The organism is Fibrobacter sp. UWB4 (genome assembly GCF_002210345.1).
Taxonomy (GTDB): Bacteria; Fibrobacterota; Fibrobacteria; order Fibrobacterales; family Fibrobacteraceae; genus Fibrobacter.
This window is the reverse complement of sequence record NZ_MWQI01000003.1, coordinates 57,672-115,342: the sequence shown is the minus strand read 5'-3', so window position 1 is coordinate 115,342 and position 57,671 is coordinate 57,672. Positions and strand designations below refer to the sequence as shown.

The following is a 57,671-nucleotide window of genomic DNA, read 5'->3' as shown; positions in this document are numbered from 1 at the left end:
ATCTTGAAAACAGCAGCTAACGATATATGGAGGAAATATTTATGTTACGGCCAAAAGAAATAGTATGTAAATGGGTAGATGCCTTTAACAACCATGATGTAGAGGCAATTATGAGCTTGTACCATGATAACGCAACCAATCATCAGGTGACCAATGATCCCGTGATTGGGATAGATGCAATCCGTGAAATGTTTACAGCAGAATTTGCCACTGCCGATATGACTGCCATTGTAGAGAATATCTTTGAAGATGGACAGTGGGCGATTTTAGAATGGAAGGACCCTCTGGGACTGCGGGGATGCGGCTTCTTCCATGTTGTGAATGGTAAAATTCTGTTTCAGAGAGGATATTGGGATAAGCTGTCTTTTCTGAAGCAGCATAATTTGCCTATTGAATCGTTGTGAAAAGGTGAACAGAGCACGAAGTTGAAGGAAGGGCGAAAATGGAGCGAGGAAGAATTATTGTAATTACAGGCCCTCCGGGAACTGGAAAATCGACAGTATGGATGCCATGGAAGGAATATTCTTCTTCGTCGATGCGGGCGGCTTCCTGAAGCCAAACATACAGGTCGTTGCTCTCTGGGTTACAAGGAAGCTCTGAACCACGCCTCTGACGATACAATGCGTACAAGAGAAAAGAGGGAAAGACCGCTGACAGCATTAAAAAAGATGCAATTTTTTCACAGCATACTTTCCGAACCATGTGTGGTGTATGGCACCGCATTTCTCAGCAACACAATATACCAAGTTCGAGGCGGAGAGTCTATTGAAATAAAAAAATCCGAGGAAGAGAATATCTCTCTGCCTCGGATTTTTCGTTTCATCCCTCAATCGGCTGGTGTAGTACCTTCAATTTCAAGATGTCCCTGTGCGGACACGCCCTTCGGTTGTCGCTTTTGATTACAGCAAAAAAATGATAGAATTGGCTAAAAGACGGCAATCACAATATGCAAAACAAATTGAATTTTGTGTGGCGGATGCGACCGATAGAAAAAGTATATTAGAATTAAAAAGAAATCGAGCCTTTACGAAAGCAGTTTCTAATATGGCAATTATGGATATTACGGACATTGAACCACTTCTTATGGCTGTTTATGAACTGTTGCAGGAAAGCGGAATTTTTGTCTTTGCAACGCAACACCCTTGTTTTGTCACGTTGACTGAAAAATATATGACACCGCACAGTTACTATGATATAGCGATTGAAGGGCAACCGAAAGAGCAGATTTATTATCATCGTTCCATACAAGGTATATATGGATAAAGACTTGGAAAAGCTCATGGAAAAATATAACGTTCCATGCAAAGTCAAGAAAGTCAAAAAGCAAACTTTAGACTTGAATCCTCAAGATAAAGTCATTGACTGCGATTATGTTGACCCGGCTGGTTTTCCCCATTGGGACAAAGATTAAATCTTGAATGTCATAAAGGCCCTTTATGCTAAAGAAATTTCTTTCAGTGTATCTCCTTTTATCTGCTTGTCTTTATGCAACGGATTATGAGTGCATAGAGCTTTATGGAGATTATAGAGTTGTAATTGAAGGGACTAAAAATACAGCGAATCAAGTCAGTACAAAACGTTATTCAAGCTATAAATCCTGCAATCGTGATTTGGAAAATTACCTAAATGGTAAAAAGACTCCTATCGCATACGAGTGCATAGAACTTTATGGGGATTACAGAGTCGTGCTCGAAGGAACTAAAAATCCAGCAAATCAAGTTAGCTCAAAACGCTACTCAAGCTATAAATCCTGCAATCGCGATTTGGATAATTACCTAAATGGTAAAAAGACTCCCGTTGAATATGAGTGCATAGAACTTTACGGGGATTTTAGAGTTGTGCTTGCGGGAACTAAAAATCCGGCAAATCAAGTTAGTTCAAAACGTTATTCAAACTATAAATCCTGCAATCGCGATTTGGATAATTACTTAAATGGCAAAAAGACTCCCGTTGAATACGAGTGCATAGAACTTTATGGAGATTTTAGAGTCGTGCTTGCGGGAACTAAAAATCCGGCAAATCAAGTTAGCTCGAAACGCTACTCAAACTATAAATCCTGCAATCGCGATTTGGATAATTACTTAAATGGCAAAAAGACTCCTGTTGCATACGAGTGCATAGAACTTTATGGGGATTACAGAGTCGTGCTCGAAGGAACTAAAAATCCAGCAAATCAAGTTAGCTCATTGCGTTATACCAGCTATGGGTCTTGCAATAAAGCCTTGAATGAATACTTGTCTAAGCAAAGACAATAATCTGCAACTAGAGCTTCTCCAGCTTGCCGTTTTTTATGTAAAAAACCTCTGTTCCGATGGATTTCCACTTTTGGGCGAAGCCTAGATACTTGGACTTCGCCTTTTCTGTTAGGTCGTAAGGGAACGTCAGCGACTCCACGCAATCGACCGTCACATCGCCGTGAAATTGCAGTTCAAGATAGCTGCTGATGTTGTCGCTGCGGAATTTCGTCATGTCGTTCGTCTGCGTTCCCTTCACTGGCAGCTTGCTTTCATACATGTCGTCGTAGGAAACCGCTTTCGGGTCGGTGACGAGACTGGGCTGGTATCTTTCGCTTAGGCTGTCGCCAGCCGTCCATGTGCAGGTCACTTTGTCCTTCTTGAAACGTACCGCGACATTTCCGTATTGGGTGGCGCGGTTGTGCGTCGTCGCCTCACGTAGCTTGTCATGGTCGAGAAGGTTGCCGTACTTTTCGTACTGCGAGATATTGAGCTGGTTCGCCTTTTCCGTTGAACCCAGGTCAAAGAGCTTGTGTGCTGCGGATAGTCTCAAATGGCTCTGCTTGATTGAACCGTCCGCGTTTAGCGACGGGCCGCTATACCCGCCGGAGCTTCCTGTCTCGAAGGTGTTTTTGAAATGGCTGTTGAAAACCTTTTCAAGCAGGTCGTCTTCTATGTGCATCCCCAAGTCGTGCTTCTGGAACAGCTCGCGCATCGTCGCCTCGATTTCTGCGGCGTGTTTCTTTGTCGCCGAGCCGTAGTAATGTCCCTTCTTATATTTCTCGATGGCTGTATCAAGGTGTCCGAGCGTGGGAGGCAACTTGTCGCCCTTGAGGGCGCGAAGGTCGTCGATGCTGATGTTTGTCGAGAACGGGACGCTTGAGCCGGACTTGATGCCAGCCTTGATTTTCTTGAGGCGTTCGAGTCCTTCCTTGTATTCGATTTCCTTCCTTCTCGTTTCCGCTTTCTTGAGCAGTTCCTTGATTTCCGTTTTCGCGGCGTTGTCGCCCTTGGCGATAAGCGCGTCCATTTCGGTCGTGAGCTTCTTGAGGACTGCGGACTTGGGGTGGTTCTTGAGGAATATCTTGATGGAGTCCACGCGGCCAAGTTCCGTTTCCCAGTCGATGAGGCGTTCCACTTCGGCGAGAGCTTTCTGTCTTATAGTGGCTCTTTTTGAGCGAAGTTAAAACTTTAGTAATTCCTATGGCTTTGGGAAAAGCTGTATAATCCCAATTTTAAACCACTCGAATCCGAGTGGTTTAGAAAGGAAGACGGACTCTACGCCTTTACTTTGTCGCCACCCAAAAAAACTCGCCCGTTCTGCAAAGAGAACATAAAAGAGTAGAGTTAAAAATTTCGAACATTCACGGCGGCAAAACCGCCGTTTTTTTTTGCGAACATTTTCAGAAAAATCTTGACAACCATCTCTAAAAGGATTACATTCATTAGTGAACAAATGTTCTAGTGCTCAAATTTTTCAAACACTGTGGTTTTTATGTTTGTCCGCAGGGAGGCGACGATGAAAATAAAGGTTATGGATGCAGAAATTTCCGTACAGAGAATCGGCAATGACGACTACATTTCGTTGACCGACATGGCCCATAGTCAAATGCAAGAACACATCATATTCAAATGGCTGAGCAATAAAAACACCATTGAATATCTAGGAGAATGGGAGTCTTTGTACAACCCGAATTTTAATTATACCGAATTCGGTACAATTAAAAATGCTGCAGGAAGCAACAATTTTGTTCTTTCGGCTAAGCAATGGATACTCTCAACAAATGCTCAAGGAATTGTAGCCAAAACAGGACGATATGGCGGAACTTTTGCACATAGAGATATAGCGTATCATTTCGGAATGTGGATTAGCCCCAGATTTCAACTATTATTGGTTCGCGAATACCAACGCCTCAAAGAAGCTGAACAAGCCAAGTTCGGCTGGTCTGTACGCCGTGAGCTCTCTAAAATCAACTACCACATTCATACGGACACCATCAAACAGAATTTGATCCCGGCAACACTCACAAAACAGCAAGTGAATATGGTTTACGCTAATGAAGCAGATGTTTTAAATGTTGCTTTATTTGGATTTACTGCTAAAGAATGGCGCAATGCGCATGACGATTTGCAAGGCAACGTCCGCGATTATGCAACAGTAAACCAGCTAATTTGCCTTTCGAACATGGAGTCGTTAAATTCAGTTCTGATCAAGGAAGGCTTGCCACAACCAGAGCGGTTGCAAAAACTGAATCAGATTGCGATTTCGCAGATGACCGTGCTAGAATCTATCGGAGAAAATAAACTGCTAAAATAATCCACTGCGGCCATTCACTTTCCGGACTGAATTTCGAGCAAGTCCGCCGTGAGAGTGGCGTCGTCAGGGAAATATTTTAAAGCGACATTCAAGAGGCGCACGGATTCTTCTGTGCGTTTTTGCGCGTGGACATCGTAGGCCATATTCTTGAAACCAAAGACGGCTTCGGCATTCCCGTTTTTAGCAGCAAGCTCGTAGGCATATTCGGCGCGATCATAGAACTTGGCATCGTATGCGAGGTTTCCCATGAAGATGGCGGCATCGGAAAAAACGGGCTTGATTTGCAAAATGTTATTTAAGATTTCCATGGCGATGTAGGGCTTTTTGTCTTCGGCAAGGACATCGGCAAGCTTGTACATAATTTGCGTGTCGTCAATTTTCACGCTGAGGGCTTCGCGGTAGGCGTTGGCGCTTTCTTCAAAATTCTTGTTCAGGCGGTAAACATCACCAAGATAAACTAAGAAATCGGATTCTTCGGGATGGAGCGTGTAGCCTTCGCGAATTACGGCAACGGCTCGGTCAAAGTCATTCAGAGCAATGTTCGCTTCGGAGAGCTGGTAAACGATGCTGATGTCATTTTTGTCGAGGCGGTAAGCATTTTCGATGGCGCGGAGGGCTCCGACTTTGTCGCCGGTTTTGGAGTAAGCCTCACCGAGGTAAAGCCAGCCGGAAATGTTATCGGGGTCGAGTTTGAGCGCACGGTGGTAAACGGCAATGCATTCCGGGAATTGTTTTAAGCGGAAGTAGACGCTAGCCATATTGAAAAGTGCGGGTGCAAAATTGCCTTCGGAATAGTCCACAGCCTTGCGGTAGGCGGCGGCCGCCTCGGGATATTTGTCCATCTGGTAATAGCTATTGGCGATGTTGAAACTCACGGCAACGGGATCGGCGCCGCGGTCTTCGGCCTTGCGGTACAAGAGGATAGCTTGCTTGAATTTTCCACTGCGATAAAGGGCGTTTGCGCGATCCATCAAGTCAAAGGAAGACTGAGCAGAGAACGCCGGAAGCGCTAGGAAAAGGGAAATGAGTAGACAGTAGGAAGTAGGAAGTAGACAGTGATTCGAAAACTTCCGCAATTTACAAATAACATTCACAAACTTATTTATGCTCATAAAATTTTCCTTATTTGTCATGCCCGTCCCAGAACAAGCATTTCCTCTTGCGAGTCTGAAAAGGAGATTTTCGCCTTCGCGGGAATGATACGAAACATCACCTTCTAGAATACACATTCTACTTCCTACTAACTACTAATCCCTAAATTTCACTTCGAAGGGTTGTTCCATTCCGCAGAAAGCGACAGCTTTGCCATCTTTTTCGGCGGGAGCAAAAGTCATACGGGCGATAGCATCCTTCCCCGCTTGCGCAAGTCCAGAGCCTGCAGGAGATTCTTCGATGACTTTGATGTCGTACGCACGACCGCCAACATCCACACAGAAACTGAGGCGGAGCATGGCATCTATTTCGCGGTCACGGATTTGCGGCGGCACCTGGAAATTCGGCATGGAGCGGCTTTCCGGCTTTTTATCGACATCGCCTTTTTCAGTGGACAGAGCACCACCTCGAAAATCGGCAACGAGTTCGCTGTTGATGGCTGCACCCGCAGTTCCTGAAACAGCGCCAAGAGCCATGGCAAAACGCGGTCCCGCTTTGGGCGAGCGCGAATTGGACTTTTGGCGGTTCGGCTTGCGTGCCGTGCGTTTTTTCTCAATCTTCTTTTCGACTTCTTCAACTTTTTTCACGGAGACTTCGGTCTTGACGAATTTCTTTTCGTGGAAAATCTTACCCGTCAAGAACAAATTCGCCATCGTCACGGAGAATACGAGAAGCATGCTCGCAAGAATCGCCGCGAGAAGGATTGAAAAACGCTTTAAAAACTTTTTTATAAACTTTTGCATTATTCACTCAAATACAAGACTTAACTGGATTCTTCGTCCCTACGGTCCTCAGAATGACGCAATTACTTTTTTGAAAGCCCGTTCCACATCAATCACGTTTACTCTGCTTGGGCGGCGATGGAGACTTTTTTGACACCAGCCAAATTGCACATATCGATGACCTGGACGAGAACGCCGGTTTCGGATTCCTTGTCGGCAATCACGACGGCTTCGCGGTCGGGCGCTTTGGCGAGAGACTGTTTCAGGATGTCCTGCAGGCTCGCCAAATCCACTTGGCGTTCGTTCATGTGAATCGTTCCTTCACGCGTGATAGCAATGAGCAAGTTTTCTTTTTCAAGTTGGCTAGCCGATTGCGCCTGCGGCTTAGTCACATCCACACCCGTTTCGCGAGTGAATGACGACGTCACCACAAAAAAGATGAGCAAGATGAACACGATATCCATCAGCGGGCCCATTTCAATACCCACGTCTTTCTGTTTTCTTCTCGGTAAGTTAAATTCCATAACAAATCCTTTAGATTGCTTCGCCTACGGCTCGCAATGACGTTGTCCAGCGCGAGTTGCAAAATAATTGTCGATTACCGTTGCGCCAAGTTCCATTTCTTGCTTTAAGATTTCAATGCGTTCGTCCAAACGTTGCTTTAAAAGCGTCAGCGGGAACGCTATCAAGAGTCCGCTTTGCGTTGAAATCAATGCTTCAGAAATTCCATCCGCCATCAGCACCGGGTTCTGATTTCCATACAACGTGATCACTTCGAAAGTAGAGACCATGCCCGTGACCGTTCCGAGCAAGCCCAGGAGCGGAGCGGCAGCGGCCATCACCATAACGATGTGGTTCCCTTGTTCCATGTAACGCACACTTTTCATCATGCGCACTTGCATGTAGTCGCGAAATTCGTCATAATTCTTTTGCGCAATTTCAATCGCGTAAGAAAGTTCTCTCGAAAGAAATCCACCGCGTTTGCGAAGGTCTGTCAAAGTCGTTTGCACACGCTGTTCATCAGTAAAAGACTCGGCCCCAGCAATAGCTCTTTCGCCAGTCAAACCGCGCTGCATACGCCTCACAACTTTGGTGATATCCTTCCTGAAAAAATCGCTACCTATGCGAAACCAGCTCGAGAAAAGGAAATAGAATCCGACAACGCCCGACAATAGGATGGGTAGCATTACCACGCCACCCGCCTCGTACGTATTCCGCAGGGATTCTATGAATATGTAATGAAAATCAGTCATAATTCATGATTAGATTGCTTCGCCTTCGGCTCGCAATGACGTATTTTACTTACTTTCCTTTCCAAAGACTTTATTCATAAGCGAGGTGCTTTGCACGTAGAGTTCGCTGGTGATTTTTTCAATCTTTTCGCTCAAAAGGCCATGCAAAATCATCACCGGAATTGCAATGACAAGGCCCATTTCAGTCGTGACTAGCGCTTCAGAAATACCACCTGCAAGCACGCGAGCGTCATTCGTTCCAACTTCGGTAATCACGGTAAAGAGCGTGATGATACCCGTCACCGTTCCAAGCAAGCCCAAGAGCGGAGCAATCGTACCCATCGCAGCCAAAAGGCCCATGCGGCGTTCAAGTTTCGGCTGTTCACGGAGCAATGCTTCTTGCAGTGAGCGTTCCGCATTTTCACGCGTGTCGTTCACCTTGTTGAGCACGGCAAACAGCACCATCGCAAGGCTCGTCTCTTTCTTGAGGCAAAGATTGGCAGCATCTTCGTACTTTTTCTCGGCAACAAGCGCATCCATTTTCTTGGTAAAGCGGCGACCGAGATGACCACGGTAAGAAAGCATGATGAACCGTTCAAGGAACAGAAGGAACGCAATGATCGCCACAAGCGAAAGCGGATACATCACGATACCGCCCTTCTTGAAGAACGCCTTGAATTCTTCGGTCCAGGTGAGTTCCTTTGCATCGGTGATGGAATTTTTGATAGCCTTGTTCTGTAGCACATCCAGTGGAATCGCGATAGTTGCAGACAGCGCGTCCGTTGTGGCACCCGTCACCGATCCCGCCTGGTTCACGGCAGCCTTGATATTTGCGGCCATTTCCGTGGGCAGATTCGCATTCCATTCAAAGACCTTGCCTTGCAAAGCACCAGAGCGCAACAACGCCTGCACATCGCCATTGTCGTTTGCCACTTCGCCGAGAAACACCGTTCCCAAGCGCAAACGATTCACGTTCACGTCCGGGCGCGTACCGACCTGCGAAAGTTCAGCACCGTAAGACTGCGTGTAAGTGACTTCGTGACGGGCAAGCAAATCAGCCATGTAGCCCTGCACCGCCGCAATCGTATTCGGCACCTTCTTTTCAGCTTCGGCGCTAGCGCGTTTCAAGTTCAAAAGGCGCTTGTTCATCCCGACCGGATAATCGCCAGCGACATCGCCAAGCGTCTTTTCAATCGAGAGTTTCACTTGCGTATTGAGCGCATCGAATGCAATTTCTTCGCTCTTTGATTTTTCTTCGGCTTCTTCGGTGACGTTCTTGTTCGCCATCACTTCTTCGGTGACGCGGCCAAGATCTGTCGAAAGCTTGGAATAGCGACCGTCCAGTTCACGCGTTTTATTCTGGTGTTCTTCGGTCAACTGCGATTCGGCATAGCGGTTGCTCCAATGCTTGGCATCAAGCTTTTCAAGGGAATCGGCCTTTTGCATGCGGATGCGGGTAAGCGTTTCGACTTCGCGCTGCAAATTGCGCACTTCGACTTGCAACAAGGAATCCTTAATGCGGGCTTCGTCTTCGGCACTTTTCTTATCGTTCGACCACGGCCATGCAAAAGCAGAAGAGGCGAGCAACAGGATGACGGCAAGGAATTTCACAGGATTATTCGACTTCACTTCGTTTCGCTCAGAATGACACTCGGTCGGTGAGTTCGTCGAACCGCTTTCGTCTCTCGTCTGTAGGGCCATGCCCGTTCTTTCGTCTAAAATCATCTCACGCCTCCCACAACAGACAAACTTACAGGCAAATTCACAATCTGAGGCGGCTTTTTCGCCTGTTTCACGTCAATAGCAAGTTTCACAGCAGCGCGTTCTTCCAGATTCAATTCTTCGTTCCATTCGTAAACAACTTTATCGTTTTCCAGCTTACGTTCCAGGCGACCGTAAGAGGCTCCGTTTTCATCGACATAGACCATCCACTGGTTCCCTATGCGGAGAATCGTCGCGTTTACAATTTCGCCATTCTTGCGAGTGAGCGGGCTATTGACCACGGAAACTTCATCACCGAACTTGATTTCTTCATTCACGAGCGATTTCATGCGAGAAAAAGCTTCTTCTTCGGTCACGTTCCCGCTTTCGATTTCGCGCGTCAAGGATTTAGCACGGTCAAGGCGCTTGTCGCGTTCCCACGGGAGCGTCTGCGCAATTTGGACTTCGAGCTGTTTGCAAATTTTGGCAAGTTCACCGCGCAAGGCACGGCGTTTGGCGGCCACGTTATCGCTCTTGTTCTTTGCGCGAGCCTGTTTGTTGCGCTCCTGCTGGAGGCTTGCAGCCACCTTCTTGATTTTCGCGTTCAGGCTGTCGATTTCCAGATTGCGTCGTTCCACATCGGCCTTGTAGCGCTGTTCAAGCAACTGGCGGTGGGACACGTCTGCACGGAGCATCGAATCCGTCGATGCAATTCGAGTATTCAAGTTTTGAATTTCAAAATTCAGCTTTTCCTTTTGCATTTTCAGGTCGCGAATTTCGGACTCGTAGTCAGCAAAGGCTAGACCCGAAAGCGAGAAAACAAGGACCGCAAAAGGCAATATATTCAATCGTTTCATAACTATTCCAAATAGGTTGTCTCTAAATTACATTATTTAAACACCTGGACCCATCAAAAGTGTCACCGTGTTTGATAAAAAATTTCAAGAATTACTGACATTCTATATGACCATCCTTGATACGGCACCAGTTTTCGCAAATTTTAGGTTCTGCACCCAAGCCATAACACACATTCTCGACTTCGCGTTTCAAAACACTAGATTTTAATTCCTGGAGATAATAGCGGCTCACAAAAGCCGAACGACACTGTTCGTAATCCTTCAAATTCCAGCCACGGTCAGCGCACCAGAGCCACAGATATTCCTTGCAGTAATTTTGTTCAGGATCCTCCAAGCAATCCCGTTTTAGTGCAGAACAATCTGCAATGTGGTTACTTTCAAAATTGTTCGCCACACAATAGCGTTTCAAGCCATCAGCATAGGCATTCGCCTTGTCTTCGGCATTTATCGTATCCGGCAAGAACTGTGACCACTTCGTCGTATCAAGCATCATCGCCGCCTTCACATTTGATGCAAAACAAGACTTTACATGCCTATTATAAACGGAATCTCTATAAAGCAACGAAGCTTTTTCATTAGCTTTTTGCAGTCCGTCTAAATAAACATCCTCATTGTTCATTCCGGAGCAAGCGATATCTTGATAAAGCCTACACCCACGGGAATCCCAGCTATCAGAATTGTCTCCTTTAGTGTCTTTGCAATTCGCCCAAGCGATATGAGAAAAGCCTACAGCATCACCACTAACTTCTACAGTAATTGTCTTTTTTGCCATTCCGCTAAACACGCCCATTCCATTCTGGATATTCGATTCCGGGACAAAACGTGAATCCGAAACAGATTGTTTTACTTTATCCATATAATCAATATAGGCGTCATCGGTCGAATAAAGGTCTACCGTAATTTTCCCAATCGGAAGCATCATATTCATCAGGTAAAGCGTGTCTAGATTTTTGTTCCCAGCGACAGTGCGATTCGATGAAAAACCAAGATTTTGCTGTTCTTCCAGAGGATCATGCATAGCGACTCCCCTATATCCCGTTTCATCAGCATCGGTCATTCCCTTAAACATCTGGTTCATCGTTGTATTCTGCGATTCACCATTCCTAATGTCGTAATTCATAATCGAAAGAACACCCCGCACAGACTGATCATAATCTAGAGCGACTTTCACAAATTCCATATCCATCGGGAATTCCAGAAAATCCACATAGAACAAATCATATTCGCCTGTATTATTCTGCCAAACATAATCCCCATTTTGCTGAGGTTTGCTCATTCCCTTAACATGAACCTGATTTGGAATCGTCGCAACAGCTTTATAAGTCGATTTTACCATATGGCCAGCACTATCCCATTTAAAGGAGGCGTTCAACTCATACGATTCGCCATAAATGCCATGAAATAAATAAGGGGTATAAAAACAGTTCGGCCTTGATGATTCCGGTTCGAGAACCGCAGTCGTATCGATTCTTTCAAAATTTTCACCGGACACAAAGCGACCAACAATAACGACACTTGCGCTATCGTAAAACGCAAAATTTTGCGATGACGCTTCATCAAGCTGGTAAACTTTCGAGAAGCACACATAAGGATTTTCGCGCGCCATGACATAGCCGTACGTATAAATGCCCGTATAGACTTCGCGTTCTTCGGGATAGTATTCCCACGGACCATGAAAATCGCAAGCAACGAGAAAAACAGACGAGAGAATCCAGACGAGAGACGAGAGGAATCGCCTACAAAAAACATTATAGATTGCTTCGCCACTACCGTGACTCGCAATGACGCCTACATTCTTACATTCAAAAAAAACATTCATAACAAACCTTCTTGACTATTAACTACAAACTATTAACCAGCAACTAAAAGTAGTATTCATAATTCAACATAATCGGTAAAAAGGGGAACTGAGTAATTTCTGTTTTCTTCGGCGGAGTCTTGCGCGTATCGTAGAATGTGTAGAACATGTTGTCGTGATTCGTCAAGTTGATAATGGTCCAGCTAAAATTCCACTTGCCTTCGCGCCCCATGTCAATTGCCTTCAAGTCAATCCTGAAATAGTCCGTCTGGCGGCCAGCATTGCGGCTTCCCGGAAGCACAACGATATCGTCTGAATATCTTTGCGTCCCGATTTCCTGTTGCAGGTAATATCCCTTGTATTCGCTAATCGGCATTCCCGACGAATACTTGAGCGCCAAGGAAGAGCGCAAATAACGGCCTTTTTTCTTATGCTTCCAGAGGGCGTCTTCATCGCCTTTCCAGTTGATGCCCAAATCCATCTTTAGCGCATACGGTTGATGCCAACTCGGATAATACGCCTTGGTCCCGTCATTGGAGCGCGCGGCGCTGATACTCTGGCTCCAGTTGATTCCACCGAACCACCAACCTTTATCTTTACGGAGCGAAAGTTCGTAACCAAAGGAATATCCATCAGCCGTTCCAAAATTGTCGGCGAGCACTAGTTTTTTAGAAGACGATCCATCACTACTATCCTGTTTCATCGCAAATGTATTCAAGTTATTCTGCGTCTTGTAATAAACTCCGGCCGTAAAATCGTAACCGTCAAACAGATCGCGATGGCTATACTCCGCCGCAAGCAGCCATGAAGAAGCCGGCTTGATATGTTTGCCATCCGTCGTTGTCGTTGCCGGGTAATAGAATTCGTTTAGCGTTTCCTGGTCGGTATACACAATCGAATTCATATACTGCAAATAGTAACCGCCATAAAGTTCCAACGACTTCGTATCGTCAAGAGTGATGTTCAGCGAAGCTCGCGGTTCTACACCAAAGTGCTTTGATGCCGTCTGGTAATTGAATCGCAAACCGTATTGCAGCAAGTAATCTGGCGAAATCTTCCAGGCATCCTGCACGTAAGCCACATGATGGAACGGCTTTTCAATATCAGCAACCGAGATCGAGGCCATCGCCTCCTGATACCGTTCATAGTCATATTCCAGTTCGTAGCCCAAAGTTATCGTATGGTTTTCGATACCACGGTAATTAAGCCACTGCTTACCAGCAAATGTATAAAGGAGCATTTCAATTGACATAAGGTCGCTCACCTTCATCGTCTGGTAGAACTTGCTGTAAGCAAGAGTCGCATTGTAGTCCCAGTTGCCATTGATGCGGTGGTAGAATCCAAGCGGGATAGCGATGTTTCCCCAGTCCATATAAAGCGGGTCAAATTCCAAGCGGTCCTTGCCGATATAGAAGCTGAGTTTCATGCGCGTATCTTTAGAAAAGTCGTACATGAAGGTTCCCTGCAAGTCCGTAAATTCGTAATCGAGATCGAGGTCCAAAAGCCCAATCGCATTGCACAAATCAAGGACATAGCCAATGTAAGTCGTACGTCCCGCAAGCACCCAACGCGCAGGTCCCTTATGGCCTTCGGTATGGAGCTGTGCCGCAAATGTACTGACCTTGATGCTCGACTTGCTGAACCATTCTTCCACGGAATCCTGACCGCCCGCACGTCCATCCATCTTGAGCACGGAGCTCAAGCGATTGCCGTACTGCGCCGGGAATCCGCTCTTGTAGAACTGCACATCGTCAATGCCTTCGACGAGGAATGTGCTGAAAAGCCCAAAGAAATGCACCGGCGAATAGACGACCGCATTGTCAAACAGGAATAGGTTCTGGTCGGCAGCGCCACCGCGCACATAAATCTTGGAGCTGAAATCGGAACTCGCAACAACGCCCGGAAGCGCCTGGATGCTCTTGATGACATCCGCTTCGGCAAGGCCCGGCATACGCTTGATGGATTTAGCGCTCACCACGGATTCACCCGGCTTACGCTTGGGGCGGCGACGCAGCTGCACCACGACTTTCTTGAGTTCGGTCACTTTGGAATTTGCGCTACCCGAAGCGAGAAGCTTTTCAACATCAACGTCGGAGGAATCCGACGAAGACTTCACTGGATCCTTCGACTCCGCTTGCGCTTCGCTCAGGATGACACTATCAGACGCTTGCGCAGGCACATTAGACTCGTCAACTGTGACAGCGTCGGGGCCAAGCGTCTTGCTGAAAGTGCTATCGTTTCCGAAATACAAAAGTTCATAGCACTTTTCCTTTGCAGCCCCTGCCGTATCGGAGTTCGTGACGCACACATTCCAAAGCGTATCGGCAGGGAGAACCACGCTAAAAGGAGTCCCCACGGTCGTCTGCAAAGCTTCGCCCGTTTCGAGAATTTCGACATTCAGCTTTTCACCAGATTCAAACGAATCATCCTGAACAATTCCGTTAAAGACAATACTATCGTGTGCAGCAGCAAACGCTACAGCCATCAAGACAAAGACAAAAATCCTAAACATAAACTTCATTGTTACATCGGTTCCTTTCCCCAATGGAACACTTTAAAGTACAAAAAGTGTTACCACTTATTCAAAAAAATAACTTTTTAATGGTACCACTTCATCAAATTCATCTTACCTGTCATTAAACAAAAACGGAATCCAGTCGAAAAAAAACTGGATTCCGCCACTTCGTATCATAACGTCATTTAGCTTGTATCATATCGACAATAGACCTTAGAATCTGCCGATCGTGAGTCCTGCATAAAATCCAGGCCACCAACGAGATCTATGTTTTTTACTACAGAAATCGTCATGATAATCGCCAAGAGGCTTGAGCAAAAGCTTATTCAAATAGCCGACACTCGTCAAGTTCAGCGATCCACCCACAGAAAGGCCAAAGCCCGGGAGAACCTGGTACGTGTAACCTACGCGTCCACGGTGATGGTATCCAGATTTCCAGTCATCCTTATCTGTTCCGAATTTATTGTAAACATTGAAGAACGTGTATTCAAGTTCCCAGTGACTTCCGTACTTTCCAAACTGGGTACCGATACCAATACCATGTTCATAGAACTTTTCAAAATCCTTAAAGACATGTCCTTTTTTGAAGAATGCAGCCCATTCAAGATTCGTATAGAAATAAGCCGTACCCAAATGGACAGATCCACCAAGTGCACCCATTTCGTTGATGTAAGGAGTTACGTTCCACACACCGTTTCCGACAATGTTTATAATGCCGACCGGAGACTTTTCGCATTCGCCGCAAATATTGATAATACCCCACTGGCGACCTTTTTCCGTTGTCGCATAGTTGATAACACCCACCTGGACGTGATCGTTCTCATGAGCTGCATTAATGCCAGCTGCCACTTGGACATCAGAATTTGTCGCGTAGTTAATACCAGCAACAACCTGGACACTTGAAGAAACAGCAGCATTCACACCGGCCGTGATCTGAAAATCCGTATACTTCGCATAGTTCACGCCTGAAGAAACCTGCACACCATCAAGAGTGTCAACCGCGACGTTCACAATACCGATCTGCACACCAGAGGATTTATCCTTCGTGACATTCAAAGCAGTGCTTAGCTGAACGCCATCTAAAGAACCCGCATAGTTAACCACAGAAGAAAGCTGAGCACCTTCGAAATGGTCCCTCGCCACATTAGCAATCGTTGTTGCCTGCAAGCCATGCATTTCCCTTTTGGCAACATTGGCAATCAAGCTCACCTGCGAACCCAACATATAATCTTCAGTACGAGCTACAAAAAAGCCAATCTGCAATCCCTTACGCGGATTATTTTCAACATCAACAAAATTAAATGTCGTACGGAATTTTCCATTATGATCCAAAGAATCAAGCGAGCAGGCAATAGAATCCCCACTGGAGCAATTTCTATTACGGCCAACATCGCCACGAGAAACAGTCTGTTCAGCAGCAACACTCTTAAAATCGACAATCGATATCTTTTCACGTTTGCCATTTTTAAGCGCCACCGAAACGCCCATGTAATCAGCCTTCTGCTGAAGTTTCACTGTATAATTGCCTGCCGGGAGTCCAAGACTCATCGCGCGTCCAAGCTTTTTATTGAGTTCAGCGACAAGTTCGTCATTTTCATCACGGATGTACAAACGGCCGGAAACATTTTCGTCCAGATCAAGGCCTGCACTTGTTGCACGCAAATCCGTCATCACCACGTCACCCGTACCGGCAAGGTTCATGTCGCGGCTCGGATGCTGTGCGCCACCCAGCGTCGTTTCCGTCTTTTGCAATGTCTCATTGAAAGCAAACTGGTAGGCTTCGGACAAAGTCACCTTTCCATCGCTACTCAAGTCGCCTGCGCCACGGAGCCCGCTCACAAGCGAGTGCGTAAAGAACGAACCCTTGAGCTTATCGCTTTCCTGGCTGGATTCATCTTGCGTACTGCTTGTGATGAATGCATAGCCCTTCATATCGCTACTCTGATCGACCATAAATGCAGGCACCGCCTTACCGCCCTTCACGCGGGTAATCGCACCAGAACCGCAAGCATCAATCACAGCAATTTTCACATCGGCACTGAGAGCATCAATGCGATTACGCAAATCTTTCCAGGCGTAAGTTTCTTCGCCCAAGCGAAGTCCCTTTTCATCGGCATGACCGCTGTAATAGACGAGCACTTCATCGCGACCGTTAGATGCTTTATCCTGCAAAATTTTTGCATCGAGATTTGCAAATTCCTTTTGCAGCGCAACAACAGACGGTTCCTTCACGAGAATCACGTTCTGCGGCAACACGCCGCCCATTTCCTTGAGCACTTTAGCAAACGAGCGGGCATCGCTTTCCGCATAGCGTAGCACCGGGCGGCCAGCGCCACCGTTATTGGCACTCACGGCAACAACGTAGCGATTGATACGGCCTGATTCTGTTGCCGCATTGGCATTTGAAACCAACAAGAGCAACGCAAAAAGCAGCGCAAAAGACAAACCAGACAACACCCCAAAAAACTTATTCGAAATCATAAACATTATTTACCCGCCTTCTTGAGAGTAAAACCAACCACCTTCACATCACTTCTCTTGAGCAACTTGTCGATATCATTTTCTTCAACAGCAAATTCCCTGGGAGAAGTCACGAAGAAGAACTTTTCAAAGTACGGAGCATCGTCAAGCTTGTACGCAAACGGGAGCGAATTCATCTTGCCCGGAGCAAGTTCAATCGCCTTCACGCCATCGCCCATGTGCAAAGTCAAGGCGCCATTACCGTCCATGCTAAAAAGGAGTCCATAGCATTTTTCGGGGACGGCATAGCGCAACTGAATCTCATCGCCTTCGCCGACAGAATCAAGATCGTTCAACTGGACAATCCCGGCCGAAGTCTTTTTCCAGACTTCCATACGGGCGTCGAGTCCCTTGATTCGCGTATCGGACTGAGTTTCAGTAAATGCAACCTGCGTGTTTTGAGAGCCTCCGACAGATGCAACATCGGCCCCCACGCGTTCGTTCATCACAGAAGTTTCGCGCTGGGCAAAGAACGCCACCATGGCAACCGCGAAAATGAACATGGCCGCAACCGCAAATTTCACGAGCGTAAAGCGCGGCGCATTTTTCGCAGCAGTACCCGTTGCCGTTCCAAGATTCGCGGCAAACGTTTCAAACGGCAACTTGCTCAAAATTGCCTTGTTGTCTTCACGGAGCATTTTCACGCGATTTGCAAACACCGCATCATTCGCTTCAAGCTCGCGAAGCTTATTCATTTCTTCTTCCGGCAAGTCGCCAGTCAGGAATCGTTCTAATTTCCAATCGGGAATCATCACTGAACCTCCAGAGTTTTAACTTTGGCCTGTAACCCGCGCAAACGCTTGCGCACACCGCTTACCGAGAGTCCAACTTCACGGGCAGTCTCTTCGAGCGTCATTCCATCGACAAAATGAAGGACTGCCATTGTGCGGCTAGATTCGGGTTCCTTCGAAAAGAGCTTTGCCAGCACATTTTTCGTTTCGTAATCGTCATGCTCGTCTTCGGCACAAGCGATGCTCAAAAGCAGGCTCGAAGAATCTACGTCAAGTCCACGACGGCGCTTGTCACGAATGCGGTTAAGGCAAAGTCTCGTTGCCGTATTCCACAAAAGGCTGCTCGGCGAATCCATATCCAGGCGTTCCGATGCTGAATAAATCCGCAAAAAAACGTCTTGCATAAGGTCGCTAGCTTCAGCGTCATCGCGAAGGAGTTGCAGGCAGCGCCTATAGACCATAGGCGCGTACTTCTCGTAAATCTTTGCAAATCCTGCTTTTTTTAAGGTTTCTAGGCTTTTCACGTTTATGTAACACCGGAGGTATTCGAAAGTGTTACCATAAAATTAAAAAAAAATTTGAGTATAATCAGTCATTCCCGCCTCCGAGCGGGAATCTCCTTTTTTTCAAGCCCAAGAGGGCGATGCCCTCCCCATACGCGGATCATGCTCACATAAGTGCTAAAGCACTAAGTGATCAAAGAGATTAAATCGGGCATGACAAAACAGCGCTAAATCGTGTCTGAACTGCGCAAAGTTTGCATGGAACGGCGGAAAATTTCCTTGCCCGCCCCAATTTCAAAGAAATACTTGAAAATTCCAAGATCGACCTTGCTAAAATAGCCCAAACGCGGCTTTGCAAAAACGTGTCCGCCCTCGTCAACAGTAAATTTCGCCTTGAACTGGTTCAGTGCCGACGGCGCAAGCATCACATAGTCGATCCCCTTCTTGAACCAGTCGGGAGCATTATCGTAATCCGGCGCAATTCGCGTCACAGGCTTCATCGGGTGCTGCACACCCTGAGTTTCGCCATTGCCAATCGCAATCACGAGTTCCAGCTTTTCGCCATCGTCAATTTCAATCGTCGGAGCCTTCTTGAACGTAAGCCCGACCACGCAAGTATTGAGCCCTATCATTTGCGCCAAAAGCACAATATCGGCAGTCACATACCCCACGCGTTCATCGAGCGAAGCTTCACAGCCCGCCACAGACTTTTGCCCCGCGATTGCGATGTAATTTTTCACATTCCTAAACGAGCCATAATGCGCCAAGCGTCCGCTAAACGCCACATCGTCATTTAGCACAAGCTGCATGTGGAGTGCAAAATTTTCATTCAGCCGCCGGATCCGCGACTGCAGTTCTTCGACCTGCTCCTTGGTCAACGGCGTCGAAGTGTATCTACGCACAGAATGTCGTGCCAAAACCGCTTCTTCAAGTGTCATAAAGCCTCCTTCTCAAGAACTCCCCAATAATCCCTATCCTAAACTACAATTTTATAGCTCAATCGTCTCGTCATCGCTCTTGATAAAATCAATTAAGCGCTCCAACGTGAGGGCAGCCCCCATATTTTCCGCATCGGCCACGCCATCCGTCCGCAAGGAACACTCCCAGACAATCGCCACGCGATACCCCAACAGCGAAAGTTCATGTTGCGTCTTAATGTCTCGCACAATGTTGCGGTCGAACTTGTCGTTCCAAAACGCGGAATTCGACTTCGGGCGGCTCGTGAGCTTGCAACCGTGCTGGTGCCAAAAACACCCGTTCACAAAAATTGCAACCCCATACTTTTGTACAAAAATATCCGGCGTTCCAGGCAAATCCCGACGGTGGAGACGATAACGCATTCCCGCCTTAAAAAGAGCCCTTCGCACCGTCATTTCTGGCTTCGTATTTTCAGAATGAACCGCCTGCATCATCTGCGAGCGGGTCATCGGCTTACGGCAAGACTTACGTTTTCTTGCACAAGTTTTCTTTAAAGACGCCTGAACCATCAAAAAAAAGATAAATTATATCTGTACAAAGAGAAAAAAATATCTTATCAAATCCATTTTGGGGGACGGCAATATGAATATCCAGGAACGCTTTTTAAAGTACGTGAGTTTCACGACCACGTCTGATGAATCCAGCGAAAGTTGCCCAAGTACACACCAGCAGCTCGAACTTGCAAAATACCTTGCAAACGAACTCGAAAGTATCGGACTTGAGCAAGTCAAAATGGACGAAAACGGCTACGTCTACGGACTTTTGCCCGCTACCGAAGGTCGAGAAAACGATACCCCTATCGGCTTTATCAGCCACATGGACACGTCACCAGACTTCTCGGGCGTGAACCCCAAACCGCAAATCATCGAAGACTACGATGGCGAAGACGTCTTGCTCAAAGGTTCTGGTGCCGTGCTCAAGGTCGAGGACTTCCCGACCCTCAAATGGCTTAAAGGTCGTACACTCATCACGACCGACGGAACAACGCTCCTCGGTGCAGACGACAAGGCCGGCATCGCAGAAATCGTAACCGCCATGGAAGAACTCATCAAAACAGACCGACACGCCGAAAGCCGCGGTTACGAGAACCTTTCGGGGCACGGCGACATCTGGATCTGCTTCACGCCGGACGAAGAAATCGGACGCGGCGCCGACCGCCTGGACCTGGACTATTTCAAGGCAAAATACGCCTACACAGTCGATGGCGGCTACGAAGGTGAAATCGCTTACGAAAATTTCAACGCCGCAAGCGCCACGTTCAAGATTTACGGCAAGGGTGTACATCCCGGCGAGGCAAAAGGCATCATGAAAAACGCAAGCCTCATGGCGGCCGAAATCGCGATGGCACTTCCAGAAAGCGAAACGCCAGCGACAACCGAAGGTCACGAAGGATTTTACCATCTGACCGACATGCAGGGCGACGTGAGCGAAGCGACTCTCAACTACATTGTTCGCGACCACGATCAAGCCCACTTTGAGGACCGCCAAAAGTTTTTAAAAGAAATCGCTGAAAAATTCAATAAAAAATTTGGTGAGGGCACCGTTAAACTAGAACTGAAGCATTCCTACAGCAACATGCTTCAGATCATCGAAAAAAATCCAAAAGTCCTCATACGCGCTCGAACCGCCATTGAATCTGTGGGCATTCCTGCAGTAAGCGACCCAGTTCGTGGCGGAACCGATGGAGCAAAGCTCAGCTTTATGGGACTCCCCTGCCCGAATCTCGGCACAGGCGGCTACGGTTACCACGGGCCATTTGAACACGTGACCGTCGAAGGCATGAAAACTGTCGTAAAAATCATCAAAAAAATTGCTGAATCAAGAGAATAAATCAATAATTCCATTTTGCAATAAAACATTCAAAAAAAATTTGGATTTTTGATTTTTTTATTATACATTACTTGAGACAGACAAAAAAAATTTAAAGGGGAAACCGATTATTCAGATTCCTTCTGGATAGTTGTTATTCCTGTAGTATAAAAAAGGAGGCCGTATGCATATTTCATTCATCGTCTTCGTGATACTCGCCGTTGCAATCGTTGGCATTTCAGGTTATTGCATGGGAAAACACGTCAATAAAATAAGCGAACAAGAATCCACCAATGCCAAAAACACTGTTTCCCATGAAGACTGCCTTGTCAAAAATATCGGAATGTTCAACTACGGAGCGTTCATGGACACGCGTGATGGCGAGACCTACCACACCGTTCAAATCGGAGATCAAATCTGGATGGTCGAAAACTTGCGATTCAAAGCCGCAGGGAGCTACGCGCCCAACAACGATGAATCGAACGTAAAAAAATTCGGGCGTCTTTACACATGGACAACGGCTCTCGATATTCCTCCTGAGTATAGCGAACAGTCTCCTGCAAATGACATCGAAATGTACAACAAAGTTAAAGAACGGAATTATCAGGGCATCGCCCCAGAAGGATGGCATATTCCAAGCCGTAAGGAATGGGAAACTCTGCTCAGCGTCTTAAAATCCAAAACAGACGGACGAGAACTGCGCAGCGAATGTTTCTGGCACAAGCCCGGTGATGATACGTTTGGATTCTTCGCACTGCCGGCAGGTTACCGTTTTGACAACGGAGCGTTCTGCCACTTCGGTAGGCGAGCACGATTCTGGACAAAAGATGAATACGGCAAGACGAACGCATTCCGCGTGAGCCTCACCGACAATTCAGTTGACATCGAGGGCGTTTATCGATCCGACGCCATATCCGTGCGTTGCGTGAAGAACGTGTAGTCGCAGTCATTCTAGTCTCTTTGTCATGCCCGCTCCAAGCGGGCATCTCCTTTTCAAAAAAAAATTATTAAGCAAAGGTCCCTCGCGAATATTCGCGAGGGCTTTTTGCACTTTTATTCTTCGAACGGATAACGTACGCCAAACTGCTCGCGAATTTTATCCATGAGCGTCATGAATTCCATCGTCTTTGCGTGAGTCATTTCCGGGCGTTCCCAAACGATAGAGTGCGCGACATTCGAGAGTGCGCGAGAATTCGAGCAATTGTCAATCGAACCGTCGCAAATTTCGTGCCGGAACTGCGCAGGATTTTCAATTGCCTCTTTGCATGCGAGAACTTCGTATTCGTAGCAGTTGCAAAGACGCGTAGGCTCAATTGTTTCAACAACATTCCCAGCGTCATCATACAGTTCCAACTTTACCATGTCATTTAAATTCTGCACACGAATTTGCCCAGCCGTCCCATAAATCACGCCCTCGTTATGCGTTGGCGAGACCATCGAAGTCTTGAGATAAGCCTTCTGGCCGTTTTCGTACGTGAGATTCATCCAGTCGGTCGCATCCACGCCAGTCTTGAACTTGATGCATTTGCAATCCATCGATGCAATTTCATTGCGGACGATGTTGCCATCAGGAGTTTCGCGCGTGCCGAGGAACAAGTCCGCAAACGTGAGGCTGTAAATACCGATATCTAGAAGCGCACCGCCCGCAAGCGCCGGGTCATGCATACGGCCCCTATCGCTAAGTTTCATCGAAAAATCGGCTTCAACCGTTTCGACACGGCCAATGCGGCCATCGCGAATCCAGTTGCGAATGGTCTCCAGCGCAGGCAGGAATCGCGTCCACATCGCCTCGCACAAGAAAACGCCCTTGTCATGCGCTAGCGAAATCACTTCGGCGGCAAGCTTCGCGTTCGCCGTAAAAGCCTTTTCGACCAAGATGTTCCGGCCATGCTCAATGCAAAGTTTCGCAAATTCATGATGGTGCGAATGCGGTGTCGCAATATAAATCAAACCGATTGCAGAATCCGCAGCCAGCGCCTCATAACTTCCATACGCTTTTTCAAAGCCATATTCCTTGGCAAAAGCGGTCGCCTTTTCCAAATTGCGGGAAGCCACGGCATAGCATTCCACGCCCTTCCCCTGATTTTCCAAAGTTTTTACAGCGGCCGCCATCTTTGTCGCAATATGACCGCACCCAAGAATCGCAAACTTCAAATTTTTCATACCATAAATATAAATCGCTCGCGCCCGAAACCGCCAAAAAATTTTGCACCCCCTGTTTACCGCTGTAGCCGAAAAAAAACTAAAAGCGATCGTTTTTTCTCATGCCCGCCATATGTTTGGCATACGCCTCAAACCTGTCATTCCCGGCTTGACCGGGAATCTCCTTGCTATAATACTCCATAATGTTTTTCATCAAAAAGTACTCTAGAATTTTGATATATTTCTCACTATGAAGCAGATCAAATCAGTTGCAGTTGTGGGTCTCGGGGCTGTCGGTGCCGTTGTGGCAGAACAGCTCTTGAGCGTTCTTGGGAACAAGCTTTATTGCGTGATGGACGCCGAACGCAAGGCGCGCTACCAGGCAAGCGGAATCGTCATCAACGGGAAAAAGGCGGACTTCAACTTCGTCACGCCGGACGAAGTCCCTGTCGTTGACCTCGTGATTTTTGCAACCAAGAATTTGCAATTCAACGAAGCGCTCGAAGAAGCGAAAAATGCGGTCGGTCCGAACACCGCGTTACTTTCGCTTTTGAACGGAGTGCATTCCGAAACAGAAATTGAACGCGTTTACGGTGCAGAAAAGACGTTGTACGGATTCATTGTCAATTTGCAGTCCATCAACCAGCACGGAAATATCGACTGCGCTGGCCGAGGCATCATCCTCTTTGGCGAAAAAGACAACCACCGATCTGAGCGCGTCGAAGCCATCCACCAGCTTTTTGAAGCAGCGCACATCGTCCACAAGATTCCAGAGAACATCCGTCTGGAAATGTGGAAAAAGCTTTTGATGAACACCGTGTTCAATTCAATCGGAGCCATTTGCCGTTCGACATTTGCGGGTTTCAACTTCCCGGTGATGCAATCGCTTGTGCGTAAAATCGGGAACGAAGTCATTCAGGTGGCAAACGCCGAAGGCTTTGCGCTCACGAACGAAGACCTCGAAGAGAACTTGCGACTCACATGCAACTACACGCCACTCGGCAAGTGTTCCATGTTGCAGGACATCGAGGCCGGACGCAAAACGGAAAACGCGTATTTCTGCGGGACCATCAGCAAGCTCGGGAAGGCTCACGGGATTCCGACTCCCTACTGCGAGTTCTTAGGCGAACTCCTCGAAGGGACCGAACTCGCGCGAGAATTGCAAAAATAATCGCCATTACAAGACTTAACTGGATGGGGCAAGCCCCAACTCTTTGGCTCGGTTATAAAAATGAGCAAGATCATTTTTGCAACGCTCGCCTTCTGATTTGTTTTCGCTACGCTCAGAATGACAAGACGCAATGACTCTTCGTCATGTTGAGTAGCAACGCTACGAAACATCCAGTCATATCTTGTCTCGCTTATACTAGACTTAACTGGATCCTTTCCCTACGGGTCAGGATGACGGAGAAGTAGGATTCCATCACGCTCAAGATGACGGTGATGCTAAAGATGTTTTACGACTTCGATGTCAGCGGGGAGCCAGTTGACGGTATTTAAGTTTGCGCGGTCAAGCCATTTGGCGTCTTCGTGTTCCAAGAGTTTTGGCTTGCAGCCTGCGGCGAGCGTACAGTAAAAGCAATGCATCGTCAGGTGAAATTTCGGGTAATCGTATTCCACCGTACAAATCTTCTCGCCAACAATCACTTTAACATCAAGTTCTTCCTGGAGTTCACGGACTAGCGCCTGTTCGGGCGTTTCTCCCGGTTCCATCTTGCCGCCCGGAAATTCCCAGCCATCTTTTTGGTCGCCATACCCACGCTGCGTGGCAAAAATGCGCCCGCCATCCGTGATAACACCCGCGACAACTTCTATAGATTTCATGGTGTAAAATGTAGAAAAAGCAATGTCCACAGCGTCATTCTGAGCCATTTATGGCGAAGAATCCAGTAAAAAATTTAAACGCTATCTAGACTTAACTGGATCTCTCGCTACGCTCGGGATGACGAAGATGCAGGTTTTCTTAGCAGTCAAGATGACATGTCATTTGCTAAAAATCACATAAAAACCAAATTATAACTTACTTTTTTCGGCCAGCTATTGCCATTTTTAATTAAATTTTATAAAATTGAATTGTACAAAATTAAAATAAACAATCAAATATGGAGAAACAATATGAACATCTACGATTACACTCTCATCGACGGAAAGGGAAACAATGTTCCGCTCGCAAACTTCAAAGGCAAAGTGATGCTCATCGTGAACACAGCAACCGGCTGCGGATTCACCCCGCATTACAAGCCGATTGAAAAGATGTACTCCGACTTTCATGACAAAGGATTCGAAGTCATCGACATTCCCTGCAACCAGTTCAAAGGACAAACGCCCGGCACGGACGACGAAATCCACGAATTCTGTACGCTCAAGTACGGTACGGAATTTCCGCAGATGAAAAAGTCCGACGTGAACGGTCCAAACGAACTCCCGCTCTACACTTATCTGAAATCGCAAAAAGGTTTCGAAGGTTTCGGGTTCGGAGTGAAAGCCGCCGCGATGGCCATACTCCTCAGGAGTATCGACAAGGATTACAAGAATAATCCGGACATCAAGTGGAACTTCACCAAGTTCGTAGTAGACCGCGAAGGAAACGTCGTCGCGCGATTCGAGCCCACCGCCGACATGAACGACGTACGGGCTTGCGTTGAAAAGCTACTTTAGGAGGCGCAATGAACTGTTCACTAAAACTTGAAAATCAACTATGCTTTCCGTTGTACGCCGTCTCCAAGGAAATCACGCGCCGTTACGCGCCATTCCTGGAGCCGCTTGCCCTCACCTACACGCAGTACATTGTGATGCTCGTGCTGTGGGAAGAGAAAAAATGTAACGTCACTGAACTCGGGCAGAAACTCTACCTCGATTCGGGAACGCTGACCCCGCTCCTGAAAAAGCTCGAGAGCAAAGGCTACATCACGCGCACCCGCGAAGCAAGCGACGAGCGTTGCCTTTCGGTAAGCCTGACCAACGAAGGTGAAATGTTGCAGCATAAAGCAGCGAGCGTTCCTAAGTCCATGGCAAGTTGTGTAAACTTGTCAGAAGACGAAGCAAAGTCGCTTTACTGCACACTTTACAAAATCTTGGAAAGCCTTAGGAAAGACGCATGATAAAAATCTTGTTCGTATGTCACGGGAACATTTGCCGTAGCCCGATGGCAGAATTTGTAATGAAAAAGTTGGTCCGCGATTTGCGAGACTCGAACCCGCAAGCAAGCGACTTCGAGATTGCATCAGCAGCGACAAGCACCGAAGAAATCGGAAATCCGGTGTACCCGCCCGCAAGGCGCATGCTCGCACGTCACGGAATCGACTGTAGCGGAAAAACGGCCAGACAAATGACCGTCGCCGACTACAATCATTACGACTACATCGTGCTCATGGATCAAAACAACCTGCGGAATCTCCGCTGGATTTTGCCCCGCGACATTTACGAACAAGAACTTGCACAGTACAACAAAGATCGAGAATCAGCGCAAATTCAAGATGCGCACGATTCCCAAGCCGGTAAAATTTCACTTCTCATGGATTGGGCGGGCAAGAACCGAGATGTCGCTGATCCCTGGTACACAGGCGATTTCGAAGCCACCTGGCAAGACGTCAACGAAGGTTGTACCGCCTTGCTACAGCACATTTTGAAAAATTCATAGACTCCTCATAAACTCCTACAAAGAAGCCGGCTCCATAAGGAACCGGCTTTTTGGCGCAAGTTTTAAACAAACTTTAGCGAATAAAGTTTTTTTACCTATTTCACCGAAATTCGCAACATTTTTCCGCCCGTTTGAGGCTTTGCAATGTAGGTTCCAGAGCGCTTCACCGTAGCTGAAATTTTTGAGCGCAAACTTTCGGAGCCGAACGCCTTCAATTTTGCAACAAGGCGACCTTGCATATCGAACACATCATAACTAGCCTCATGCGGAACAGCGTGCAGCATAGGCTTTCCAATCGCAATCGTCTTTTCGCTTTCAAAGTTCAGCCAATCGATATTGACATAGTTTCCGACAATTTCAAGCTTGAGCACATGCTCGCCCGCAGAAAGACTCACCTTCCCGGCATCGACCGTCGAATAAGTTTCCCAGCCCGCGCCTTGCGGGAACGCGACATTGTCCAAGGCGACCTCGCCATCGACATACAGCTTCATGCCCGTATTTTCCGAAGAAGTCGCATAGCGGACTGAAACCGCGTAATCTTCTTTTTCAGCAACCTTCACAGTGTACTCAAGCCATTCGCCCTCTTGCGTGTAACCAACAGCATAGCCATCACCGGCCTTCACGATATCAACAGCGTCTTCGCGATATTCACCACCCTTGTTGTCATCATCCAAATCAAGATAAGCCTTGCCCGAACCGCCTACATCGTAATTTTCGACTTCGACTTTACCAGGAATCTCCATAGCCGTATCCTTGTAAGGGGCTTGCGGAATAATCGGCGTGATATACACACGATAGCCATACTTTGTATTCGTGATATTTACAGGCACCGTAATCTTTCCGCCACTGACATCGTAATCCTTATTTGATACAGTCGTGGTCGAAGGCACTGCCTTGTCCTTATTTTCCCATACAACATATTCTACAGAGACATTTACCTGACTGCCAAATTCTGCAGGGATGCCCGAAATATTTACGTTCACATCGCCCTTGGTGTTGCCGCCAAGCACAATACTTGCAAAGCCCTTCTTCTTGTCGAGAGCGGCAAAACCGTCCACGCCATCGCTCTTGTCGTTCGGCGGGGTCACTTTAGCCATGTAACCACTCATGTCGCCATACCACTTATAAAGCCACCAGCCGCCACCACGTTCATTGTCCTTGGTGAGAAGGCTCCCCAAACGACCTGGAAGCGGTACAAACCACCAGGAAATCATTGCGCTTTCGACGCCGTGACGTTCAAACTTTGCAATAAACGGCACCGACAAACCCGGGCAACCTTCTTCGGAATGCTCCGTCGAAGAATATTCGTTGATGCTCAGCGGACGCGGAGTCACGTTATACTTTTTTTCAAGCGCGCGGTAGGTTTCGACAGCTCCAACAAAGCCTCCACTCCCCCACTGGTGCCAGCTCACGACATCGGGCAAGCAGTTATTCTGTGCACAATACTTGATAAACGCTTCCATTTGCGAAGCGTGGTAGAAAGAGTACGAAGGGCCGATAATCTTTGCACCAGGGTCCATCTGCCGAATTAAATCGTAAGTCTGTTTCCAGAGACCGGAATTGAAGTCGATATTCGATTTCCAAGTGTCATTCGGCTCGTTCCAGATTTCGTAACCGTCAAAATTCTTGTTGTTTGATTTAAGCTTGTCGTTGATGACCGATTTTACTTCATTTTTCCAGTGGTCCATATTCTGGAACTTGTACGGCCATCCCGGTAAAACGTCAGCAAGGCGAATCTGAATTTTCGCACCAATGCTTTCGACACGGGGAGCCACAAGGAAAGCCCCACCAATCGGCTGTTGGCGACCGTTACCGCTGCGCGCCGGAGAAAGGAACACGTTCGGCTTGAGCGGGGCGACATCACGCTCGATATTGCTCGGAAGACTCTCAGTAAGGCCATAAAGCGAGCCCGTCGCCACATGCGTCACCGGCTTGATGCTATCGCCAAGACTTACACCCAGATTCACCGCGGCCTGAGAAGCAGAAACCGCCAAAAATAAAAAGAGAAATTTGTTTTTCATACCACATCCTTTTTACCACAATAAAAAATACCCCCATAAAGGGGGTATTTCACAGCAATTTGAGCGTTTTTTATTGTCGGATTGACAAAGCTATTTGCAAGTAAATCCCTGCAACTCAAGCCCAGCGCGCATTTCGCCGTAAGTCGAAGTGCGCTTCATGTCCATAGCCTTCATGAATCGGCAATCATTGTCGATATGCATCTGGAAACCTGTCATCGTCGGAGCGACCTCGCCCTTGCCACTTGCACGGATACGATCCATCATCTGGTCGCGCTTGTCAAACTGTTCCGGCGGCACAAACACATCCGTCACGATATCGACATTTTCAATTTCTGAATCGCCGAACACAAACGAAATCGTCACAAGATTCTTGAGTCCATTGAACTGGCCATCTACCTTGCAGACAAGATTCTTGTGCGCATTTTTCTTTTTCGGTTTGCTCTTCGCCTTTTGCGTTGCATTCGGTTTCGGCGTGTAATCCAAAGCGCTCAGAAGTTCAGGCTCCTTGATAACGCCCACGCGCTGGTTGATAATGCGACCGTCCTTGATGAAAAAGAACGTCGGGAACGCCTGAATCGGAAGCGTATTCTTGATCTTTTCGATATTCGGTTCGTCAATCCCGATAGACGCAATCTTGATATCGCTGTAATTTTTCGCAATACCGATAAGCGTCGGAATCATGACAAGGCACGGCGGGCAACTTGTCGATGAAATCTCGAGAATCACTGGCTTCTTGGAATGCAGAATTTCCTTTTCGAAATTGTCATCGTTGATTTTAACGATTTTAATATCTTCGTCAGCAGACGGAGTGCTCTTCGCAAAAGCACTACTAAACGCCCCCGCCGCGAGAACCGCAGACACTACAAAAGTCGCGATATTCATCGCCCAATTTTTTCTTAAGTCAATCATTTTCGTTTCCTTAGTTTTATTGATAAGATACAAAATAATTATTCCAATCTGGAATACTCCTCAACTACTCCTGCCAAACGCCACTTTGTAGCTTATGCAATGGGGGCGATTGTTCGTCTCAATCACAAGGAGGTAATCATGAATCGCATTAAATGTGCACTGTTTATTGCCCTCGCTCTTACGGTCAGCACATCTTTTGCCGCAAGAACTGTTAAATCAAAACTGGGCGATATCGATCTCACATCCGATAAAGATGGCAGCACGGTAGTCTGCACAGCTGGTTTTAACGATGAATTCACAATTCTCAAGGAATCAGATACGAAAGTACTTGTCAAGGGAAACTGCGGAAAAGGCTGGGTTGACAAATCCAAGATCGAATACGTTGCAAAAGGCCCGGGAGATAATTCCATTAGTTTGGATGAACAAATTCTCGTTGGCTGGATTGATAATCCGAGTGCAGTATTCGTCTTAGAAGGCAACGATGTTGACTTCGATGGAGTGGATATCAATCGTGATTTCAAGGAATACTTGACTTACACGATGGACCGTGAGAAGATGGAAATGCGAAACGGAGAAAACTAAACTCATACATCTACCAAGCGCTGTCCTCCGGGGCAGCGCTTTTATTATAAACTAATAAATTTTATTCCAAATTAAACCATTAATTTACTACTCTGCAACAATGTTACTTTGTAGTTTACAATTGAGGCAGTTGTTCGCCTCACAATAATCAAGGAGGCAATCATGAAAACTTTAAAACTTATAACCGCAGTAATGCTTGCGTTTATGGTCACATCATCATTCGCAGCACGTGTTGTCAAATCAAAACTCGGCGACATCGAAGTTACAAATGCAAAAGATGGCGGCGAAGTTATCTGCACCGCAGGATTCAATGACGAACTGACGATTGTCAAAGAAGCTGAAACCAAAGTTCTCGTCAAAGGACGATGCGGAATGGGCTGGGTCGAAAAATCCAAAGTTGAATATGTCGCCAAGGCGCAGGACAAGGTCATTATTCTTGATGAAATCCCGTTATACGATTGGCCTGACAATCCAACGAATGTCGGAATTCTCATTGACGACATTGAAGATTTCGATGTAGCAAAGATTGACCGCGATTTCAAGGAATACCTGACATACACGATGGACCGTGAGCAAACAGAAATGAGAAATGGAGAGAACTGAGCTCACGCATCTCACGACGCTGCCCTGCGGGGCAGCGTTTTTGCGTTTATAAAACAAAGCCTTACGTTTTTATTACATTTCTTTTAAAAAGATTAAGGAAGAAAATTTTTCAAGGATTTATTTATGAATATTGCTATTGTCGGTACCGGTTACGTTGGACTTGTTAGCGGTACATGCTTTGCCGAAATGGGTGTCAACGTGACTTGCGTTGATGTGAACCAGGCCAAGATTGAATCTCTCCAGAAAGGTGAAATTCCTATATACGAACCGGGTCTCGATGAAATGGTGCTCAGGAACCAGCGCGAAGGCCGCCTCAAATTCACGACCGATCTTGCAAGCGTTCTCGACAATGTTGAAATGGTATTTAGCGCCGTGGGTACGCCTCCCGATGAAGACGGCTCCGCCGACTTGCAGTATGTGCTCGCCGTGGCCCGCACGTTTGGCCAGAACATCAAGAAGTACACCGTTCTCGTGACCAAGTCTACAGTCCCGGTCGGCACCGCCAAGAAGGTCAAGGCGGCCATCCAGGAAGAACTCGACAAGCGCGGCGTGAACGTTCCGTTCGACGTGGCCAGCAACCCGGAATTTCTGAAGGAAGGTTCCGCTATTACGGACTTCATGAAGCCCGACCGCGTTGTCGTTGGCGTGGAAAGCGAACAGGCGAAGGAACTCATGACCCGCCTCTACCGCCCGATGATGCTCAACAACTTCCGCGTGATTTTCACGGACATCCCGAGCGCAGAAATGATCAAGTACGCCGCGAACTCCATGCTCGCGACCCGCATCAGTTTCATGAACGACATCGCAAACCTCTGCGAACTTGTGGGTGCCGATGTGAACATGGTGAGAAAGGGCATCGGTAGCGATACCCGTATCGGTAGCAAATTCCTCTACCCGGGCTGCGGCTACGGTGGAAGCTGCTTCCCGAAGGACGTGAAGGCCCTCATCAAGACCGCCGAAAAGAATGGCTACAAAATGGGCGTTTTGAAGGCTGTCGAAGAAGTCAACGAATACCAGAAGACAGTTCTTTTCAACAAACTTGCAAAGCGTTTCGGCGGCGAAGCAAACCTCAAGGGCAAGACAATCGCCATGTGGGGCCTCGCCTTCAAGCCCGAAACAGATGACATGCGCGAAGCGACCGCTCTCGTGCTTATCGACAAGCTTGTTAAGGCAGGAGCCATTGTCCGCGTCTACGACCCGGTCGCCATAAACGAATGCAAGCGCAGAATGGCCGCACGAGATGACGCCGCTGCAATCGCAAAACAGATCGTCTACTGCAACGACATGTACGAAGCATTGCTCGATGCCGACGCCCTCCTCCTCGTGACCGAATGGAAGCAGTTCCGTATGCCGAGCTTCGGCGTGATGAAGAAGTCCATGAAGAACGCCCTCATCATCGACGGCCGCAATATCTACGATGCAAAGGAACTCGCCGACGCAGGATTTGAATACAGCGCCATCGGTTGCTAAGGAAAGATCATGCTTGATAAGAATGTCAACCTGAACGGAAAGATAGTCCTCGTCACAGGAGCTGCCGGCTTTATCGGTTGCAACCTCTGCAAGAAACTGCTGAGCGATTATGCCTGCGCTGAAATTGTCGGCATTGACAGCATCTCGGACTACTATGACGTGAACATCAAGTACGAGCGTCTCAAGGAAATTGAGGCTCTCGCCACATCAACCGGGAAAAAATGGACATTCATCAAAGCGAATCTTGCAGACAAGGCGACAATCGACAGCTTGTTCGAAAAGTACCACTTCGCAGTTGTCGTGAACCTCGCCGCCCAGGCAGGCGTCCGCTATTCCATTACGAATCCGGATGCCTACATCCAGAGCAACCTTATCGGCTTCTACAACATCCTGGAAGCCTGCCGACATTTTGAAGTCGAGCACCTCGTGTACGCGAGTTCCTCCAGCGTGTACGGCAGCAACAAGAAAATCCCGTACTCCACCGACGACAAGGTCGATAACCCGGTCTCGCTGTACGCCGCCACCAAGAAGAGCAACGAGCTCATGGCACACGCCTACAGCAAGCTCTACAACATCCCGAGCACGGGGCTGCGCTTCTTTACCGTCTACGGACCCGCAGGCCGCCCGGACATGGCCTACTTCGGCTTTACAAACAAGCTTAAGGCCGGCAAGACGATCCAGATTTTCAACTACGGCAAGTGCAAGCGCGACTTTACTTACGTCGATGACATTGTCGAAGGCGTTGTGCGCGTGATGCAGCATGCACCCGAAAAGCAAAACGGCGAAGACGGTCTCCCGCTCCCGCCGTACAAGGTCTACAACATCGGCAACAACCACCCGGAAAATTTGCTCGACTTCGTAACGATCCTCCAGGAAGAACTCGTCCGTGCGAAAGTGCTCCCTGCCGATTACGACTTCGAAGCGCACAAGGAACTTGTGCCCATGCAGCCCGGCGACGTGCCCGTGACCTATGCCGACACAAGCGCCCTGGAGAATGATTTCGGATTCAAGCCCGCAACACCTCTCCGCGAAGGACTTAGAAAATTCGCAGAATGGTATGCAACGTATTACGGAACTGAAAAATAACGATTAAAACCAATTCTATGTTCCCCAAAAACAGAAGCATGGCAATTTACGTAATCGCCACCCTTATAGTTTTGTTCTTTTCTGCCTGTAGTGATGATAGTGCATCAGCAAGCGGAGTACCTATCACAGAACTCTCAATCGAAGACTTTGAGCAACCGTACACAGGTGTTCCAAGAATCGTGATCGAAACGAGAAAACATAAAGCCATAAAGGATCGCGAAACAGAAATCCCCGCAAAAATGCAAATCTGGAACGAGTATGAACCCGAAAGCGAAATCCTGGATTTGACCATAAAGGGAAGAGGAAACACAACGTGGGACTTTTATCCCAAAAAGCCCTACGCAATAAAGTTTGAAACAAAGCAATCCTTACTGGGTATGGCCAAAGCTAAAAAATGGGTCATGCTCGCAAACTATAGAGACCGAACCTTAATTAGAAACGCCGTCGCATTTGAACTTGCCCGTAAAACATCTCTCGCCTGGACCCCAAGCGGCAAGTTTGCAGATGTGATCATAAACGGAGAATTTTTAGGCAACTATTACATCTGCGAAAAAATCGAAGTCAAAAAGAATAGGCTCGAACTAGACGACGACTCCTATTTACTTGAATTCGATACCAGTTACGATGAAGAATTCAAATTTAAAACGGAATACAATGACCTTCCCGTCAATATAAAATACCCAAGCGAGCCAGACAAAATCCAATACAATTATATAACAGACTACATCAATGAAACCGAAAAGACTTTGCAACTAGACGCAGACGATTCCACCTATCTTGACTATGTCGATCAGAATTCTTTTATCGACTACTTCACGGTATACGCATTATCGACAAACAGTGAACCGATGCACCCCAAAAGCGTCTACATGCATAAAGACAAGAACGGCAAGCTTTCTGCCGGCCCCGTTTGGGATTTTGATTACAGCACGTTCAAATTAAACAAGACAGGGCTTATAAATCAAAAAACGGCTTTGTTTAAGCCATTTTTCGAGAAGGATTCTTTCAAAGAAGCATTTAAGCAAAGATGGCCAGTCATTAAAGATTCGCTCGGTTCCATGAACGCCTTTATTGACTCTCTTGCAAATTACGTCAAGGAATCAAACGAACAGAACATAAAGCTTTGGCCCATTAACATCACGGCTCACAAAATAGGTGACGAAGAAAAAAGTTTTGACGAAGCCATTGAAATGCTAAAAAAGGCGCTTCAGAACAAAATCAAAGAACTCGACAAACTGGTTCCTTCGCTTTAACTACCACTTGAACCCAGCTCTGGAATACACTTTTCGATCGCCCAGAAGGGTCCATTCTAGATCGAAATTGACATAGCGGCCTTCGATACCGAGAATCGGGGTGATGGAATACTGCATTTTGGCACCATGCAGAAAACGCTTTTTTACAACAGCGTGATTCAGCGGATTGGGATCATTTATAGAACTTCCTGTATCCGTACCTTTCCAGAACCATTTCTGGTGTAGGCCAAATACCCATCGCTTATCCATTCGCGAATACATCAACCAGTCAATAGTCATGCTATTAGGACCGCCCTGATTACCAAGCGGAACTTCAAGATGAGCCATTTGAGCCGTATTGCTCTTAAAATGCGTATATACATAGGGTTCAACACGAGCGTATTCAAAAAGTGTTCCCACTTCGAATGCATGATTTTTCCAATCGAAATCGTGAGCCACCTGGGCGCCAATCATCCAAGCCCATTTTGACTGAATATTCTCATTTTTTATCAGTTCTATAGGACTCTGAAAATCATCCATAAAGAATTCCGTATAAAAACGAGCCTTGTTGAACAATCTATAGTTTAAATCAAACGACAGCGCACCGTTATTGGAGCTTTCTGTGTAATTCCCCTTTTCCATAAAAAGTGGAATGATCGGAACAAAAAGCCATGCATTATTGTCATCATGAACAACCTGGAGTTCACTCATCCCCACGACAAGATTGCCGAAGTCCAGTTCATATCGATGTCCATATAGATTTCGGGCTGCTTTGTTACCTTTGTTTGAATTACCCTTGAAAACGCGCAAGTCACCATAAATAGTAAGGACAGTAAGCGGCCCAACCTGCAAATCTAGGGACATCGAATTAAAAGGTAACGAGAACTGATTCAAGGCCAAGTTGTTATAGTAGCCAGGCCCCCAATGCATTACATCACGGCCGACATCAAATCGGGCAAAGCCCATATTTAAAGACAAGTGGCCTCGATAACGAGCGTAACTGACATATTCAAGACCGTCATTAACTTCTTCCAGCTGAAGGTCAATGTATTCACCATCGTAAGACTGCGGATTTTTCGAATAATGACGTTCTGAATAAATTCGAGCATCCAATACAAATTCCAGAGAATCTATATAGCCTCTCAAATAAAGTCCGCCGTCAATCCCGGGCCAGATTGTATCGCCAAGAGCTTTTCCACCTCGGAAGTCTATTCCGCCAACCAGACTTGTCGCAAGGAACGTCCGATTGGACTGAAATTTCAGCAAGGCATCTTTTTCTCTATAGGCGGCATCCCTGCGCCAGGAGGAATCCCTCTGTGGATAATGAAATTCCTGTTTTGCAGAAGTGGTTGTAAGCCTATGGAATTCGAACAGCATCGGCGCCGTATCGAGAAGCTTGAGGTTGTACCTCTCCGGAGAAATCACCGGAGAGGCGAATAAAGTCTGGCAAAGGAATAATATCCCTAGAACTACGACATTAACACTTCTTTTTGCGCAAGATTCCATCATTTTTTCCTATTGCGAAATTCCTTTACAGTCTTTATTAAATAATCAAGACATTCTAAATGCAACAGCCTAGCGAGTCCCAAATAAAGAGTCATGCCCAAAAGAGACAAGACAACCAATTGCAGAATCGGACTTATCGCAAATTTATCGGACAACAAACAAGATACAAAATAAACACATCCGCCCATAAAAACAGATAACGCCATAGAAGGCAGAATATCCTTCGTCTGTTCAATGTATCCATAATTCAATAACTTTTTATTTGGATAAGCATTCACAAATGCCCCAAGCGGAGCAGTAATAGCACTGCTCATCGCAATGCCTATTGGCGACCTGAAAAATAAAACAGCAATGGCAATAGCGACCAGGCCATAACCCTTTTTTATCAATTCAAGTTTTAAAAAGATATCACTACGTCCAACCGCATTGACTGCAGAAAGATTTGTCGTATGAATCGGCCAAAAAGCATAGATAACACAGCATATCTGTATAAAAGGAACCGCAGGGAGCCACTTTTCACCAAGGACAACAAGAGTTAGCGGTGTTGCGACAGCGGCAAGCCCTGCCATTAAAGGCAAAATAAAAAATGAACTTGTTACTATAGCTCGACGCATCATCACTTTTAAACGAGGTTTATCATCTTGCACAGATGACAAAGAAGGCAGCATCACCGACTGGATAGATGAATTCAGGTTGTTCACAATCAATTTAGGGAATTGATCGCCACGATTGTAATAACCTAGAGCCGTTGGATTAAACATTTTGCCAACAATCAGGTTCAGTAAATTATTATAGCAAGTATCCAGCAATGACGAACACAACAATTTCCAGCCAAACGAGAACAGCATTTTCCAGCGGGCAAACGAAAACGACAAACTCGGTTTCCATTTAACGGTAAACCACATTATGATGCAAATCAACAACGAATTCGTCAATTGTTGAATAACAAGAGACCAAATGCCATATCCCCAATAGGCAAACAGCACACCAATTAGTCCTGCGGGAATAATCGCTCCAACACTTCTATAAAAAAGTGTCTTGAACATCATATTCCGAGCAACATAAGCCTCCTGAATTGAACTCAAGGCTCCCAAAGGAAGCATCAGTCCAAGGACTCGAATAACAGGGACAAGCTCGTTCTGACTGTTATAGAACTGGGCAATAAACGGAGCTGCGCAAAACAAGCCTGCATACAACACACAAGCCAACAGCAAACACGAGTAAAAGACGGTCGTAAAATCAAGATTATCGGCATCTTTCTTTTGAATCAGAGCTGTATTTAAACCGCTTTGAACAAATACATTTGAAATGGTAATAAAGACCATGATAAGAGCTATCAAGCCGAAATCAGCAGGCGATAGCAATCTTGCCAAAACAACCGCAACAATAAACTGAACACCTTGGGTACCAAGGCGTTCAAAATATTTCCAGAATAGCGAGGATATAACAGATGATTTTAGAGACATTGGTAAAAAATTAAAGAACTACAGCTTTTCCTAATTCAGCAGATTTATAGGCTGCATAAATGACTCGCAACGTTTCGTGCGCGACCCAATAGTCAGACTTTGGCTCCCGATTATAATAAATCGATTCCATAAAATCACGCATTTCATCGACATATCCACGCATGATGACATCTTCCAGGAACGGATTGTTCCAGCCTTTCTTTGAAGGCAACATTTCTGAGATATAGACATCATCAAGGCCATCTTCGTCCAGGAAATAGGTGCTCATCAAATCGGACATGGTCAATTTACAATTGATCACGGCATCGTTACAGTACAGTTCGACATAGTTACGGCTTCCACCTAACAAAGTATCGGTCGCCATAACGACCGCCTTGGTCCCGTCAGAGAACGTAATAATCACCGTTCCAAAATCTTCAACGTCGTTTGGCCTTGCCGCAATATGACGATGTTCGTAATCGTTCAAACTCGGTGTTATTTGGGCCATGTCGGCAAATACGGACTGGACAGATATTTTTTCGTTTCTTGCCTTGGCCTCAATCTGCTTGAGCCAAATTATTGCAGATAGCGGATGCGCACCCGTCCTTATGAACGTTCCGCCGCCGGTCTTAGCCCATTCCCCAGCAACCGGAGAACTGGAGCCCTTTAAAGATTCCTCGCCTTTTGAAAAAAGGATCTTCGACTTTTTTGCTGTGATGATTTCCGCAGCCTTTGTTACAGCCGGGGCGTAAATGAAATTTTCGGCATAGCAGAACTTCTTTTTCGATTTCTCTACGCAATCTTTCAAGTGGTCAAGAGAGGTCAGCAACCGTTCGTACATCTTGACTTTCGAGACGCATTTACCAATCGGCGTATTATCCCCGTCTTCTCCAAAATATCCGCTTAGCGGCTTTTCACAGATGACGTGCTTCCCAGCCTTTAAAGCCTGCTCGACCATATCAGCGTGAGCGTATGGCGGGGTACAGACATCAATGACATCTATTTCAGGGTCGTTTAACAGGTCCTCGAATTTAAGGGAGTATTCTAAAAAACCAAAACGCTCCTGCATCTTTTTGACCTGGTCTTCGCGTCTCGCGATAATTCTCTTATAACATAATGGGATGCCGCTAAATCTCTTTAGGGCTTCCATATGCAGTTCTGTCGCTCGACCTGCGCCGGCCATGCCAATGCAAAGTTCGTGTTGGTTATTCATACAGCCCTCCTATTCAACTGTTACGGCGTCATTAACATAGGATTCAATAAGTTCTTTCTTCATCGTGAGCTGATCAGGGAAGCAGAAGAACATGAAGCCGACCGGCTCGGACATATTGTTTTCTATCAAATCACCGCTCTGCTTTAGCATAAACACGCTGTCCAAATGCTTATTGTATCTGGACGGGATTTCGATAGACTTAATCTTTCCGTTTTTGGGGGCCAAGATAGTCTTGTAGGCGAAGCACCCCTCTTGACTTACAACAGAAGGAAATGCCGACAAGTCGAGGCCGCATCTTGCGCGAGTTTCCCAATATTCCCAGTCAATACCTGTAAGGGCGTTGCCCGGGACATGGTACATATTGCCTAAAATGCGTCGCATGACTTCGATAATCTGGGCATCTTTTCCATCATAGATGTACTGCAAATGGAATATGCCATCCTTTAGGTTCAGGATATGGGCGATTTTCTCGATCTGCTCTACAAGCTTGTTTTGAACGATTTCGAAATTGTCGGCAGGATACGTGTCGATTTCAACACGGTACGGATTTAAAAAAGAATATTCGTTATTGCTGCATATCGCGCATACTTTCTGATTGCGCAAAAAAGTGCAGAAGCCATGCTGAGTGCCAGACACATAGGGTTCGATAACAATCCTTTTGGCCCGAGATTTCAAGAAAGCTTCCTGGACATACTTAATCCCTTCCGCCTTGTTGTCAGCCCTGTGAATTCCATTTCCTGCGCTGCAATCTGTCGGCTTTACTATTATCGGATATGAGCATGTATCCAGATGCTGGAGAGCGTCTTTCTCAGAAGAGAACGGAGTCGATACCGGACTGGTAATGTTGTTTTTCTTTGCAAATTCCTTGAACAAGTCCTTGTTGTGGAGCGTCAAGGTCGTTTCGTACGAATCATAGCCGGGCAATCCGAGCTTTTCCGCGACATAGGCCGCAGTGTACACACCGAAATCATTACAACACTGAATGATGGCATCTATGGAATTTTTCCGTGCAATTTCCAGGATTTTCTCTTTGTCCGAATAATCCGCAAGAATAAATTCGTCGCACCATTTTTGACCGGGCAAATCAGCCCTGTTACCGGTAACGATAATGTAATACCCAAGCTTGCGAAGTGCACGAACCAGGCCCAGGTCATTATGGCTCGAGCACAGCAATAACGCTTTCTTCATTATACATTCCCCTTATTGCAAACAAGTTCCAGCACCCTGTTCACATCTTCGTCCGTAAGTCCCGCATGCATCGGCAAGCAGATGACTTCATCGGCCATGCGGGTTGCGACAGGGAGGTTTTCCTTGGTTGCAGACGGCAAGCCACGATAAATGGCGAAACTCGAAATCAGCGGATAGAAATAACGGCGGCCAAGGACATTGTGTTCCTTCATTTTCTCGTAAAGAGCGTCACGGCTGATACCATATTCCTTTTCGTTCACGAATATCGGGAAGTACGAGTAGTTGTAGGTCACGTCATCGCGTTCCTTGAACATGGAGATGCCAGGAACATTCGATAACGCTGCACGGTACTTCTGCGCGACCTTCTTGCGGGCGGTAATGGCATTGTCAATGTGCTTGAGGTTGCAGAGGCCGTAAGCAGAACGGATTTCGTCCATCTTGCTATTGATACCTGGAGCAACCACAGTCGTTTCGCCCGCAAAACCGAAGTTCTTGAGGTAATCGATGCGCTTTTTGGTGCGTGCATCGTGGCAGATAAGGGCGCCACCTTCGACGGTGTTGTACGTCTTGGTCGCATGGAAGCTGAGCGTGTTCATGTCACCTGCATCAAGAATCGTGCGGCCGTTGACCTTCACGTTGAAGGCGTGGGCGGCATCATAGATGACGGCAAGGCCGTATCTGTCCGCGATTTCCTGGATGGCTTCGATATCGCACGGGTTGCCGTACACATGCACAGGCATAATGGCTGTTGTCTTCGGAGTAATCGCTTCCTCAATTTTCTGAGGATCAAGGTTGCCCGTCGCCGGATCAACATCGACAAATACCGGGGTAAGCCCGTTCCACCAGATAGAGTGCGTTGTCGCCACAAAGCTATACGGGGTGGTAATCACTTCGCCCGTAATGCGCATTGCCTGGAGCGCCGTAATAAGCGGAAGAGTTCCGTTAGTAAACAAGCTAATGTATTCAACTCCAAGATATTCGGCGAGAGCGCGTTCCAACTCCTGATGATAATGGCCATTATTAGTAAGCCACTTGCGATCCCAAATATCCTTAAGATACGGCGTGAATTCTTCCAAAGACGGGAGAAGGGGGGAAGTGACGGTTATTTGCTTATTTGCCATAATTTCTCCATGACAGTTCTACAATATAACAGGTAGATCTTTTACACTGTAAAAATTGCAAAAATACACTTATTTTCGATCCAAAAGATTCACCAAAAAACATCCACACTTAAAAAACGGCTTTATTCTACACAATTTATATACTGCGAAAACAAAAAGATACCTGATCGTCCAGTAAAAACTTTCAAACTTTACAGGGAACAGTGAAAGTTCAATTTTCTTAAAAGCCTCCCAATCACTGGAAAAGAAACAATAAGGGAGAAGTCTAATCGAGAATCTTTTTTTTGCCTTGTCCCAACCTTCAAAACGTCTTGCATGATCAAGAAAATAAAGATATGTTTTGTTATGGAAAAAACAGAACTTAAATATTGCTCTCTTCGATTTAAAATGCGAAGCAGACTCTGAAAGTTTTCTATAGACACTTGTACATTCAGGCAAATAGTGCCCCTTAGAAATAGAAGCTAAATGCAAAAATATCAGTCTATCCCCACAAAAATATTCTTTTCTATTTAACTTGGGTCTAGAGAGATACAATTCCTTTCGGCAACAAAATGTTAAAGTCCATATAGACGATGTCGGATTCAGCATTTCATGTGCATAATTATCTCCAGACAATCCCTCGATATTCATTTCAAAAAATTGTTGCTTTTGCTGATTAAAGCCTTTGAAATTGGTATAAGAATATCCATAATCCAAATTCTTTTCTAGAAAACTTATTTGCTTTTGCAACTTTAAAGGATCTATCCAATAATCATCACCTTCACAAAAAGCTATATACTTTCCCTTACATGCAGAATCGACGATTTTATCCAAAGAATCATCATTCTTTGAATACTGATTTTCAGTTTCATAAATAGGCTTGATTATCTTAGGATATTTTTTTTCATATTCACGTATGACATCCGCTGTTTTATCGGTAGATGCATCATCATGGACGATTACCTCAAATGGGAAATCGGTCTCTTGACTTAAAAAGCCATCCAAAGTCTGAGCAATGAAAGACTGCTGATTATAAGTAATACACCGAACGCTGACCAGCGGAGTATTCCAATCTTTTGGCCATTTTTGAATAATTTCTTCCTGAGTTCTATTTAGCATAAATCAACCATTTTTAGAAGGGCCAGCAAAAGAGCTGTAGCTTTCGCTTCGTTTTATAGAGAAGAAAGCGAACAGGAACCACATATGCATATAAGCCCAATTGCCACTTTGAACAACCTGTACAATAAAAAATGAAAAAAGCAAAGCAAAGGATCTTATGGATGCCACTATTTTTTTATTCCGCTTCCAAATGACAACAAGTGGACGGATAAACAATACGAAGCCATATACCCCAAAATTAGCCAGCACTTGAAAAATTATTGCAGAGGACATCGCATTTCCCGTTTTTCTCATATACAGAACATCATTGAGATTCATTGCGAAAGGCATGAATCTCTGAATATATTCTAAAGTAAAAACATGACAACCACCTGCACCCAAACCAAGCAGAGGATTATGGAGAAACATTTTTAAAGCAATCATAGGAAGCCCAAGTCGTACAAACGCGCTTGAATCAGACTCGATTGTTTCAGAAATGCTCTTAAACTCCAATACTCTTTTGGCAAAATACGTACCAGGGTCAAGCAATAAAACCTGATACATCGCAAAGCAAATCAAAGCAAGCACAAACAATACTGCGATAGATTTCAAGACCATTTTTTGGAAATTTCCCTTCGCAATGCTAGAAAACACACCATAAAAGGCCACCGACAATATAATCAAAAGATATCCCTTCGTGCTAACCGTAAACAACAAGAGCATCGCGGCGACAATCGTACAATACATCCATTTTTTTAAATGGAAAACTTTATACAGATAAGCATAAACGAAAATGGCAAAAACCATGTGCTGGGAGGCATAAGAAGCTTCCGAATTTGTCAAACATGGACGAAATTCCTGCCAGCCCCCAAAGATGGTATTGATTACGGATTTAAATACGTGCGGCAAGATATGGTAACAGGATAAAGTTTCCAAAGTGCCCAAAAACATCGCCGGAATATAAGCGTATCCAACATACTTTAAAACGGTCTTGGGAAAATCGGGATCCTTATGGCGAGATAGGAACTGCGAAAAGACAATAACAGAAAGCATCCCCATCGCCAAGCCAGGAACATAATATTTTAAGCCAACAAAAGATCCTGTATGGTAAAGCAAGACAACACTTCCAACAGAGACAGAAACAACACTAAAAAAGAGAATTTGAATAACAGGCTTAGGCAAACTAAAGCGGCCATGATTCTGGAGCAAATAAATGGCAAAGGCGGCGACAATAAAATACAGCGATAACGGCCTATAGACAAAAGGCAATATATGCGGTATAGCGTCGTACGGCAATGCAAGAATTGCCATAATCACTAGTTTATCTGCCAAGGAATGCGTAGACATCGTCTTTCCCAACCCTTACATTCTCGAATATGCATCCAGCAATTTCTGGGTTACCACAGTTTCCGAATACTTTTCAGCAATGAGCTTTCGCAATGCAGGCTGACAAGTATCGCCATCCAGGAATCTTTTTACAGCTAAGCCAATTTCATCAACGCTATAGGGATCGACGGCAATGGCATTCGGTAAAAAGTACTCCTTAGGGCCGCCTATATTCGTAATCACAATGTCACAATCATAGCTGGCAGCTTCTAGCGCCACTAATCCTACCCCTTCTCGAATCGAAGGTAAAGCAAATACTTTTGCCCTAGAATACAGGTCCTTTAATTTTTCATCGGATACGCGTCCCAAATTCTGGATATTCTGGCGGGATCCAATTTTACGCGCTAATTTTGCGTTAAATTCATCAGTACTTGCACCCGCCAAAACCAAGTCAAAATTATACTTTAACGCGGCATCGACAAGCCGTTCCACATTCTTTGTCGAGTCGCAAATTCGAGACACATGCAAGCAGAAGTTTTCCTTCTTATTTTGATCCAAAGAATCTACTTTCGAAAAGCGGCTGTTTAAAGGAACCAGCTGTATTTTGGAAGGGCTAATACCGAACGCATCCGACAAAAACTTCTGTTCATATTGTGTTCTGGCAAGGAACACGTCAAAAACAGATTTATAACGTCTTAACGCAGAATAATCCGCAAAGATTTTTGCCTTCGGATATGAAATCCGGGAAAGAACTTTATATACAAGCAACGGATAATGCGGATCTAATACCGGAGAACAGACAAATTTTGCCTGCGGTGCACGCAGTTTTAAAGATGAATAAAGGGAAAAAAAAGACGAACCAAAAAAGAAAAAATGTATCACATCAAAACTTTTCCAGTCGTATGTTTCCCAGGGATTTATTTCAACAACTTCATGCCCCATTTTTTGCAACATGTCGCGCCACTGAACAGCCTGCATCTTGATTCCCCCAAAGGAACCACTGACTATTGTAAAATAAGGCAGCAAGTACGCAATTCGCATTACGAGTATTCTCCGAAGTCAACAGAATCGTAATTTCCGTGTCGATTGTAACGCTTTTCTACAGGAGGCAACTGCATATAATCGCCGTACATGTTCGTCAAGTATTCTATATAGCCTTTAGGTATTGCAAATTCAGTATCTTCAAACGGAACTTTTATGGTTTCAACGAGTCCTTCTTTTGAACACGTTTCCTTATAGCCGTACGCACCTAGCAAATTTACGGCAACCGTTCCCGACGACAAGTTGTAAAATTTCAAGCTCTTCGAGATGATATTTTTCAATACAGAATCAGGCACCAGATGAGCTACAGCGCCCATTATCTTGGCAACGATCCATTTAACATTGGATTTCTTATTGTACAGGACTCTGGGAACATATCCCTTTTTATAAATGTAGAATTTATACGTAACCTGAAAAACGGCCAGCTGCAAAAGTCTTTTTCTTTTTGTCGGGGCTGCGGTATCGATCGGGAAAACATCGACAAAAATTCCCTGATGGAGATTTTTGGGGGCGTTGCGTTCTGGATACCTGGTTCCATTCAATTTTACTTTTGCAAAAGGGAAACCGTAACCTTTTTCTGTATCCCAAGTCTCTAAAAAGAATTTCTTCTTGTCCAGTTTTTCTTCTGCAATTTTGATAAACCGTTCATAGTCTTCCCTCAACATTCCTACATCAAAGTCATCGTCCCAGGGAATGAAACCTTTATGGCGAATGGCACCGAGAAGAGTTCCACCAATCAAGAAATACGGAATTCCATTTGATTCACACAATTCCTTTATGGCTTTAGCGATATCCAATTGCAAAAGCTGCAATTTGCGCAAATTTTTTTCAAAAACTTCGTTCACTTTTCCCTTCTATGCTTTTTGCACATTCAAGTCTTTTTTTATCTGAGTCGTGCTTATTTCAGGAGTCCTTGGCAAATAGACAACTTCCACGCCTTCTTCTTTCAGGAAATCAAACTTTCCAGCCCAATCATCGCCCATAACAAAAGTGTCTATATGGTATTCGTGAACATCCGTTCTTTTCTGTTCCCAGCTTTCTTCAGGAATAACAAGATCAACATAACGAATAGATTCAACGAGCGTCTTTCGCTGTTCATAAGAGAAATAGCATTTCTTATGTTTTTCATTCCAGTTAAATTCATCAGAAGAGACAACAACGATAAGATAATCCCCAAGAGCCTTTGCCCTTTTCAGGAGATTAATATGACCATAATGCAAAAGGTCAAATGTACCATATGTTATAACGCGTTTCATAGCATTCCTCTAGCAAATCCAGCCACCAATTTTTCAATCTTTCGTGCAGACCACAAATAGCGATGTTTCGTAAATAAATACGCCAGCCCTTTTATGTGTTCCCAGTTGTGCTTACTGAAAAGCTTCTTGCGCGAAAGGCGCTGCCAGCTATGCAGGATCCTGGCATTTTTATTTTGGACAACCCCGAAGCCAGCCAACCAGCAGCGTAGGCAGAAATCAACGTCTTCAGGCGCATAAAAAATTTTCTCGTCCAGATAGCCGACCTGGTCCAAAATCTCCGGTCGGAACATCCAGCAGGCACTCATCAGGTACCCAACAGGGACAACCTTCTGGTCACTTGGATAGCTATAAAACTCAAGCGACTCGCCCCAGCGCTGTGCTTTCTTTAAAGGCAGGACCTTGGAAAGCTTAATCGTCAATGTCGGTATCTTGCGGCCGCTATTCTGCAGAACGCCCGCTTCATTCCTCATTTCCGGCCCGACAATACCAACACGCTTGTTGTCCAAGGTTTTTACCATCGCCTGAATGGCATCGTCATTTACTTCGGTATCGGAATCAAGAACGCAAATATAATCGGTATCAGGACTAATTTCTTTGAGGGCCAGATTACGCGGTACAGTGGTTCCTTCATTAAACGCACGCTTGATGACATGCAACTGAGAATATTCTTGCGTCAAGGCATCCAGGATTTCTACAGTCTTATCTGACGATCCGTTGTCTACAACATACGCAGAGACATCAAAAGACTTCAACGCAAAAACAGAACGCACACATCGTTCTATAACGCGTTCGGAATTCCATGTAAGAATGACAAATGCTAAGGTCGTTTTTTTAGCGCCCATGCTACACCAGTTCCTCCTCTCCGCAATCTTTAAACCAATCACGGAAAGCGTCTTCTAGTGAATAGGAAAGTGGATAATCTTTCGCAAGTTTTTGGCCGTCGATATTTGTGCTCACCATCAGCTTTTTCACACGGGCAGGGCATATGCCCAGGCCAAGGCCGCCAAACAAGCCACAGAGAGTCGCAGCGGCCATCATCGGTTTACGTGGGATAAAAGGAATCCGACGTCGCATGCCAGTCGCCTTGAGCATGGTATTGGCAATCTGCTCAATCGTGAACGACGGGTAATAACAGCAGTTGTAAAGCTTTGTTTTTTCGCCTTCAGCTTCGCCCATTGCAAGCATCACACGAACCAGGTCCTTCACATAGATACAGGCTTTTATGGTGTCCTTGCGGCCAGCATATGCAAACTTGCGCTTTTTCAGAGCCTTATAAAGGCGGGTCATATTGCCATTTTCACCCTTACCGAATACAATGCCCGGCCGTACGATCGAGAGTCTGCGACTTGCATTTTCAGCAGCCCACTCACGATGGATCTTTTCAGCCACCAGCTTGGAGATTCCATACGGGGTGTTCGGGGTCGGAAGAGTTTCTTCCGTTTTCAGTTCTTCTGCGGCACCGTACGGAGCAATGCTGCTCGTAAAGACGATATTTTCGATGCCATGCTTGCGGGCAAAATCGCAGACATTTTCAGCACCGCGAATATTTGTTTCGAAATAGGCGTAATCAGGATGCCCTGGAGTGCGGTGAATTGCGGCAAAGTTAAACACGAGGGTATTTGCGCCAAAATCGCCCTGCAATTCAATGGGGCTACGCACATCTACACGCTGATAGGAAATCACACCATCTGATTGAGCGGTATCGGCAAGGAGGTCAGCAATGTATATCTTTGCATCTGGGTATTTTTCACGGAGCAGGTCCACCACATGCGAACCTATAAAACCACATCCGCCAAAAATGACAAAAGAATCAAATTTCATTACATCATCCGCCTTATTCATAACAGTCCTGCAATATAGAAAATATAAGAATAGTAAAATAAAATGCTTTTTTTTTCACTATATAATAGGCACAATTCCATATAACGGCACCTTTTTCCAGATGTTAATTTTTTCTAAATTTGGGCGCATGGCAGAAAAAAAGAAAATTCTCGTTATGGTCGCAAGCCCGAAAAGGGAACGTAGTGGAACCCTCATCCCGACAAAGGCTTTTGTTGAAGGGATCGAGCAAAATGGCGACTATGAAACCGAATATATTTTCATCGACAAGATGAACATCAAGCCGTGCCGAGGTTGCCTCAGCTGCTGGGGACGCGAGGACGGTTCGTGCTTCATGAAAGACGACGATGTTCCGATGATCCGCGAAAAGCTCATCAACTCGGATATTGTCATTTGGAGTTTTCCGCTATTCCTGTTCGGCGTCCCGGGCCAGATGAAGGTCCTGATGGACCGCATCGTGGGCATGGTCCACCCGTACATGGGCCAGAAGCTTAAAGACGGCGCAAACGCCATGGGCACCCCGCTACACGGGCTCCAGTTCCAGAAAGAAGGGCAGAAAATCATTCTGCTTTCGAGTTGCGCCTGGATGGACCTGGACGTGGTCTACGAACCGGTCCGCAAGCAGTTCGACATCATTCTCGGGCACGAGGGCTACACGCTTATCGCCTGCCCGCAAATGCGTGCGCTCGACCACCGTGGCGGGCCGCGCCGCTTGAACATGCTCCGTGAAAAGTACCGCAAGGGCGGCGCCGAACTCGCAACGACAGGCAAACTTTCACAGGAAGCGATTGACCTGATGCAGAAGCCGATCTTTAGCGATGACGCCTACGAAACACTCGTCGTGGAATTCATAACGCACATGTTCGATAGAGACGATAACTTTTAGGATTGTCGTTAGTTATTGGTCACTAGTCACTAGTCAATAGTCATTGGTCATTAGTTAGTAGTTTAAAGACGCGGCTTTGCCGCATGTGTCATGCCCCGCTCTGACGTCTTTGACTACTTGCAGCTATGCTGCTTAGTAGTCATGATCCGCGTATGGGGAGGGCATCTCCTTTTTCAAGCACAAAAATAACTGGATTGGGCTGAAGCCCCAACTCTTTGGCTTGGTTATAAAAATGAGCAAACTCATTTTTGCAACGCTCGCCTTCTGAGTTGTCTTCGCTACGCTCAGGATGACGTGGGAAACAACAGCAAAAATACAGAAAAGCCTCCGCGGAGCGGAGACTTCGTGAGCCTCAAGCGATTCGTATCAACGAATCGTGGAGGCGAGAGTGAGGCGATATCACATTCTCGTGCTTGCAAAAGAGCCGAACGGTCTTGTAATAACAGAAAAACCCTGGCAGATGCCAGGGTTTTCCGTAAAAGCAAAATCGCAGATTAGCGCTTGCTGAACTGGAAGTGCTTACGAGCCTTCTTGCGGCCGAACTTCTTACGTTCAACGGCACGTGCGTCACGAGTCATGAGGCCTTCCTTCTTGAGAGCCGGCTTCACTTCTGCATCGTTAGCAACAAGTGCGCGGGAGATGCCGAGACGGACAGCGCCCATCTGGCCAGCGATGCCACCGCCACGAGCGGTAACTTCGACGTCCCATTCTTCAGCGTTGCCAAGGATGGCGAACGGAAGATTTGCAATCATGTCCTGCACTTCAGAATGGAAGTATTCCTTGAAATCACGACCATTGATAGTGCGCTTGCCGGAACCCGGCTTCAGAATCACAGCGGCGATGGCGTTCTTGCGACGGCCAGTGCCGCGGTAGATCTTCTTATTCTTTGCTGTAGCCATAGTTTTCTCCGTTCTAAATTAAAGTTCTACGACTTCGGGTTTCTGGGCAGCGAACGGATGTTCGGCACCTGCAAAAATCTTGAGCTTCTTGATCATCTTGTGGCCAAGAGCGCTGTGCGGGAGCATGCCCCAAATGGCAGCTTCGAGCGGAGCAGTCGGGTTCTTTGCCAAGAGGTCAGCAAAGTTGATCCAACGTTCACCGGCGATGTGGCCAGTGTGGTGGAAATACTGCTTCTGGAGAGCCTTGTTGCCAGAAACGGCAACCTTTTCAGCGTTGATGACAACCACGAAGTCGCCAGTGTCGACGTTCGGGGAATAGATGGCCTTGTGCTTGCCCATGAGGAGACGAGCAACTTCGCTTGCAACGCGTCCCATCGGCTTGTCAGCTGCATCCACAAGCTTCCACTTGCGGGAGACAGTCTTCGGGTTTACCGTAATGGTCTTCATGTAAATCCTCTAGTGAGTGAAATTCCGGGGCACAGGCGCCCCGAGAAAAGCAGAGTAAATTTAGATGATTTTCCGCAAGGGTTCAAGGGTAAAAAGGTGAATTTTTTGAAAAAAGTAGTATTTTAGCGGGTTAAGCATTCTATCAATTGGTATAATTACATTAATTAGTATAGTAATTTTAGTTATTAGCCAATGGTCTTTGGGCAATAGTCATTAGAAATACGTCACTAGATGGGGCTAGTAGCCCCAACCTCTTCGGCTCGGTCATACCCATACGAGTATGGTTGCGACACTCGCCTTTTGAGGTTGTCTTCGACTCCACTACGTTCCGCTCAGGATGACACATTCCGCACCTTTCGTCTCTGTACAAGTACCAAATGCTAGGCTCAGTTATAGGTCTGCGAGCAGCCCTGCAACATTCGCCTTATGCATTTGTCGTCTGTAGCCCGAAGGGCGTTCTCTCGCCCCCCCCCCTACTGTCTACTTTTCTCTTTGCGCATGCTTGCGAGCGCCTTGGATTTGCGGCGGGCCGTTTCCTGGAGGTTCACGGCAACGTCGAATTCATCGACGATTTCACGGCCGAGGATTTCTTCGAGCACGTCTTCGAGACTCACGATGCCCGCAATCGCGCCCCATTCATCGACAACGCCCACGATATGCCCACGCTGCTTGAGGAATCTAAGCAACAACTTGTCGGTCATAAGGCTGTCGGGCACGAGTTGCATCGGGCGCATGAGCTGGCGGAGTTTCACATCGCGGTGGCCCTCGGCAAGCTGGTTGTACGCATCGCGGCGGAGCACAATCCCAATCCAATTGTCCTTTTTACCATCGTAAAGCGGCACACGCGAAAACGGCCAGTTGCCGCGCTCGTCAAGAGTCTCACCAATCGTACTGTCAGCAGAGAGCGTAAACACGACCTGTCGCGGCGTCATCACACGGCGCACCGGAAGCGACTTGAGCGAAAGGATGTTCTTGATGACAAGCGCCTGCTGGCGGTCAATCACATCTTCGCGAAGCCCGAGACTCACGAGGCTGTTAATGTCCTCAATGCTCACGTCCTTCTTTTCTTTGTCTTCGTGCGTCCAGTGTTTGGTAAGCGTGAGGCAAAGCCAGATAATCCCTGTCCAGCTGAGGATTTTCGTGATGTAGTAGAACGGCACGGCCACAAGCGGCGCACAAACTTTCGCCTGTTTGACGCCGAGTGTCTTGGGAGTGATTTCGCCAAAGAGCAAAATGAGAATCGTAAGCACCACAGGGAGCAACATCGCCTGCGAAGGAGTCAATCGTTTCACGGCCAAGGCCGTCGCCAGGGACGCACCCACCGTATTCGCGACTGTATTCACCACAAGCACCGATGCGATGTAGCGGTCGATATTATTCTTCACGTGCTTCAGGTAACGCGCGGTAAACTTCTTCTGGCGTTCCAAGACTTCCACCGTCGAAGGCGGGACGCTATAGAACGAGGCTTCGGTCACAGAGCAGAACGCCGAAGCCGCAAGACAACAAAAAACAGTTAATGCAATTTCAAACATAATCTAGTCTATAGTCATTAGTATTTAGTCATTAGTCAATAGTTAATTAATAGCAATTTCTTTACAACGTCATCCTGACACTGAAAGTGGAAGGATCCAGTTATATTCCTCTAAAAAATTACTAGATCCTTCGACTTCGCCTAACGGCTTCGCTCAGGATGACAAAATGCACGAGAACAACATAGCTACTGACCATTGACTAATAGCCATTAACTAAAGCAGGTTCTATCGCCCAGAACTGTGTGCGTTCTATGTCGCGGATAAAATCTCCCATTGATTTTGCATTCACAAACGATTCAACAAAGGACTCATCCGTATTCAACTGCATCAGTTCGATATCCGTAGACTTCGGGATGCCGGCAAGTTCACGGACTTCGTCAAGGGCATCGTCAAATCCGCCCAAGCTTTGCACAAGCCCGGCCTCCTTAGCCTTCCAGCCGACCATCACGCGACCGCCACCATACGCGGAATCCACAACAGCCTGGTCAATTCCCGTCGCCTGCGACACGACTCCTGTAAAGCGGTCATAGAAATCATCCATATATTCCTGGAGCGCAGCCTTTTCGGTATCAGTCCACGGGCGAGTGAACGAACGCGCGTCAGCATAATCATTCGTCTTCACCGATTCGGTTTTTAACCCGATTTTTTGCATCAAGCCAGAAGCGTCAATTTTTCCACCGTAAATTCCAATACTCCCGACAATAGCAAAAGGTTCTGCAACAATCTTATCCGCACCGCAGGCAATGTAGTAGGCGCCCGAAGCACCAACGTTTCCGACACTTGCCACGATAGGAATGTCAAACCGCTTCAAGTTCTTGAGCGCGCCCCAGATTTTATCCGAAGCAATCGCATCTCCCCCCGGCGAAGAAATCCGCACAAGCAAAGCCTTCACGCCCATTCCGGGGAGACGGCGCAAATTATCAAGAACCACCTCGCCCATGCGCGAATCAATTGTTCCATTGATGTTCAGGAGCGCAACCTTAGCCCTATGTTTCCAGCTTTCGTCAAATATTTTCATGTTCGACGGAGACCACGTCCTAAAGCCCACATGAGGAGGGGCATCCATATCGAAAAAAGTTTTTAGGGCGTAAGCAGGAACCTGGTCAATGTAAAGCAAAGTATCTACCAGCCCAGCCTTTTTCGCCCCAATCGCGGTGATGACCGGCTTTTGCGCAAGCGAATCAAGCATTTTCAGGCTCTCAGTCGAAGATCCCGTCTTTATCCGCTCAGCAACCCGCATACGGAGAATTTCCCAAAGATCCTTATATAGCGATTCCATGTTGCTACGTGCATTCACAGACAAGGAATCTTCCATATAAGGTTCTACCGCAGACTTGTAGGCCCCATGGCGCAAAAATTCCACCTTGACACCTAATTTATCCAAAAGTCCCTTGTAGAATACAATTCCGCCGCCAATCCCAAGCCAGGTAAAATGAGCCGAAGGTTCGACAACGATGCGGTCCACATTTGCAGCCGCCATCAAATCCGATGGACGCACATCATCCATGTAGGCAATCACAAGACCGCCGCGAGCCTTAATTTTCTTGACATAGCGATTGATCTCTTCAGAAATCGCCATATTGCCCTTATAGCCCGAGAAGTCAAGCACAACAAGCCCTGCAGACGGATCCCTGAGCAAATATTCGAACAAGTTTCGAACCTTCATCAGGCCAATGGAAGTCGGCTCGAAGAACAGGAATTTCTTTTCGACTTCGGTCACGTCCATGTTGAGCGGCACACGCACAATCTGCCCCACATGCGACGAGCGCGGATTGCGGGCTGCATGAAACCCTATGCTACCGCCCTTCGGCAAGAAATCATCGAAGATCTTAAGGGATGCATCGACATGCCCGCCAAACGAAGTAGAAAGAGTAAGCGTATATTCATCGTCATCGCCGTAGAGCGGGACCTTGAATCCAAAACGGTAACCGTAAAGCGAAAGTTCCAGAAGCAATCGATGCTCTTTCCAGTTTTCGACATCGTAACTCACATTGAGAAAATCACCCATACGGATCGTGGCACCAGCATTGTGGATACGTTCCATCGAAGACGGGCCAACGTACAGCAAGTTCTCACAGGAATACCCCAGCGAGAGCATGGTGAAAGGGCGAATCAATATACCCGGAGAATAGGTCCACTCCGTTCCTTTAAAATCCGCGCTGCGAAACGCCGTGACGCGACCGCCCCAGAACACGCTACGGTCAAAAAGCGGAAATCCGTGGGTCAGATTCCAGCGGGACTCATCCATTCCCTTGCCGTCAAAGCGGTACTCAAAACCCGCACCAAAGCGGTCCAGATTGCCGCCCACGCGAAGTTCGGTAATGCCGTCGTCATATTGGTAAGTGAGAAGCGCCCCCTTGGAATCCAGAGCCGAAAGCCCGGCCGGGTTCCCGAAAACGCCATGGCCACCATCAAGTGAAACAAAACCTGATTCGCCAGGAAGATAGGCAAAAACCGACGTAGTAAATGCAAATAGCGGTATTATAAATTTTCTCATCAATGATATAATAGAAAAATTGCTATTTTGGTTTTCGAGTGTAGGAAAAAATTTAACACAGTGGTGGTTATATGGCTTCATCTTCTAAAAAAGAAGAAACAGACCTTTTCGATTTACTGAAAGAACTGGCTAAAAATTGGAAAATCATGATTCCAAGCATCATTTTGTCTGGAATCATCGGCGTCTTTGTCGCCATGTGGATCCGCCCTGTTTATAAAGTAGACGCCTTGCTGCAAATCGAATCGAAAAATAGCAAAAGCCTCAGCCTCATGGGTGGCCTTGGCAATTTATTCGCTTCGACAAGCCCGGCTGCCACAGAAATCGAACTCATCAACAGCCGTCAGATCATCGGTGAGGCTGTCGAGAAGATGCACCTGCAATACATCGCAGACCCCATCAACAAGCTGGATAGACTGACGCATCATGAAGGCCGCATGGAACTCAGCGCTTTTGAAGTTCCATGGGACAGCATTCCTACGGACGAAAAAATCAAGCCCTGGATCGCAAAGGCCATCGACAGCCTTTCTTTTGAACTTTACGACCACAACGACAAGAAGATCCTGACAGGTGTTATCGGACAAACATACAGGATTCCATATGCAAGGGATACTGTGATTTTCAGCGTATTCAACATGGAAGCCGTAGCCGGGCAAAAATTCGAACTTACAAAACTGGATCGTCTGGACGCCATTGCAAAGTTTAAAGGCGCTTTCGAAGTCAAGGAAAGGGGCAAGAAAACAGGCATACTGGAATTCAGCTACCAGGATATTTATCCTGACCGCGCCACAAAAATCGTAAACGAAATCGCCACGACGTACTTGCGCCAAAACGTAGAACAGAGAAACGCCGAAGCCCAAAAGACTCTGGAATTCCTGGAAAAGCAGCTGCCCGACGTCAAAGCGCAAATGGACAGCTCGCTCCTCAAATTCAACACCTACAGAAACAAGGTCGGCTCCATCGACATCGATGCTGAAACAAGGCTCGTCCTTGAAAAGCGCACTCGTCTCCAGCAGAGCCTGCTTGAATTGCAACAAAAGAAACAGAGCGCCATTCGCCTGTTCCAGCCGGAGCATCCAACAATCAAGACGCTCGAAGAACAGGAAGCCGCCATCAAACGTGAACTGGCTTTAAATTCCAACGAAACAAAGAAGCTTCCGGCAACGCAGCAAGAAGTACTCAAGCTCACAAACGAAGTTGACATGAGCAAGATCATGTACACGACCATGCTCAACAACATCCAGCAGCTTAAACTCGTTTCGGCCGGCGAAGTGGGTTCAGTCCGCATTATAGACTTCGCCGAAGAAGTCAAAAAGCCTTCAAAGCCAAGAAAAACCGTTATCGTATGCATAGCCTTGTTCTTTGGAGTTCTTCTGGGAGCATGCATTGCACTGCTTAAGAGCAAGTTCAGCAACGGCGTTCGCGATGCGCACTTCATCGAACGCGAAACCGGCTTCAGCGTCTACGCCAAAGTTCCCAAAGGCAATCCCAAGGGCACCAAGGGCACGTGTCCGCTTGCCGTGGTCGAACCAGACGATGTCGCCATCGAATCGCTCCGCACATTGCGCAGTTCTCTCGAGTTCAGCATGGACGAAGGTTCAAGCCCAATCATCGGCATCAGCGGTCTTATCCCCGGCGTAGGCAAGAGCTTTATTTCCGTAAACCTCGCCGCCCTATACGCAGGACTCGGCAAGAAGGTTCTGCTTATTGATGCCGACCTTCGCAAAGGACGCCTGCACAAGGAATTCGGGATCAAGCGCGGCAAGGGGCTTTCTCAGGTGTTGTTGCACACCGCAACAGCAGAAGAAGTGATCAGCAAGACCGAAGTTGAAAACCTGGAAATAATCCCCTGCGGAAATGTTCCCAGCAATCCTTCCGAACTACTGGGATCCAAGCGCTATAACGACTTGATCCAGGAACTCAAGAGCAGGTACGACCTGATCATCATCGACACGCCGCCGATCATGCTTGTAACGGACGCCGCTCTCGCCTGCCGCGTTGCCGCACAGATCGTCATGGTCATCGAATACAACAAGCACAGTATCGACGCCATCCAGGACGGCATGAAGCAGCTTTTGAAGGGCAACAACACGGCACATGCAAGCTTTGTCATCAACAAGTACGAGCATGGCCACAACGACGGCTATGGCTACAAGTACGGCAAATACTAGTCCCCGAAATTCATCCTTGCATTAAAACCAAACGCGTGACCTGTTTCCACTCCAAACAGGTATCCGCGATTTATTTCGTAGGATAGCGATATCTCGAAGATTCTTTTGAGCAAAGTGAAATAGCGGACCGCATCGACATGCATCTTGAAACCTCGATACAGGTCGTCCATTTTACGGTACGGCTTATTGAGATTCAAGTTTTCTGATTCCTGGATGCGCCAACGGTACAGGAAAACATAGTCCAGCTTCCATCCGGAACGGTCACTGCGATACCACGGCAGCGTCCACAAAATAGACCCCTTCAGCCCCAGTTCATCTCCAGGACGGAATCCGCTTTTTTCAAGAAACGTAAAAAATTCAATCGCCGCGCCAAGCGTCATATTTTGCGTTAGCTCGTAAAGGCCAAACGGAGAAATTCCAAATCGGTGGAATCGGTTTACCTGGGAACCGCCGCGTGGCGGGAATCGCCAATTCACATCGACGCCCCAAAGCGGAAACGGCATCATCTTAACGCCCACGTAGGATTCGTTCAGGCCATTCACACGCAAATCCATCACTTCGTGAATTTGGTCATGGAGTTCGAGGTTGTATTCATAACTCACAAAACGGTACGCAAAATCGCCAAAAACGCTAAAGCACTTGCAAGGCGCATACGCTCCAGCCAAGTTCAGATCAGCGCTATAGACGTCATCACGGAGTTCACCAAGCCCTCCCAACTGCACAAAACTTTCAGGGGAATGCACCGGAAAAACCGGCTCGCGCGCAAACAAGACAAACGAGCTAGGCAAAAGCAAAAAGAAAAAAATCCTTTTAAGAAGCATAATCATCAAGTACCGCTGATAAAATAAAAAAATCTAGAAAGTCTTATTGTATTCTTACATTTTCATTTTTACGGTTGTTATATTTTGACGCATGGTAAAGTATCTTTCGACTTATATAGCAATTATTTGCACATTAGTCGCCTGTAGCGACAATCCGGGCAGTACCGCAAACGATCCTAGCAACAAGACTCCAGAATCTCACGCGGGAATGATTCTGGTCGAAGGCTCCAAAAAAGCCATCACGCTCGGAACAAACAAAAAAGGCGCCAAAGAAAGCGAGACGCCTGAACTCAAGGCCATCCTGAATTACGACTACTTCATGGATGCTACCGAAGTGACCTGCAACGAATTTAAAAAGGTCATGAAAGGCGAAAAGATAGCCAAAGCCATCGATTGCGATAAGGATGGCCCCGTCACCGACATTACCTTTTTCGATGCCGTACTTTTCGCAAATAAGAAAAGCAAAAACGAATCTCTTGACAGCGTCTACGAATACTCAAGCGCAACCTTTGACGATGAAGGTCACTGCACAAATCTGAGCGGTTTCATTTACGACGCAGACAGCAAAGGTTACCGCCTCCCAACTGAAGCCGAATGGGTCAAGGCCGCGACAAGTTCATACAAATTTAAAGACTTCTCCGGCAAGCTTATAGAA

At 46.6% G+C, this 57,671-nt stretch carries 53 protein-coding genes and 2 pseudogenes (1 of these 55 only partly in view); 20 read left to right on the top strand and 35 right to left on the bottom strand.

The features are described 5' to 3' along the window. Nucleotides 1–41 precede the first annotated feature (41 nt). The 4 genes and pseudogenes from B7990_RS07270 (at nucleotide 42) to B7990_RS07260 (ending at nucleotide 2,255) form a co-directional block, all read left to right on the top strand. Nucleotides 42–404, top strand: a complete 363-nt coding sequence (locus B7990_RS07270; protein ID WP_072831146.1) for a nuclear transport factor 2 family protein — start codon at nucleotides 42–44, stop codon at nucleotides 402–404. A gap of 478 nt (nucleotides 405–882) precedes the next feature. Continuing rightward, nucleotides 883–1,257 (top strand): annotated as a pseudogene (locus B7990_RS07265) (class I SAM-dependent methyltransferase); the annotation flags it as partial. Next, nucleotides 1,256–1,411, top strand: coding sequence for a hypothetical protein (locus B7990_RS14945; RefSeq protein WP_170861496.1), 156 nt, complete (start codon nucleotides 1,256–1,258; stop codon nucleotides 1,409–1,411). The pseudogene B7990_RS07265 and the gene B7990_RS14945, both read left to right, overlap by 2 nt. Before the next feature lie 25 nt (nucleotides 1,412–1,436). After that, complete coding sequence (locus B7990_RS07260) at nucleotides 1,437–2,255, top strand: hypothetical protein (RefSeq protein ID WP_073053485.1); 819 nt, start codon at nucleotides 1,437–1,439, stop codon at nucleotides 2,253–2,255. Between the two features lie 7 nt (nucleotides 2,256–2,262). On the opposite strand, the gene B7990_RS07255 is transcribed toward B7990_RS07260, so the two are convergent. Further along, nucleotides 2,263–3,372 carry a hypothetical protein gene (locus B7990_RS07255; RefSeq protein WP_073423623.1) on the bottom strand — a complete coding sequence of 370 codons (1,110 nt, stop codon included), beginning with the start codon at nucleotides 3,370–3,372 and terminating at the stop codon, nucleotides 2,263–2,265. 60 nt (nucleotides 3,373–3,432) lie between these two features. On the opposite strand from B7990_RS07255, the pseudogene B7990_RS15215 reads away from it, so the two are divergent. Together B7990_RS15215 and B7990_RS07245 are read left to right on the top strand one after the other, a co-directional pair. Further along, nucleotides 3,433–3,540: pseudogene (locus B7990_RS15215) on the top strand (KilA-N domain-containing protein); the annotation flags it as partial. A gap of 213 nt (nucleotides 3,541–3,753) precedes the next feature. Then, the gene (locus B7990_RS07245; protein ID WP_073423624.1) at nucleotides 3,754–4,551 is read left to right on the top strand and encodes a KilA-N domain-containing protein; all 798 of its coding nucleotides are present in this window, start codon (nucleotides 3,754–3,756) and stop codon (nucleotides 4,549–4,551) included. A gap of 14 nt (nucleotides 4,552–4,565) precedes the next feature. Here the strand turns inward: B7990_RS07245 and B7990_RS07240 are convergent, their stop codons facing one another. The 13 genes from B7990_RS07240 to B7990_RS07180 all read right to left on the bottom strand — a co-directional run bounded on the left by B7990_RS07240 (nucleotide 4,566) and on the right by B7990_RS07180 (nucleotide 19,709). Continuing rightward, nucleotides 4,566–5,522: a tetratricopeptide repeat protein gene (locus B7990_RS07240; RefSeq protein ID WP_368668111.1), complete on the bottom strand. Its 957-nt coding sequence runs from the start codon at nucleotides 5,520–5,522 to the stop codon at nucleotides 4,566–4,568. Between the two features lie 276 nt (nucleotides 5,523–5,798). Beyond that, the gene (locus tag B7990_RS07235; RefSeq protein WP_088640338.1) at nucleotides 5,799–6,446 is read right to left on the bottom strand and encodes an energy transducer TonB; all 648 of its coding nucleotides are present in this window, start codon (nucleotides 6,444–6,446) and stop codon (nucleotides 5,799–5,801) included. Between the two features lie 98 nt (nucleotides 6,447–6,544). Beyond that, entirely contained in the window at nucleotides 6,545–6,949 is a 405-nt protein-coding gene (locus B7990_RS07230; RefSeq protein ID WP_014545652.1) for a biopolymer transporter ExbD, read from the bottom strand. Nucleotides 6,950–6,973: 24 nt separating this feature from the next. Continuing rightward, nucleotides 6,974–7,678 (bottom strand): MotA/TolQ/ExbB proton channel family protein, encoded by a 705-nt coding sequence (locus tag B7990_RS07225; RefSeq protein WP_088640337.1) that lies wholly within the window; start codon nucleotides 7,676–7,678, stop codon nucleotides 6,974–6,976. Between the two features lie 45 nt (nucleotides 7,679–7,723). Then, on the bottom strand, nucleotides 7,724–9,382 hold the full coding sequence (locus B7990_RS07220; RefSeq protein WP_088640336.1) for a MotA/TolQ/ExbB proton channel family protein: 1,659 nt from the start codon (nucleotides 9,380–9,382) through the stop codon (nucleotides 7,724–7,726). Then, nucleotides 9,379–10,215: a DUF3450 family protein gene (locus B7990_RS07215; RefSeq protein WP_088640335.1), complete on the bottom strand. Its 837-nt coding sequence runs from the start codon at nucleotides 10,213–10,215 to the stop codon at nucleotides 9,379–9,381. Before B7990_RS07215 ends, B7990_RS07220 begins: the two co-directional genes overlap by 4 nt. 91 nt (nucleotides 10,216–10,306) lie before the next feature. After that, on the bottom strand, nucleotides 10,307–12,034 hold the full coding sequence (locus B7990_RS07210; RefSeq protein WP_254917382.1) for a hypothetical protein: 1,728 nt from the start codon (nucleotides 12,032–12,034) through the stop codon (nucleotides 10,307–10,309). A 43-nt stretch (nucleotides 12,035–12,077) separates the two neighbouring features. Beyond that, on the bottom strand, nucleotides 12,078–14,525 hold the full coding sequence (locus tag B7990_RS07205; protein WP_254917381.1) for a TonB-dependent siderophore receptor: 2,448 nt from the start codon (nucleotides 14,523–14,525) through the stop codon (nucleotides 12,078–12,080). Nucleotides 14,526–14,741: 216 nt separating this feature from the next. Beyond that, nucleotides 14,742–16,982 (bottom strand): caspase family protein, encoded by a 2,241-nt coding sequence (locus B7990_RS07200; protein WP_176407242.1) that lies wholly within the window; start codon nucleotides 16,980–16,982, stop codon nucleotides 14,742–14,744. A gap of 32 nt (nucleotides 16,983–17,014) precedes the next feature. Then, nucleotides 17,015–17,803 carry a hypothetical protein gene (locus B7990_RS07195; RefSeq protein WP_141099235.1) on the bottom strand — a complete coding sequence of 263 codons (789 nt, stop codon included), beginning with the start codon at nucleotides 17,801–17,803 and terminating at the stop codon, nucleotides 17,015–17,017. After that, entirely contained in the window at nucleotides 17,800–18,303 is a 504-nt protein-coding gene (locus B7990_RS07190; protein WP_088640331.1) for an RNA polymerase sigma factor, read from the bottom strand. The genes B7990_RS07195 and B7990_RS07190 overlap by 4 nt, the downstream gene beginning before the upstream one ends. Before the next feature lie 206 nt (nucleotides 18,304–18,509). Next, nucleotides 18,510–19,220: a nitroreductase family protein gene (locus B7990_RS07185; protein WP_088640330.1), complete on the bottom strand. Its 711-nt coding sequence runs from the start codon at nucleotides 19,218–19,220 to the stop codon at nucleotides 18,510–18,512. Between the two features lie 51 nt (nucleotides 19,221–19,271). Beyond that, entirely contained in the window at nucleotides 19,272–19,709 is a 438-nt protein-coding gene (locus B7990_RS07180; protein ID WP_254917380.1) for a very short patch repair endonuclease, read from the bottom strand. Between the two features lie 133 nt (nucleotides 19,710–19,842). Here B7990_RS07180 and pepT point away from each other — a divergent pair, with 133 nt between their 5' ends. Together pepT and B7990_RS07170 are read left to right on the top strand one after the other, a co-directional pair. Next, on the top strand, nucleotides 19,843–21,090 hold the full coding sequence (pepT, locus tag B7990_RS07175) for a peptidase T (protein WP_088640328.1): 1,248 nt from the start codon (nucleotides 19,843–19,845) through the stop codon (nucleotides 21,088–21,090). 163 nt (nucleotides 21,091–21,253) lie between these two features. Continuing rightward, nucleotides 21,254–22,009, top strand: coding sequence for a fibrobacter succinogenes major paralogous domain-containing protein (locus B7990_RS07170; RefSeq protein ID WP_088640327.1), 756 nt, complete (start codon nucleotides 21,254–21,256; stop codon nucleotides 22,007–22,009). A gap of 113 nt (nucleotides 22,010–22,122) precedes the next feature. Here B7990_RS07170 and B7990_RS07165 read toward each other — a convergent pair whose 3' ends face one another. Beyond that, nucleotides 22,123–23,232, bottom strand: a complete 1,110-nt coding sequence (locus tag B7990_RS07165; protein WP_254917379.1) for a Gfo/Idh/MocA family protein — start codon at nucleotides 23,230–23,232, stop codon at nucleotides 22,123–22,125. 229 nt (nucleotides 23,233–23,461) lie between these two features. Here B7990_RS07165 and B7990_RS07160 point away from each other — a divergent pair, with 229 nt between their 5' ends. Then, complete coding sequence (locus B7990_RS07160; protein WP_088640326.1) at nucleotides 23,462–24,382, top strand: ketopantoate reductase family protein; 921 nt, start codon at nucleotides 23,462–23,464, stop codon at nucleotides 24,380–24,382. Between the two features lie 275 nt (nucleotides 24,383–24,657). Here the strand turns inward: B7990_RS07160 and B7990_RS07155 are convergent, their stop codons facing one another. Then, nucleotides 24,658–25,035, bottom strand: coding sequence for a (deoxy)nucleoside triphosphate pyrophosphohydrolase (locus B7990_RS07155; RefSeq protein WP_088640494.1), 378 nt, complete (start codon nucleotides 25,033–25,035; stop codon nucleotides 24,658–24,660). 291 nt (nucleotides 25,036–25,326) lie between these two features. Here B7990_RS07155 and B7990_RS07150 point away from each other — a divergent pair, with 291 nt between their 5' ends. Genes B7990_RS07150 through B7990_RS07140 form a run of 3 tightly spaced genes read left to right on the top strand, consistent with a single transcriptional unit; the run spans nucleotide 25,327 to nucleotide 26,851 of the window. Continuing rightward, entirely contained in the window at nucleotides 25,327–25,869 is a 543-nt protein-coding gene (locus tag B7990_RS07150; RefSeq protein ID WP_088640325.1) for a glutathione peroxidase, read from the top strand. A gap of 8 nt (nucleotides 25,870–25,877) precedes the next feature. Next, nucleotides 25,878–26,312 carry a MarR family winged helix-turn-helix transcriptional regulator gene (locus tag B7990_RS07145; RefSeq protein ID WP_088640324.1) on the top strand — a complete coding sequence of 145 codons (435 nt, stop codon included), beginning with the start codon at nucleotides 25,878–25,880 and terminating at the stop codon, nucleotides 26,310–26,312. Further along, entirely contained in the window at nucleotides 26,309–26,851 is a 543-nt protein-coding gene (locus tag B7990_RS07140) for a low molecular weight protein-tyrosine-phosphatase (protein WP_088640323.1), read from the top strand. The genes B7990_RS07145 and B7990_RS07140 overlap by 4 nt, the downstream gene beginning before the upstream one ends. 95 nt (nucleotides 26,852–26,946) lie before the next feature. Here B7990_RS07140 and B7990_RS07135 read toward each other — a convergent pair whose 3' ends face one another. Together B7990_RS07135 and B7990_RS07130 are read right to left on the bottom strand one after the other, a co-directional pair. Further along, complete coding sequence (locus B7990_RS07135) at nucleotides 26,947–28,872, bottom strand: cellulase family glycosylhydrolase (RefSeq protein WP_088640322.1); 1,926 nt, start codon at nucleotides 28,870–28,872, stop codon at nucleotides 26,947–26,949. Nucleotides 28,873–28,962: 90 nt separating this feature from the next. Then, complete coding sequence (locus B7990_RS07130; protein WP_088640321.1) at nucleotides 28,963–29,781, bottom strand: co-chaperone YbbN; 819 nt, start codon at nucleotides 29,779–29,781, stop codon at nucleotides 28,963–28,965. A 138-nt stretch (nucleotides 29,782–29,919) separates the two neighbouring features. Here B7990_RS07130 and B7990_RS07125 point away from each other — a divergent pair, with 138 nt between their 5' ends. From B7990_RS07125 to B7990_RS07105, 5 genes are all read left to right on the top strand, one after another. Next, nucleotides 29,920–30,363, top strand: a complete 444-nt coding sequence (locus tag B7990_RS07125) for a hypothetical protein (RefSeq protein ID WP_088640320.1) — start codon at nucleotides 29,920–29,922, stop codon at nucleotides 30,361–30,363. 162 nt (nucleotides 30,364–30,525) lie between these two features. Then, nucleotides 30,526–30,966: a hypothetical protein gene (locus B7990_RS07120; protein WP_088640319.1), complete on the top strand. Its 441-nt coding sequence runs from the start codon at nucleotides 30,526–30,528 to the stop codon at nucleotides 30,964–30,966. A gap of 123 nt (nucleotides 30,967–31,089) precedes the next feature. Beyond that, nucleotides 31,090–32,436 (top strand): UDP-glucose/GDP-mannose dehydrogenase family protein, encoded by a 1,347-nt coding sequence (locus B7990_RS07115; RefSeq protein ID WP_088640318.1) that lies wholly within the window; start codon nucleotides 31,090–31,092, stop codon nucleotides 32,434–32,436. A gap of 9 nt (nucleotides 32,437–32,445) precedes the next feature. After that, on the top strand, nucleotides 32,446–33,522 hold the full coding sequence (locus B7990_RS07110) for an NAD-dependent epimerase/dehydratase family protein (protein WP_088640317.1): 1,077 nt from the start codon (nucleotides 32,446–32,448) through the stop codon (nucleotides 33,520–33,522). 38 nt (nucleotides 33,523–33,560) lie between these two features. Further along, nucleotides 33,561–34,775 (top strand): CotH kinase family protein, encoded by a 1,215-nt coding sequence (locus B7990_RS07105; protein ID WP_176407240.1) that lies wholly within the window; start codon nucleotides 33,561–33,563, stop codon nucleotides 34,773–34,775. Here B7990_RS07105 and B7990_RS07100 read toward each other — a convergent pair whose 3' ends face one another. The 12 genes from B7990_RS07100 to B7990_RS07045 all read right to left on the bottom strand — a co-directional run bounded on the left by B7990_RS07100 (nucleotide 34,776) and on the right by B7990_RS07045 (nucleotide 47,748). After that, nucleotides 34,776–36,263, bottom strand: coding sequence for a hypothetical protein (locus B7990_RS07100; RefSeq protein WP_254917377.1), 1,488 nt, complete (start codon nucleotides 36,261–36,263; stop codon nucleotides 34,776–34,778). Then, entirely contained in the window at nucleotides 36,260–37,726 is a 1,467-nt protein-coding gene (locus tag B7990_RS07095) for a lipopolysaccharide biosynthesis protein (RefSeq protein WP_088640314.1), read from the bottom strand. Before B7990_RS07095 ends, B7990_RS07100 begins: the two co-directional genes overlap by 4 nt. Before the next feature lie 10 nt (nucleotides 37,727–37,736). Then, nucleotides 37,737–38,918: a Gfo/Idh/MocA family protein gene (locus B7990_RS07090; RefSeq protein ID WP_088640313.1), complete on the bottom strand. Its 1,182-nt coding sequence runs from the start codon at nucleotides 38,916–38,918 to the stop codon at nucleotides 37,737–37,739. Between the two features lie 9 nt (nucleotides 38,919–38,927). Then, nucleotides 38,928–40,106 (bottom strand): acetyl-CoA carboxylase biotin carboxylase subunit family protein, encoded by a 1,179-nt coding sequence (locus tag B7990_RS07085; protein ID WP_088640312.1) that lies wholly within the window; start codon nucleotides 40,104–40,106, stop codon nucleotides 38,928–38,930. Beyond that, on the bottom strand, nucleotides 40,106–41,227 hold the full coding sequence (locus tag B7990_RS07080; RefSeq protein ID WP_088640311.1) for a DegT/DnrJ/EryC1/StrS aminotransferase family protein: 1,122 nt from the start codon (nucleotides 41,225–41,227) through the stop codon (nucleotides 40,106–40,108). Before B7990_RS07080 ends, B7990_RS07085 begins: the two co-directional genes overlap by 1 nt. 69 nt (nucleotides 41,228–41,296) lie before the next feature. Continuing rightward, nucleotides 41,297–42,325 (bottom strand): glycosyltransferase, encoded by a 1,029-nt coding sequence (locus tag B7990_RS07075; protein WP_088640310.1) that lies wholly within the window; start codon nucleotides 42,323–42,325, stop codon nucleotides 41,297–41,299. Between the two features lie 3 nt (nucleotides 42,326–42,328). Further along, nucleotides 42,329–43,615, bottom strand: coding sequence for an O-antigen ligase (locus B7990_RS07070; protein ID WP_173465012.1), 1,287 nt, complete (start codon nucleotides 43,613–43,615; stop codon nucleotides 42,329–42,331). Nucleotides 43,616–43,666: 51 nt separating this feature from the next. Then, complete coding sequence (locus tag B7990_RS07065; RefSeq protein WP_176407229.1) at nucleotides 43,667–44,608, bottom strand: glycosyltransferase family 4 protein; 942 nt, start codon at nucleotides 44,606–44,608, stop codon at nucleotides 43,667–43,669. 62 nt (nucleotides 44,609–44,670) lie between these two features. Further along, complete coding sequence (locus B7990_RS07060) at nucleotides 44,671–45,516, bottom strand: phosphorylcholine transferase LicD (protein ID WP_088640307.1); 846 nt, start codon at nucleotides 45,514–45,516, stop codon at nucleotides 44,671–44,673. A gap of 9 nt (nucleotides 45,517–45,525) precedes the next feature. Next, on the bottom strand, nucleotides 45,526–45,927 hold the full coding sequence (gene tagD / locus B7990_RS07055; protein ID WP_088640306.1) for a glycerol-3-phosphate cytidylyltransferase: 402 nt from the start codon (nucleotides 45,925–45,927) through the stop codon (nucleotides 45,526–45,528). After that, nucleotides 45,924–46,769, bottom strand: coding sequence for a glycosyltransferase family 2 protein (locus tag B7990_RS07050; protein WP_088640305.1), 846 nt, complete (start codon nucleotides 46,767–46,769; stop codon nucleotides 45,924–45,926). Before B7990_RS07050 ends, tagD begins: the two co-directional genes overlap by 4 nt. A gap of 1 nt (nucleotide 46,770) precedes the next feature. Next, nucleotides 46,771–47,748 carry an NAD(P)-dependent oxidoreductase gene (locus B7990_RS07045; protein ID WP_088640493.1) on the bottom strand — a complete coding sequence of 326 codons (978 nt, stop codon included), beginning with the start codon at nucleotides 47,746–47,748 and terminating at the stop codon, nucleotides 46,771–46,773. A 148-nt stretch (nucleotides 47,749–47,896) separates the two neighbouring features. Here B7990_RS07045 and B7990_RS07040 point away from each other — a divergent pair, with 148 nt between their 5' ends. Continuing rightward, complete coding sequence (locus tag B7990_RS07040; protein WP_088640492.1) at nucleotides 47,897–48,652, top strand: flavodoxin family protein; 756 nt, start codon at nucleotides 47,897–47,899, stop codon at nucleotides 48,650–48,652. A 494-nt stretch (nucleotides 48,653–49,146) separates the two neighbouring features. Here the strand turns inward: B7990_RS07040 and rpsI are convergent, their stop codons facing one another. From rpsI to sppA, 4 genes are all read right to left on the bottom strand, one after another. Continuing rightward, nucleotides 49,147–49,551 (bottom strand): 30S ribosomal protein S9, encoded by a 405-nt coding sequence (gene rpsI, locus B7990_RS07035; protein ID WP_014545713.1) that lies wholly within the window; start codon nucleotides 49,549–49,551, stop codon nucleotides 49,147–49,149. An 18-nt stretch (nucleotides 49,552–49,569) separates the two neighbouring features. Next, nucleotides 49,570–49,998 (bottom strand): 50S ribosomal protein L13, encoded by a 429-nt coding sequence (gene rplM, locus B7990_RS07030; RefSeq protein ID WP_014545714.1) that lies wholly within the window; start codon nucleotides 49,996–49,998, stop codon nucleotides 49,570–49,572. Between the two features lie 473 nt (nucleotides 49,999–50,471). Further along, nucleotides 50,472–51,530: a hemolysin family protein gene (locus tag B7990_RS07025; RefSeq protein WP_088640304.1), complete on the bottom strand. Its 1,059-nt coding sequence runs from the start codon at nucleotides 51,528–51,530 to the stop codon at nucleotides 50,472–50,474. 199 nt (nucleotides 51,531–51,729) lie between these two features. Next, the gene (sppA, locus tag B7990_RS07020; RefSeq protein ID WP_088640303.1) at nucleotides 51,730–54,027 is read right to left on the bottom strand and encodes a signal peptide peptidase SppA; all 2,298 of its coding nucleotides are present in this window, start codon (nucleotides 54,025–54,027) and stop codon (nucleotides 51,730–51,732) included. Nucleotides 54,028–54,098: 71 nt separating this feature from the next. Between sppA and B7990_RS07015 the strand changes: the two genes are divergently transcribed. Further along, nucleotides 54,099–56,195 (top strand): polysaccharide biosynthesis tyrosine autokinase, encoded by a 2,097-nt coding sequence (locus B7990_RS07015; RefSeq protein ID WP_088640302.1) that lies wholly within the window; start codon nucleotides 54,099–54,101, stop codon nucleotides 56,193–56,195. Here B7990_RS07015 and B7990_RS07010 read toward each other — a convergent pair. Beyond that, on the bottom strand, nucleotides 56,192–57,022 hold the full coding sequence (locus B7990_RS07010) for a hypothetical protein (RefSeq protein WP_088640301.1): 831 nt from the start codon (nucleotides 57,020–57,022) through the stop codon (nucleotides 56,192–56,194). The two genes, B7990_RS07015 and B7990_RS07010, sit on opposite strands and share 4 nt — an antisense overlap. Before the next feature lie 85 nt (nucleotides 57,023–57,107). Between B7990_RS07010 and B7990_RS07005 the strand changes: the two genes are divergently transcribed. Beyond that, nucleotides 57,108–57,671, top strand: the start of a protein-coding gene (locus B7990_RS07005) for a TIGR02171 family protein (protein WP_088640300.1). 2,115 nt of this gene lie beyond the right edge of the window; the window shows 564 of its 2,679 coding nt (coding positions 1–564); its start codon is at nucleotides 57,108–57,110; the stop codon falls past the right edge of the window.

Bases quoted from the DNA above. Each gene is read 5' to 3' on its own strand.
- B7990_RS07050 (WP_088640305.1), bottom strand. From the start codon at position 46,769: ATGGGCGCTAAAAAAACGACCTTAGCATTTGTCATTCTTACATGGAAT.
- B7990_RS07075 (WP_088640310.1), bottom strand. From the start codon at position 42,325: ATGCTAAATAGAACTCAGGAAGAAATTATTCAAAAATGGCCAAAAGAT.
- B7990_RS07145 (WP_088640324.1), top strand. From the start codon at position 25,878: ATGAACTGTTCACTAAAACTTGAAAATCAACTATGCTTTCCGTTGTAC.
- B7990_RS07110 (WP_088640317.1), top strand. From the start codon at position 32,446: ATGCTTGATAAGAATGTCAACCTGAACGGAAAGATAGTCCTCGTCACA.
- B7990_RS07095 (WP_088640314.1), bottom strand. From the start codon at position 37,726: ATGTCTCTAAAATCATCTGTTATATCCTCGCTATTCTGGAAATATTTT.
- B7990_RS07070 (WP_173465012.1), bottom strand. From the start codon at position 43,615: ATGGCAATTCTTGCATTGCCGTACGACGCTATACCGCATATATTGCCT.
- B7990_RS07125 (WP_088640320.1), top strand. From the start codon at position 29,920: ATGAATCGCATTAAATGTGCACTGTTTATTGCCCTCGCTCTTACGGTC.
- B7990_RS07025 (WP_088640304.1), bottom strand. From the start codon at position 51,530: ATGTTTGAAATTGCATTAACTGTTTTTTGTTGTCTTGCGGCTTCGGCG.
- B7990_RS07120 (WP_088640319.1), top strand. From the start codon at position 30,526: ATGAAAACTTTAAAACTTATAACCGCAGTAATGCTTGCGTTTATGGTC.
- B7990_RS07085 (WP_088640312.1), bottom strand. From the start codon at position 40,106: ATGAAGAAAGCGTTATTGCTGTGCTCGAGCCATAATGACCTGGGCCTG.
- B7990_RS07180 (WP_254917380.1), bottom strand. From the start codon at position 19,709: ATGACCCGCTCGCAGATGATGCAGGCGGTTCATTCTGAAAATACGAAG.
- B7990_RS07115 (WP_088640318.1), top strand. From the start codon at position 31,090: ATGAATATTGCTATTGTCGGTACCGGTTACGTTGGACTTGTTAGCGGT.
- B7990_RS07135 (WP_088640322.1), bottom strand. From the start codon at position 28,872: ATGAAAAACAAATTTCTCTTTTTATTTTTGGCGGTTTCTGCTTCTCAG.
- B7990_RS07170 (WP_088640327.1), top strand. From the start codon at position 21,254: ATGCATATTTCATTCATCGTCTTCGTGATACTCGCCGTTGCAATCGTT.
- B7990_RS07230 (WP_014545652.1), bottom strand. From the start codon at position 6,949: ATGGAATTTAACTTACCGAGAAGAAAACAGAAAGACGTGGGTATTGAA.
- B7990_RS07150 (WP_088640325.1), top strand. From the start codon at position 25,327: ATGAACATCTACGATTACACTCTCATCGACGGAAAGGGAAACAATGTT.
- B7990_RS14945 (WP_170861496.1), top strand. From the start codon at position 1,256: ATGGATAAAGACTTGGAAAAGCTCATGGAAAAATATAACGTTCCATGC.
- B7990_RS07040 (WP_088640492.1), top strand. From the start codon at position 47,897: ATGGCAGAAAAAAAGAAAATTCTCGTTATGGTCGCAAGCCCGAAAAGG.
- B7990_RS07015 (WP_088640302.1), top strand. From the start codon at position 54,099: ATGGCTTCATCTTCTAAAAAAGAAGAAACAGACCTTTTCGATTTACTG.
- B7990_RS07010 (WP_088640301.1), bottom strand. From the start codon at position 57,022: ATGATTATGCTTCTTAAAAGGATTTTTTTCTTTTTGCTTTTGCCTAGC.
- B7990_RS07165 (WP_254917379.1), bottom strand. From the start codon at position 23,232: ATGAAAAATTTGAAGTTTGCGATTCTTGGGTGCGGTCATATTGCGACA.
- rpsI (WP_014545713.1), bottom strand. From the start codon at position 49,551: ATGGCTACAGCAAAGAATAAGAAGATCTACCGCGGCACTGGCCGTCGC.
- B7990_RS07140 (WP_088640323.1), top strand. From the start codon at position 26,309: ATGATAAAAATCTTGTTCGTATGTCACGGGAACATTTGCCGTAGCCCG.
- B7990_RS07235 (WP_088640338.1), bottom strand. From the start codon at position 6,446: ATGCAAAAGTTTATAAAAAAGTTTTTAAAGCGTTTTTCAATCCTTCTC.
- B7990_RS07100 (WP_254917377.1), bottom strand. From the start codon at position 36,263: ATGATGGAATCTTGCGCAAAAAGAAGTGTTAATGTCGTAGTTCTAGGG.
- B7990_RS07260 (WP_073053485.1), top strand. From the start codon at position 1,437: ATGCTAAAGAAATTTCTTTCAGTGTATCTCCTTTTATCTGCTTGTCTT.
- B7990_RS07090 (WP_088640313.1), bottom strand. From the start codon at position 38,918: ATGAATAACCAACACGAACTTTGCATTGGCATGGCCGGCGCAGGTCGA.
- rplM (WP_014545714.1), bottom strand. From the start codon at position 49,998: ATGAAGACCATTACGGTAAACCCGAAGACTGTCTCCCGCAAGTGGAAG.
- B7990_RS07210 (WP_254917382.1), bottom strand. From the start codon at position 12,034: ATGAATGTTTTTTTTGAATGTAAGAATGTAGGCGTCATTGCGAGTCAC.
- B7990_RS07270 (WP_072831146.1), top strand. From the start codon at position 42: ATGTTACGGCCAAAAGAAATAGTATGTAAATGGGTAGATGCCTTTAAC.
- B7990_RS07130 (WP_088640321.1), bottom strand. From the start codon at position 29,781: ATGATTGACTTAAGAAAAAATTGGGCGATGAATATCGCGACTTTTGTA.
- B7990_RS07185 (WP_088640330.1), bottom strand. From the start codon at position 19,220: ATGACACTTGAAGAAGCGGTTTTGGCACGACATTCTGTGCGTAGATAC.
- B7990_RS07160 (WP_088640326.1), top strand. From the start codon at position 23,462: ATGAAGCAGATCAAATCAGTTGCAGTTGTGGGTCTCGGGGCTGTCGGT.
- B7990_RS07215 (WP_088640335.1), bottom strand. From the start codon at position 10,215: ATGAAACGATTGAATATATTGCCTTTTGCGGTCCTTGTTTTCTCGCTT.
- B7990_RS07080 (WP_088640311.1), bottom strand. From the start codon at position 41,227: ATGGCAAATAAGCAAATAACCGTCACTTCCCCCCTTCTCCCGTCTTTG.
- sppA (WP_088640303.1), bottom strand. From the start codon at position 54,027: ATGAGAAAATTTATAATACCGCTATTTGCATTTACTACGTCGGTTTTT.
- B7990_RS07220 (WP_088640336.1), bottom strand. From the start codon at position 9,382: ATGATTTTAGACGAAAGAACGGGCATGGCCCTACAGACGAGAGACGAA.
- tagD (WP_088640306.1), bottom strand. From the start codon at position 45,927: ATGAAACGCGTTATAACATATGGTACATTTGACCTTTTGCATTATGGT.
- B7990_RS07225 (WP_088640337.1), bottom strand. From the start codon at position 7,678: ATGACTGATTTTCATTACATATTCATAGAATCCCTGCGGAATACGTAC.
- B7990_RS07205 (WP_254917381.1), bottom strand. From the start codon at position 14,525: ATGTTTAGGATTTTTGTCTTTGTCTTGATGGCTGTAGCGTTTGCTGCT.
- B7990_RS07105 (WP_176407240.1), top strand. From the start codon at position 33,561: ATGGCAATTTACGTAATCGCCACCCTTATAGTTTTGTTCTTTTCTGCC.
- B7990_RS07065 (WP_176407229.1), bottom strand. From the start codon at position 44,608: ATGCAGGCTGTTCAGTGGCGCGACATGTTGCAAAAAATGGGGCATGAA.
- B7990_RS07240 (WP_368668111.1), bottom strand. From the start codon at position 5,522: ATGGATCGCGCAAACGCCCTTTATCGCAGTGGAAAATTCAAGCAAGCT.
- B7990_RS07155 (WP_088640494.1), bottom strand. From the start codon at position 25,035: ATGAAATCTATAGAAGTTGTCGCGGGTGTTATCACGGATGGCGGGCGC.
- B7990_RS07245 (WP_073423624.1), top strand. From the start codon at position 3,754: ATGAAAATAAAGGTTATGGATGCAGAAATTTCCGTACAGAGAATCGGC.
- B7990_RS07045 (WP_088640493.1), bottom strand. From the start codon at position 47,748: ATGAAATTTGATTCTTTTGTCATTTTTGGCGGATGTGGTTTTATAGGT.
- pepT (WP_088640328.1), top strand. From the start codon at position 19,843: ATGAATATCCAGGAACGCTTTTTAAAGTACGTGAGTTTCACGACCACG.